This window comes from Mesorhizobium sp. M0802 (assembly GCF_040320115.1).
Lineage (GTDB): Bacteria > Pseudomonadota > Alphaproteobacteria > Rhizobiales > Rhizobiaceae > Mesorhizobium.
This window is the reverse complement of sequence record NZ_JAMYOY010000019.1, coordinates 1-57,671: the sequence shown is the minus strand read 5'-3', so window position 1 is coordinate 57,671 and position 57,671 is coordinate 1. Positions and strand designations below refer to the sequence as shown.

Here is a 57,671-nt window from a genome sequence, read left to right as displayed (position 1 = left end):
CCCCGGAGGTGAAGGAGGCAATCTGGTCGGCGCTCACCAGCCTCGCCACCGCGCCGGCGCAGGAACGCACGCTGACTGGCCTGTCGGTCCTGCTTCAGTCCAATGCGCTCAAATCGGCATTGATGCCCTACACGCTCGACGGACCATTCGGCCGACTGCTCGATGCCGATGACGACCGGCTGGCCATCTCGGATGTGCAGTGTTTCGAAACCCAGGAGCTGATGCACAGCCAAGGCGCTGTGCTGCCTGTGCTCACCTATCTGTTCCATCGTCTTGAGGACCGGTTTGACGGGCGGCCGACGCTGCTCATGCTCGACGAGGCCTGGGTCTATCTCGACAACCCGCTCTTTGCCGCCCGCATCCGCGAATGGCTTAAGGTGCTGCGTAAGAAAAACGTCTCCGTCATCTTCGCGACGCAGTCGCTTGCCGACATCGCCGGCTCTTCTATCGCACCCGCAATCATCGAGAGCTGCCCGCAGCGCATTTTTCTCCCCAATGATCGTGCGGTGGAGCCGCAGGCACGGGCAGCCTATGAGCGCTTCGGTCTTAATGAGCGACAGATCGAATTGGTCGCCCGCGCCACGCCGAAGCGCCACTACTATCTGCAGTCGCGCCGCGGCAATCGCCTCTTCGAGCTCGGGCTAGGCCCGATCGCTCTTGCGCTTTGCGGCGCCTCCGACCCGGCCGCGCAGACCCTGATCGACAATATTCTTTCCGAAGAAGGGCAGGGCAGCTTTGCCGCCCGTTTCTTCAGTGCGCGCGGCCTGGATTGGGCTGCCGAGCTTCTCCAGCAATTTCCTCAACCTAACAAGGAGCAATCGTCATGATCGGACGCCGCCTTTTTACTAGCCTGGTCACCGTTTGCCTGATTGCCAAACCGATGGCTGACTACGTCCAGCCGGCCTATGCGCTCATCGTGTTTGACCCGTCCAACTATACGCAGAATGTGCTGTCGGCAGCACGCGCATTGGAGCAGATCAACAACCAAATCCAGTCGCTTCAGAACCAGGCGACCATGCTGCAGAACATGGCGCGCAACCTTCAGCGCCTGGATTTCTCTTCCGTGGGCCAGCTTACCGGCTCGCTCCAACGGATTGACGGTCTGATGACCCAGGCGAGCGGCCTGAGCTTCGATCTCGGCAAGCTGCAGGACCAGTGGCGCCAGCAATATCCGGAAAGCTACGACGCCACCATCAAGGTCAGCGATGTGGCGAGCGCCGCGCGCGAGCGCTGGCAGAGCGCCATGCAGGCGTTCCGCCAGACCATGAGCGCGCAGTCGCAGATCGTCGAGAACGTGCAGGCCGATGGCGACCTGCTTACCGATCTCGTCAATCGCAGTCAGGGCGCGGCAGGTGCCCTCGAGGCAAGCCAGGCTACCAATCAGCTGATCGCGCTTTCGACCAAGCAGCAGATGCAGATCCAGACGCTGCTTGCGACCCAGTTCCGGGCCGAGGCCGAGGATGCGGCGCGCAAGGCGCAGTCTGAGGAAGCCGCTCGCGAGACGACGAAGCGTTTCCTGGGCACCGGCACGGCTTATCCCGGCAACTGAGCGGCAGTTCTTCAAGACAACGAGGAAGGCGGCGACATGAACGACCTCGGAGTCATCGATCGCTTCATGGAGACCTTTACCCGCTACATTGACAGTGGGTTCGGTCTGCTTTCGGGCGACGTCGCCTTTCTCACCACCATTCTGATCGGCATTGACATCACGCTCGCGGGCTTGGTCTGGGCGTTCGGCGGCGAGCCCAACATTCTCGGCCGGCTTGTTCGCAAAGTGCTCTATGTCGGCGCCTTCGCCTTCGTCCTGAACAATTTCAAGAACCTCGCCGACATAATTTACCGCTCCTTTGCCGGTCTCGGCATCAACGCATCGGCCGGCAACCTGTCCGCCGACAGTCTCCTGCGGCCAGGCCGCATTGCCGCGGCCGGCTTCGAGGGCGCCTGGCCGCTCCTCAATCAAGCGAGCCAGCTAGTAGGCTTCCCCGAGATCTTCGGTAACGCGCTCACCATCTTCGTGCTGCTTCTGGCCTGGTTCCTGGTCCTCATCGCCTTCTTCATTCTTTCCATCCAGCTCTTCATCACCATCCTCGAGTTCAAGCTCACCACGCTGGCCGGCTTCGTCCTGGTGCCCTTCGCGCTCTGGAACCGTTCGGCGTTTCTGGCCGAGCGCGTGCTCGGCAATGTGATTTCGTCGGGCATCAAGGTGATGGTGCTTGCCGTCATCGTCGGCATCGGCTCCACGCTCTTTGGCGAGTTCGCTTCCGCCCTGCAGGGCCAGGAGCCGGACCTGGCGGCGGCCATGTCTCAGGTGCTGGGTGCGCTGGCGCTGCTTGGGCTCGGCATTTTCGGCCCCGGGATTGCCTCGGGTCTCGTTTCCGGCGCGCCGCAGCTTGGCGCCGGCGCGGCACTTGGAACAACGGCGGCCGCAGCTGGATCAACGCTCGTTGCCGGAGGCGCTGCGTTTGCCGGCGCGCGCATGGCAACAGGCGGCGGCCTCGCCGCAGTCCGTGCCGGCGCCGCCATGGGGTCCGCTGCCACCGTCGCCTGGCAAACGGGGCGCGCGACATCGCCCGAGTCCGGGCTGTCCGGGGTAGCTGCTGGGCTGCAGGGGGTTGCGAGTGCCGCTGGCGGCGCCGCGATGCAGGGAATGCGATCTGCTTCAGAGCCTTTCCGACGCAGCGCCGACGCCGGCCGCGATGCCGGCTGGACAGCGACCGGTGGCACGCCGTTCAGCTCGATGAGCGGAAGTTCGCCCGCTGCGGATCCAACCCCGGCGCCTCCATGGGCAAGGCGTCTGCGCTCCGAACAGGCCGCGCGCGCCCATCGCCATGCTGCCACGCAGGTGGTGCGCGATGGCGATCGGGGCGGAAGCGGCGCCAACCCCTCTCTCAACGACAAGGAAGATTAGATGCTCTTCAAGCGACCCGTTCAGCGTTACGGAAAGACGTCCGAGCCTGAAACACCTTATCAAAAGGCCGGTCAGCTCTGGGACGAACGCATCGGCACAGCGCGCGTGCAGGCGAGGAACTGGCGCCTTATGGCCTTTGGCTGCCTGGCCTTGGCCGCGGGGCTTTCCGGCGGGCTTCTATGGCAGTCGGCGCAGGGCCGCTTTGTGCCTTACGTCGTTGAGGTCGACCGTTTTGGTGAGGCGCGCGCCGTCGCGCCGGCAATTCAGGACTACCAGCCTGACGATGCCCAGATCGCCTGGCATCTCGGCCGCTTCATCCAGAATGTCCGCTCCATCTCCACCGATCCGGTGCTGGTGCGGCAGAACTGGCTGTCGGCCTATGATTTCGCCACCGACCGCGCGGCGCTTTTCCTCAACGAGCATGCCAAGGCGAACGACCCGTTCAGTCAGATCGGCACGCGCAGCGTGTCGGTGCAGGTGACCAGCGTCGTCAGGGCTTCCGACAGTTCATTCCAGGTCAAATGGACCGAGCAGATTTTTGAGCGTGGTAGCCTTTCGAGCACGACGCGCTGGACAGGTATCCTCACCATAGTGATCCGCTCGCCGACGAACACTGACCAGCTGCGCAAGAACCCTCTCGGCGTCTTCATCAACGCCATCGACTGGTCGCGCGAGCTCGACAGCGCCGCGCCAACCCCCTTTTCCCCTAAGGAGCCCGCCAATGACAAATAGAGCCCCATTGCTTCGTGCTGCCTTGATCCTGTCGGCGTCTGCTGCGGTTCTTTCGGCCTGTGCCTCGAAGCCAGTGCCGCCGCCTCAGATTTCCTATGACCACGAGGACTTCGAACCAGCCGCGATCGAGAAGGCGCCGGAGAAGCCGATCAAGGTCGTGGAAGTGCCGAAACCGTTACCGTTGCCTGGTCAGTTGATGCCCGCACCCGGCAAGCCCGGCCCAGATAAGCGCTCGCCGGAAGAACAGGTCGCCGATGCCAACAAGGCGGCGACGCAACAACCCACCAAGTTTGGCTATGTCAATGCGGTGCAGGTTTACCCCTTTGCCGACGGCGCGCTCTACCAGCTCTACGCCGCGCCGGAGCGCGTCACCGATATCTCATTGCAGCGGGGCGAGAAGCTGACCTCGGTCTCAGCCGGCGATACGGTCCGTTGGGTGATCGGCGACACCGTTAGTGGCTCAGGCGATGACCAGCGCACTCATGTGCTGGTGAAGCCATTCGCGCCCGGGCTTGCCACCAATCTGGTCATCACGACGGACAGGCGATCCTATCACCTGCAGCTTCAAAGCACTGAGAAAACTGCCATGGCGGCGCTCTCCTGGATTTACAGCGAAGACCAACTCGTGGCGCTTCGGCGGCGCAACGCCCAGGCCGAGGCTGAAATGCCCGCGGCCTCGAACGTAGCACTCGAAAACATCCGCTTCCGCTATTCGATCGCCGGCGACACGCCACCATGGAGACCGACGCGCGCCTTTGATGATGGCAGCAGGGTCTATATCGAATTCCCGCGCCGTATAGACCAAGGTGAGGCGCCGCCGCTCTTCATCGTCGGAGCCGACGGGGACAACCAGCTCGTCAACTATCGCATGCGCGGCAACTACTACATCGTCGATCGCCTCTTTGCTGCGGCCGAGCTAAGGCTGGGCACCAAACAGCAGCAGGTGGTGCGCATTACGAGAACCGACGGTCGGAAACCGCCGCGGCGGGTTTCGCTGTTTTCGCGTTTTGGCAGGTGAGGGGAGGCTCATGACCGATACTTCCCATCCGAATGCTCCGCCGAAGCTCAATCCCGAACAGCTGCAGCTGCGAGCCTCGCCCCGCCGAGCGGTGCGGTTCAGGCGCGGCATAATCGTCGCGATCGCTGCTGTTGGTTCCGGCGCTGTTTTTGGCGTCACGATGATGGCGCTGCGGGGACCCGCATTGCGCCTGAAACAGCAGGCCGAAGAGCTCTACAGCACGGACCGCAAGCCGACCGCCGAGGGACTTGAATCGCTGCCCAAGGACTATTCCGGGAGCAAGCCGAAGGCTCCGGTGCTTGGACCGCCGCTGCCCGGGGATCTCGGCCGTCCTATTCTCGAGCACCAGCGCCAGCTTGGCATCGCACCTGGGCAAGACGTTTCCGCCGAGGCGCAGCGGCTTGCACAACAAGCGATTGAGGCGCGCGAGTCGCAAGTCCTCTTCCGCATCGAAAACCGGCCCCAGCAGGCGGAAGCTTTTGGCAATGGGCAGGGCGGACGTTCGCCTTTCGAGACGGCGTCTCCGCAGCCAGATGCCGAAGGCCAGCGAGCTTCCGTCGCGCCGGCCGAGGGCGACCAGAACAATCAACAGCGCAAGCTCGATTTCATCGACCAACGGAACACCGGCGGGATCTACAACCCGCATGCACTGCAGACGCCGGCTTCGCCCTATCAGATCATGGCCGGTAGCGTGATCGCTGCAAGCCTGATCACCGGCATCAATTCCGATCTGCCCGGCCTTGTCGTCGCCCAGATCACCGAGAATGTGCACGACAGCGTCACCGGCAGCATCCTGCTCATCCCGCAGGGCTCACGGCTGATCGGCACCTACGATAGCGTTGTTGCCTTTGGGCAAAGGCGCGCTCTGTTGGTGTGGCAACGCATCGTTATGCCGGACGGCTCCTCTACCGAAATCGACAATCTGCCCGTGACCGACGCGGCCGGCTATGCCGGGCTTGAGGACAAGGTGGATTTCCATACTTGGCAGCTGATCAAGGGAGTCGCGGTGGCCACATTGCTGGGGGTTGGTACCGAGTTGAGCTTTGGGGAAAATGAAAGCGACTTGGTCAAGGCAATTCGTGAATCCGCCCAGCAGAACGTCAGTCAAGCCGGCCAACGGATCACGGAAAAGAACCTGAACGTCCAACCCACGATCACCGTCCGCCCTGGTTGGCCGTTGCGCGTCGTCGTGCACAAGGACCTCGTGTTGCGGCCATATACGGGGTGAACAGGAGGACTTGATGGCTAATTTGAAACTCGGAAAACTTCCGGACCGGACACCTTCGAAGATCACCATCACCGTTGGCGCCGACTTGAGCCAAGCACTTAATGACTATGCCGCACTTTACCGTCAGACCTATGGCGAGTCCGAAACCGTGGCTGAACTGATCCCCTTTATGCTGGTCGGATTTCTGGAAGGTGACCGGGCATTTGCCAAGGCCAGAAAGGAAGGTTTACTGGGCGCTGGCGCCTCGGAGAAACCACGAAGGCAATCATCTTCCACGCTGGACAACGGGTAGCGCTTGGTGTCGTTTGGTCGCACGCTAGGTTCTTGATCCTGACCGCGTTGCGGCCGGTCCCGGCGAGCGCTTCGCAAAATTGAGATCAGGCTTTCGCTTTACGCGTTGAGGTAGGTTTTCTTGGCCGGAGCAGCCTTCCTTCCCAAACCTAACGATTTTGCCAGCGCTTATCAGGCGGCCGAATAGTTCAGGGCGACCACGGGATAGTCCTTCGCCAGTCCCCACCTCGCCTGGTATGTATCGGGGCCGTGCATGCGTGCGATCTACCGGTGGGGAGTTTTTCTCGAGCCTTTCGGCCGCGTCCGCCAGTTCCTTCGATCATTTCTTGAGCAGCGAATTCGCTTCCTCCCGGAAATATTGCCCAAGATGGTCAAGCAAAGCATGGATCGAACGCGGATCCTTGGGGTCTGCGAGGTGAGCGGGGTCGCCACGCCGAATTAGGGCATGTAGCCAAGCCCACTGCCGCGGTTGCGGCTGGTCCGGCAAAGCGGCGATGAGCTCTGCGGTCTCGGCGTCGGCCTGTTGCTGTCGCAACGCGACCAGAGCCGCCTTTTCAACCGCTTCTGACTCGCCGTCGACCAAGCCTTCGAGAAACTCCACAGACTCCTCGATCGGCATCCATCCCGCAAGTTCGGCGACCATCAGACGGTCCGAACTATCTGTGCACTCGCTCATGCGAGTGATCGTCTCGACCAAGCGTCGCCGTGGTGCGGCACGGCACAGCAAGCGCCTAATTTGATGGCGAACGGGAACCGGCGCTGCGGCGTGGTCGCCCAGCAGGACGTCCGCTGCCCTTTCGGCATGAGCTCCAACAACAGGTAGGCGGCCGACTCTGCGCGGGACGCAGCACGCCGGCGGTGATGAGCCGATCGCGAGTCGCGTCTGCAACGGCCAGTCTGGCAGCAACGCTGGCCGTCCACGGATAGATCGCACTCCCATCAAGTAGCGTGCCAGCGAGACGGAGCAAAGCATATCCGTCGCTGGCATGGAACGCCTGGGTGCGTTTCTCTATCGTCGCCCTTCGCCAATACCGATCGACCAGCTCATATTCGCCGACAGCCGGCCCAGCGCTCGCTTCCGGGAATTCGGCAATAGATCGCCGCCAATGTGGGACGTGTAAGCGACAGCAGCACGTCGTCAGGGAGGAACTTAGGATCGCGGCCGGGACCGGCGGAGATGTTCACGCACTTGCGCCAAGGTGAAGTCAGGCACGGCCACTTCGCTCAGCCCCTCGGTCGTCTGATGCAGCAGCCTCGTCATACGATTCTCCGCTGAGATCACCGTCCTGATACCCAGGCGCGCCCAGGGCACCGCTGTCGGCGGCTAGATCCGGATCGGGCCAGGTGGTCGAGGAACAAGGTCAGCCAGACGCCATCCTTGTTGCCAAGTTGCGGAAATCCTCGCAATTGGCAAGCTGCGGTCAAAATCGGTGCGCCAAATGGTCTGACGAACTTATACATCCGGGACAGGTAAGACCGGCTATTCTAGCCTTCGTCAGATCACAGGTCCACCATCGCCGAACCTTCGAGCGAGAGCAACAGCCGAATCTGCCAGCGGCTATTCCCGAACGAATTGATCCGCACCTGCGTTGACTGAAGCCCACATATCGTCGGGTTCCTCGGCATCGGCAACGTTTTGCGTCATCTGCCAAAGAGTGTCGAGAACGTCTGAACCATCTGCAGCGGTAGTCAGTTGCCCTACCCAAGCAGTTATCGCTGCTACCGGCCAGGCGACGACAAACGAGATTAGATCGCCATTTACAAATCCGGCCACGTCTCCGGTCAAGGACTTCCCGCTCCCGCTTTTCGCGGTCGTATATGAACCGGACACTTTGTTCCCCACAACGGCAAGAAACATCTTCGAACCAAGCTCGTTTTTCCAATGTCCGGCAAAGTCGGGACCGTTGCCTGAAGTCATCGAAAGCAGCTTGAGCGCCGTCTCAACTTTTCGCACGTTACATTCCTCCCAAGGTCGACCTTGTGTGGCTTATATCCAAAGGGAGCTTGACGAAGCAAGGCACGTTCCGTCAGTTGTGGGAGAAAAAGGGGTGATAGCAATCAAGACAGAAAACCAGCCAGCCTAGATTCACCACTCGTCATGGCCGATGAATCCAATGCGCTGACGACGGCGACAAGAGACCGCCGGCCCCTCCGGAGCCAATCCATCATTCCAACCAATCTTTCTGTCCCGCATTGCGCTTTGTTGCCGGCAATAGAAGAACGACTCTGTCCAGGATCTGATTTCAGACAGAATTGTTGCCCGCACCGGACGGCAGTTTCTAGACGCAGATATTGAATGCACCCCTCAGATCGGCGCACTCCCCCTGCGCCACGGAACATTCGCTGACTAGCATTGGGCTTGTTCTCGGATTGCCGCTTCGTGTTCGCGTACGAGTTCTTGGAAGCTAGCGAACGCGACGTAGAACAGCATCTGTTCTCGCTCCAGCAAGGTCACAATCTTGGCAAGGTCGAGCGGCTCACGTCCGCCGAACCCGTAACGGACCTGGCCCGTCTTCTCGTTGACGATCCGCGTTACGAGTTGCGTCATTCCAACCACAAACCGCGGCGAGAAACGATGATTGTAGGCATTGCGGAAATCGTCGGTGCCACCGCGGAAGGCACTTGCGCCAATGGCGTCAAGCGCGCGCTTAAGTCCTTTGTAGCATCCCCAAGACTTGCCATACTTGTCAGCCACGTGGGGATAGATGTCGTAGTCGAGCGGCAGGTCGTCGCTCCAGGTGGCGGGCCGCTTGAGCATATTCGCCTGATGGCACAGATGGGCGGCGGCGAAGCCGAAGCGCCCCTTGACTACATAGGGAGAGTTCAAGGCGTTGGTGGCGAGTGTGTCGATGAATTCATGGGTCGCGTCAAATTGTTTCTTCTGCGTTAGCGACTGGATCACCCTTGACCAAGCTGTCAGGCTATGGACGTCGTTGGTAAATCTATTGATGGTATTGGCGAGCTCACGCCCAAATTCGTCGAGCATCCACGAATACGCCATCCATTGGACGCCAATCGGATTGGGCAAGTTCGACCAATTGTAGGGCATATAGCGCCCGGTCAGCGGCGTCCCCTTTAAGGTTTTCCGGAACTGTCGATAGAGCGAGATCCCCATAGCGAGAGTTGTACTCGACGGCGTTCAAAAAGCCATACGCGTCAGTCGCCATTTCAATCGGATCGCGCCGGTATAATTCGGCTTAGGGATTGGGTTCGAGGGCGTCGCGATATGACGTTTGCATGGCGAACCAGCGCGATGGCGGAGCATTGACGGGCGGGCAATGGAACTTTTCCGGTGTCCTCTACCAGTTGCTTGCAACGTTGAAGGCCGGCCTCACCGCAATGATCGAATAAGTGGTAGCCAACCGCGACGGTGCCAGCGTCCGCATCGTCGTCGAGCGCGCAAGAGGCGGCGATGCCCAGACGCTCCAACCTGTGGTCCGCAGGGTCGACTAAATCAAGATCCGCCGGGGAATGGCGCCTTGGACTTCGCGCACGATCGTTGAAGAGGTGCTGCCAGATCTGTTTCAGGCCGCGGGCAATGGTGCACAGCCAACCGAATTCCGGTTCATCACAATCTCGATGGGACGGATGCGTTCGCAAAGTTCGTCGAGTCAATCGGCAACGCGCATCGAAATGGCAAAGGTCCAGCGGATCTCGATACCTTAGAGCTGCGCTTTCGCTGGCGGACGGAAAGAATATCACCGGAAGGTCTGTTCAGCCACATCGTCGAGACCTTGGACGCTCCTGAAGTGTGGCGTTTTCTGGCGACCCTCATAGTGGCGGGCTGGTCGGAGGCAGCAATCACCGATGAGATCGATACTATGCTGGCCGAACTCGTCGATGAGCGCGAGGAGATCTCCGCCAAGCGCAAGGCGTTTGTGGCGCAGCTCCTCGGCTTAGGCACGGGGTAGGCGTGTCGCTTTCCGCAAACGCCCTGCTTCAAGCGGTCGATCTCATCCTGCGCGGCTGACCTTAGCGCGGCGCATACCGTGGATTCTTCGCCCTCAAATCGAGACGCCCTGCAGGTGGCGAGATATGATCGGACCATTGGATGTGCGGGGCGTGCCGGCGTCGATCGAAGCCCCACTTTCGGTTCCGGACAAGGCAAGACCTGTCGGCTGTGCCGCGCCGCACAGGAGATGATTGATGCCGGCCAATGCGCGATGTTGTTGGCGGCGAGGGGGGAACCGACATCGAGGCCAAGGAAGGTCTGCTTGTGAAGGTCGGCAACAGGGCGGTATCGCGCTGCGGCGGCGATGAATGCCGCACGGTGCACAGTTGGCTTAAAATTAGTTGGGCTGTGTTGTGGATCACTGGAGGCTGCTCTGCTGAGAGCCTCACTTGACCAAGGCAGCTTTGCGCCCAATCTTGGTCGTTCAGCGCCCGGCGACCCACTCCCAAAAGCGGACATGCGCAAGTAGCTAGAATAGCGCGCTTACAAAAGCCGACATTGGCCTGGCACCTTTGGCCAATAGTCAGGCGCTTGCATGGTCCTAAGGTCTACCCTCAGCAAACATTCTGCGTCTCGTGGAGATCAAACATGGGACATCTTTTGCCTCTCGCCAAGCATCAGGCGATCAAGCAGTGGCGATTCTCGAACCGGCCGGAATTTCATTCAGCCTTGGCTTCGCAAGCGCGTTAATTACCGGCCGCTCCCCCGCAGCGGCGGCCGCTTGCCCGGGGTCATACCCGGAAGTCGTCATCAGGCCGATGATGATCGGGCCACACTTCGACAGGCCGATGCTAGAATGCGCCCTGAACTACATTGATGCGATGTCGAGGTGCGTTCCAGTCCCGGGCGTTGCGCTTGCAGGACAGGACGCGCATGTGTTGGACGACCTGTCGGGAAACCAGCGGTTCTTCTTGGGTTTTGCCCAGAACTGGAGCGGGAACTATTGCGCCCCGGTCCTTCAGCATGCCCTGCTGACGGATCCGCTTGCGCCCGCGGTGCAGCGGACGTGGATCGTGCGTAACTTCGATGCATGGTACGAAACATTCGACGTCCAGCCACCGATGATCTATTCCTCCGGAGGAGGACCGCGTGAAAGGCTGGTAGCGGAGCGCGGGACATCCTTAACGCAGGGCGGCCCACGTCCGCCCTGCCATCTTGCCCCGCGAGCAGTATCAACCCACACGTTGTTCCTGTCCCTGGATGTGTGTGCTCCGGGCTTGTAGTTGGGGTAGACCGAAAACTGCATTGACCATCAAGAACAGCCCCTTGTTTCCTGTGAGTATCCGGTCAAAGTTCGAAAGACTTGTGGATCAGGCGAATAATGACGCGGTAGCCTGACAGAAGGAGGAGAAGTGTTGCTGCTTGCAGAGTGCCTATTCGGATCGACCTTGGGGTCGTCGCGTTGATCGAGGACTCCGAACCTGTAGTCACGGCGGTCTTGTTGGCGCGTGGGCTCTGCGAGATCTACGACCGCATCGCCCAGGAAGGCGAGATCGTTCACCAAGGGGCTTCGATGCCACCGATCGCTCGAAGGGCGCTGGCCCGTCTGTCGCGGCATTGCCTAACCGAAGGAGTCGATGACTTGGGGTCGAGCATCCACCTGGTGATGGGGGCCGCGTCGCGGGCGATGGGGTTTTGGGGCATCCCCAGCTTCGCCGGAGACTTCAAGTACAGCGACGTGGAGTTGGTGGACGACGCCTCGGGCGTTCCGACCGCCGACTGCAGGGAACTGGCGCGGCTGGGCGGAAGCGAGATCGATGCCATCGAGGACATCCATCATGAGCAGTTGAGGGTCGCGGTCCAGAGCTACCCGGCTGCTCAGCGGAATCGGGCTTACACCTCCATCAGGGAATTCGTGGTGCGGCAGCCGGTTTGCAGTCTGGACGCCCTGCACAGGTTTATCACGAACGGTCACCTGCATGGCGCGCGCGCGATCGCTTCCCTTTACCGGCCAATTCCTCAGACTGCGATGGCAAATGGCTCCGCCCGGCTGTGCGGACGTTGCGGGTCTCTGCTCTGGCCGACCAGCGATCCCGCGTTCCCCAATGGACGATGCAGAGTGCGTCGGTGCGCCATCCGTGGGGAAACGATCGTGGGCTACGGCATCGCTGATCCTTCGTTGTTTCGGCTCGCCACGGGTGCCGTTCTGGCCTTCTGGGTGGGACCCGGGCTCGACGAGGTGGCGTTGCATGACCACCTTGCTGGCCAAGGCCGATCCGTTTCCCTCTACCCCATGTCCGATGCTGCGGATGTCGGGCTCGACGGGCTGGAGGTTGGTCTAGACGTGAAAAACTATGCGAGCCCGCTCGTCCTCGGCGCTCGATTGTCAAGAGGCGTTGGGCGTCTCACTATCTTTGGTCGGAAGATCATCGTCGTCCCAGACTACAAGGTGCGGCTGAACCCCCGCTACATCGACGATCTCCGAGCATCATACGTAGGTGCAGAAGACTTGGAGTTCATGACGGTTGCCTCCGTCATCGCGGAATTCTCGGCATGAGGGCGCAGCCGAAGGACTTTGTGGGAGCCCTGGGGGCGCAATGGTTGTGCGCGGCCATGGACACCATCCTTGGGGCGAAGCATCTTCGCGATGCCCCAGCATTGATGTCGGGCTTCGGCTCGGTGCTGGACAGCGCAACGCTTAAGGGCTTCGCGGAAGCGGCCACGGCCCTTCGTCTGCTCGGCGTCGTGGCTGCATCGGAGATCCAGCTGCGTCAGCTGGTCTACTCGGCGCTTAGCTGGGAGGAGGACCACCGCCACCTGCCGGATTACAGGGAGCCGCCGTACAGGATCGATGCATCAGATCCTCGGTTCCCATTTCGCAGGCGAGTCCCGGACGACGACCCAGAACTGGTCGCGATGATGGCGGCGCTCAAGAACCCTTTGGCGTTTAGATCATGGTCGCTCGCTTCGGCCGATCCGACTCGATCTATGATAGTCGAGGTGGGTCCCTCAGGATCGAGCGAGAGGATCTCCGTTGATCTCGAAAGCTTCCTTCCAGATGCTCCGCCGCGTTTCGATTTCACCAGGGAGCCGCGTGGTGCCATCGAAGTACCGGTATCTGAACTGATCCTCGTCGCCGAGGAACTCGACGAGATGGATCGGCGGCGGCCGGGGCGACCGCCCGGCAACTGGGCGGCCCGGATGCGCGAGGCGAATGGCGCTCTGAAGGTGGAGATGCTCTCACCCGATAGGGCCACTGGTCGCCTGGTCGCGAAGGACACCATTCGGCTAGACGGGCTGCGGCACCTGATCGGTCTCCCTGGCACTGGCAAAACCACGTTGATCGTGCTGTTGCTCATGTGGCTGAGCGCACGGGACTACCGCGTCGTCGTCCTGCTGCCATCTATTGAGACATCGTTGAACCTGCTTGGCGACCTGCGCAACTACGGCGCTGATGTCGGTTTGCTGATGGGCCAATCGCCGCAGACCCGCATAGACCACGCTCGAAAACTTGCCGATCGCATTGGCGCAACCGAGACCAAAGGGTTCGGCGCAACGGCGGAGGGCGCGGAATTGTTGGCACTGAACTGCGCCTTGGGCGGCTTCGAACAGGATGCTCAACCAGAACGCGAGTTTCCTCACCTGTCGCCCCCGTGCACGTCCGTGCTTCAGCGCTCGACCAAGGCGGATGGCTCGCTGCGACCAACTGAAACGGCCCATCTCTGTCCACTGTCGGCGCACTGCGGCCGCCTAAGAGCGCCGAGGGAACTTACCGATCACAACATCTGGTTGGGCCATGTACTGTCGATGGACACCCGGATCAGCCCGCACTTCAGCGATGATCGGATTCGACATTTCGAAGCGGTGGCCATGAATTCCGATCTGGTCATGGTTGATGAGGCGGACGGAGCGCAAGCCGTCCTCGACCGCAAGGCCGTGGCGTCGCTCGATCTGACCGGCAGCGAGTCCAGTTACGAGCACGCGCTCAATCGAGATCTCTTCGTTCCGCTGTCGACCGGGCGAACCGATGTAGCGGCAGGCAGCATCCAGCAGTACGGTCGAGCAGCGTCCGACTTCCGCAGCTTGAATCACAGCCTGGTCGGGCACCTTCAGAACCTGAGGCTCCGAAGCGGAGTGGAGACGCCGCTATCGCGGTTCGAGGATACCTTCGTCACCGGCAACAACATCCTCACGGCCATCTTCAGCCCAGAGGACATCTCCATCCTGTCGGGCCTCCAACGCGAGAGCGAAGAAAGGCGCTTCAACGCCATCCGGGCGTTCTGGGACGGCTGCATCCGCGCGGCCCTAATGCGCCGCACGGACGAGGACCAGGACGTCGACGGATACGGCTTCGATCCCGAGCGCATCGCCATCGACCTCGGCAGGAGCAAGGGCGAGGTGTCGGCGACCGCAACGGCCATAGCGGGGCTGACGCGCGACTGGATCTCGGAGCCGCTGGCTGCGCAGCGCGATCAGTACTTGGAGCAGGTGCGCAGCGAATTCTTCAAGCTCGTCGAACCTGGCGCTCATCTGGGGCGTGACGAGGTCGTCGAGCTCTTCCGTTTTCTCGTCGGCGTGACCACCGTCGTCATGCAGTTTCTTGCGCTAATCCCTGCTCAGCAGGCCATGGTGGCCGAGGGCGTTCACAAGGAGCCGCTGTTCCAGCAAGGTATTTCGGAGGACCTCGGGCGGCTGGTTCCGGAGGCGCTGATCGGTCGGCTCTCCGGAGTCCGGTTCCGCTATGAGGACGAAGGCCTCCGGTCCAAGGTTCGCTTACAATACGTGTCGTTCCGCGGCGCTCCCAGGGTGCTGCTGTATCGTCTTGGCAGGTTGTTGAGGCATCAAGGCCGTGTAAGGGGCCCCAATGTCCTGCTTGCGAGTGCAACATCGTACTTGGCGGAGAGTCCAACTTTCCATATCCCCGTCGGGCCTGACATCGTCCTGCGTCGCACCGGGCGGGACGTGGGGTCGCGGCAGTCTAAGTACGTGTTCGCGCCGATACCAGACACATCGAACCCAAGCCGGATGCTGCGGTTCAGCGGCTCGTCGACCACCGAGCAAGACAGAGTGCTCAAGAAGATGGTCGAGCACTACTTCCTCGGCGAACACCCATTGGCGATGCAAATGGTGACCGACTTCGATCCTGGCCGCAAGGTCGGCATGGTGGTGAACAGCTATGAGCAGGTGATGAAGGTCAAGGCCCATATCAAGAGGATAAGGCCAGACCTGGCGGGGCGCGTGATCGGCGTGGCGAACAGGCCGCCCGATCAGAACGATGGGGATTGGATCAGTGCCGCACAGGTCGAGCGCCTGAGCGCTCGGGACAATTGGGACGTCCTCCTCTTCCCGATGAAGGCGCTGGCAAGAGGGGTGAACATCGTCTTCGAATCGGGGCCTAGGGTCCGCGATGCATTGCTCGGGACCCTAGTGTTCCTAATTCGTCCGCATCCGGCATCGGAGAGCCTGGACCTCGTCGCGGGCATTGCCGGTCAGCAGTCATTGGCATTCGACATGCGGCATTTCCGCGACGAGGAAGGATACGAGGACTTGGCGACCGCTTGGCGCCACGCGCGTCGCGAGCTTTCATCAGTCACACGACGCCTGTTGCGGTTCCCACTGCAGGCCAGCCGACTAGGCGAGCTCGCGATACCCTTCACGGCGGACATAATGGTCGACGTGCTCCAGACCATCGGCAGAGCGATGCGCAATGGAGCAGCCGCACGGGCGATCTTCGTGGACGCTGCATGGGCACCTCGCTCCGCGGCAGGTGCTCAGGACAACTTCCGGAGCAGCATGTTGGTGGCGATGCGGGACATCCTGCGCAATCGTATTCACGACGATGACGCCGTCGATGCCGAAATCTATGGGGCTCTCTACTCGCCCTTCTACGATCCGCTGTGTCGCTGCGCGGGCGTAGCATTCTCGGATGGACCACTAGATGAGTGACCGACTGCCAGACATCCTGTACCGCGGCGTGAAAGGCAGTCGGTCTGGAGGAAGGGAAACCGTCGTCTCTGCGCTGCAGTTCGACGGCGAGGCCGGCGATCCCGTGGAGGCTGAACGCGTCACGTGGACAACGCGCGCTGCGGCATTGATGAGGGAGCTCGGTCAGGCGGGTGATGCTTCCGAGAAGGAAGGGGGGCACGCGTTGCCATACGCTTCCCTGCGGGCGTCGATCGCGTCGCAGGTGCCAGAAGCATTGGTCCTGGAGCGCGACCTCGGTGCGCCTTGGTCAGACCAGCCGAGAGCATTGATGGATGTGCCGAGCAGCGGCGATCTCAAGGAAAGACTGGGAAGGGCGCTCACACTCTGGGTAGGGTCGGCATTGCGCCCATGGGCTACAAGAGTCGGTGCGCCCGAGCAGCTCGTGGACGCGATCGATGTCTTGGCCTCGAACGCCTTTTCCGGGCAACGCCGCTCGGTCGTTCTTGGAGGAGCTTTGACGTCCGACAGTTTCGTGGAGGCGCGGGATGCCATCATCCACACCTTCGCGCGTGGACTCGAAGGCAAAGTACTCTTCGAGGGCATGGGGCCGGTTCGGCGGATTGTTCGGGGTCGCAGTTCGTCCAATCAGATCGACTTCGTCACCTGGCCGAGGCGGCACGACGAAGCACTCTATTCGATGGTGGCCACGATCACGGTCGAGACCGTTCCGTTCTCCGAAAAGCCGATCGCCACAGTGCGCGCGTCCCGTCGGCGCTGGATGCAGGAGATTCCAACCGGTCGAGTCCTCATCGGTCAGAGCAACGTGAGCCTTACGCTCATGGCCCAGAACGGTGCGAAAGTGTGCTTGGAAGTACCAGCGCCGGTGCGATCGCAGCAGGTTCAAGACCCGATCTCGCCTGAATTCCTCGGGCACCTGCTCGGCATGGGCGCCGACATCGGCAGCAGCATGGCCGAGCAGGTGGAGAGGGGTGCCAGTTCTTCCCACTTCTTCGGCATCCCTTACTCGCCGCGTTTCGGTTCCCATCCCATCGGCGCGGGCGTTTCCACGAGAGATCAGACCGATCTCTTCGATGTCGTGCGGCAGATTATGGACGGCCTCGGATTCGTCGCGATACCGTTCGAGGAAACAACCACGACCAAGCAGGTGCCGAAGCGGGCCGAAGAACTCCACAAGGCATTGGAGACCGAGGCGCTGCTGTCCGACATCGCCGTTGCAGTAGGGCGAAACGATCTTGCGGACGATGCATCCATCCGAGCCGCGTGGGACTCCCTGGATCTTGGCGAGAATGGTCCGATCATAAGCGCCACGGCCGCGTCCAAGGCCCGCGAGAAGCTGCTGGAGGTCAGAACCGCCAACGCCCAACGGGTGTCCAGAGCTTTCGGTGAGAGGAAGCCATCGGTGGTGGCGATTGCTCGTAGCGAGAACGAGCGCCGCCTGCTCGAATCTGTCCTGCGAACCCTATTCGGGACAAGTATCGAGGTGAGCACTCGTCCGCTGCCCAGCGATGTGCACGGATCACGCGCGACCCTTCCGCTGTCCGAAGCGAAGAATGGTCAACGCTTCGAGGCTCGTGTCGCCGCATGGCGACCTCTTGCCGAGCTGCTTAACCAGATCGATGGCGGCTGTCACGCGCTGGTGCAGGCGACCGACTGGTATGATGGACGACCAGACGATCCAGTCAACAAGCCGGCCGGTCGGTACGCACTCGCCGCGGAGGCCAACGCGAACGTGCAATATCTGCGACCTAGGGCGTCGGGTCATAGAGGATTCGCGAACTACCTCCACCGGATACAAGCGGCGACGTACGATCTGATATTCGGTCATGCAGGACTGGTCTCCGATGTCGCGAACGTGGTCGCCGATGCGTTCCGGGACAGCACGGACGAGCCAACATCGTTGATCGGGATATCCGTCCTCACTCAGGCGCGCACCCGACTGGCAGGCAAGGGCGGCAAGCTCTGCATCGCGACCCGGGTCGATTGCCAGAACGGTCGGACCACGGCACGGGTGGGCTGGTACGACGGCGAGATGAAGTGGTCCGCGAGATGGGAGCCGCTGTTCAAAGCCTTGAAGCGGATCGCAAGCCCTTCGATCAAGGCGTCATTGGGGAGCGGCCTTGCGACCGAACGCGCCAGTTTCCAGGCGTTCGTGCGCGAGATCTTGGACGATTGCGTTGAAGTTGGCGACCGTCCCCTCGTCATGATCGACAGCACTGGGGCAGCCTCCCTGTGGCCCTGGCTTAGGGACGGTCAAATCTCCGGCGAGATCACTCTTGGTTCGGAACGCCTGGACGCCTCTCGTCGATGGCCCGGCGCCAGATTGGTTCGCGTGCGCTTGGGCAATGCGGCTCGGATCGCGGAGCGCAAGACCGCTGACTATGTCGCAGTTACCACCGACACGGGAGCCGAGACCGGTGAGATGCTCCGCCGGTACTGCCCCACCATAGTCGCGAGGACGGTCAAGCTCTCGTCGTCGCGCACTGGCGCTCATTACTGGGCGACAGCGGGATATTTCCAGATGTCGCTGCCAAGAGGACTGAGCGTCTATCGGCGTCTGGTCTCACTGGTTCACGTGGCCAAGGCGTTCAAGGACGCTCCTCAACCCATGGAGAAGCTCTTTGCGCCGGTCGAGATACCGATCTTTGACGTGAGCTACCGGCTCCCGAACCCGATCGAGATCACCGTCGCCAGCACACGGGAGGGGGACGATCCGGATCGCATTGCCCACCTCGTCGCCAGCCTCAGGTACGGCTATGGGCATACCGCGTCCGCCACGTCCTTGCCCGCCCCACTATCGTTCGAGTCCAAGGCGCGAGATTACATGACGCGCTTCGCCCTTGATCTGACTCCGGAGGAGGACGACGAGGCCGCCGAAGTCGGGCAAGGACCAGCGGTCGACGACGGCACGTATGCCGACGACGGCGCGCCGGATGATGCCGGTGCTGGCGGTGGGGCATCCGACAAGCAGGCCTGGGACGGCATACTTGCTAGTAAACCGGGGGTGACGGTCCTCAATGCTCCGCTATGGCCTAGGGACGCCGGCGCGCCCATCTTCAAGCACAGCGATGGGTCTGAGACCGCTGTGCACATGTTTCATCAAGCGCCGAAGGTGGATAGGGAGCGGCGAAACGACGACGGCGATGAAGAAGCGCCTACTTGGTCGGAACTTGCGGGAGTCATCCGTCTCCCGGACTTCGTGACCGAGGAATGGCTCTCCGAGTTTGTGCAGATTCCGAATGCACAGCTCAGGGCCATTCATCAGTCTCGATTGGAACTGGCGACATTGACCGGCTTCGATGGCTGGCCGGACCTCCGGCCCGACCAGAACGACTTCGTGCCGATCCTGTTAAATGGACTGAGGTATCCACGATTCGCCGCCGCGATCTGTCAGATCGCCAAACGAAGCATGGCTTCGAACAAGGCTAAGCAGTGGAGCCCCTTCAACCCTCTCTGGCGCCAAGCGATCACGGCGGCGAAATCCACGGTCCGGTCCGATGCGTCCCTCTCCAGACCCGACACCTTCTGGAATTTCCTCGATATCCTGTTGAAGGGCAACGCGGTCCGACTCGCCAAGGCTCAAGTCGTGCTTGGCGCCTATGAGCACCCGTTCGACGCAGCGATCATCGGCACGATCAAGAACGATGGGCGGCTCGGGGACGTTCGCGAGTTCGCGACCGACGCCGCCGAGCACCTTTTTCGTTCCGACTACGAATGGTCTGGCGACATTCGGCGCTTCCCACCCAAGCCGACTGGCGTGGGTGAGGTGCAACCCACTCAAGCCGAGTTCGCCGAACCCGAAGGGCCATCCATCAACACGGCCCGTCAAACCCAAACGGAGCGTGTCCCCATGATTGGCACCAATGCAGTTGGCCATTCAGCACCTGCCCTGGACATGGGAACGGAAATTGACATGGCGTCCGACGCACCCGATGAGACGACGTCGATCGACGGTGAAGCCGCTTGGCGCAGCGCCATGGGCAGCATCCTACGATTTGCGGACCTCGACGCGGGGCCTGACGAAGGCGTCCTAGCCAAGATCGAGGAGCAGCTCGAAGCCGCGCGGCAGGCGCTTGTTCGATACGATGCGTCCAAAAAGAAGGCTGTGTCCGCTCAAGCCTTGTTGGAACGGTCCCAAGCGATACTCGAACACGCCAAGGCAGTTCTAGTCGATGCCGGGGTCGAGAACGAGGATTTCGGTAGCGTTCCGACCGGATCCTTCAGCGCGACGATCGATCTCGAAGCAGCGGCCTCGATCGAAGAGACGCTTGCGTCGGCGGAGGAAATTGGGAGCCTTGCGCGGGAGAAGATCGACAAGGCGCAACGCATCCTCCGGCAGATGTTGATGACTCGACTGGACGAAGCCTCCGCTCTGAGGATACAAGCGATCGAAGCAGGTCGCAGCGTGATCGCCTCCGCGATCGAGGTGCTGCAGCGATTGGCGCCGGTCCCGCCGCCCCCCGGGGACAGGCAGTTCGAGGCTTCGGGTGATGCAGCCGAACCGCCCGCGTTGGACGAGCCGCCTTCTCTCTCAGCGGACGCGACGGAAGCCGACGAGACCTTCTCGACACCGCTGGACGATGTCGGCGAAATCTCTTCGAAGCGCGATTGGGATTCCTCCTATGAGCTGGATGAATTCCCGCCCGTCCAGGATGCCGATCTCGTCCTCGATCGGTTCGCAACCGAGCCGGACGAGATCGAAGATGCATTGGCGTCCGGTCCGGATCCGATGGTGGCGAAGCTCGAAGAGCGATTCGAGGAATTCGTCGTCACACAGAGGTTCGGGCTTGCATTCCACTTGTCCGAGGCGGCGCGTCGAGCTGGCCTGCACCAGGATTTCGCCGTTTCCCTGCCGGAATTGAAGCTTGCTGCCTTCGCGGGCCGCTTCAACCACGCTGCCCACCAGGGCAGCTCCGTGGTCCACGACCTGATGACCGAGGCCGCGCTGGTGTTCGAGAGCCTCGATGACGAGCAATCAACGACCACGGCAAGGCGGATCATGGGACTGGCTTCGCTCGCACCATTCGCGATCTTCCATGGCGAGTCCGACGCCAAGGCCGCCCTTGAATCCCTGCGTCAGGTGGGGCCGGGCCTTGGGAAAGCAGTCCATGGGCTGAGGGAGGCCTTGGCAGCTCCGCTCAGATCCGGGATCTCGCTCACTCCTTCCCTGCTTCGGCTGGCGCGCGAGGATGCACAGGACGACGAGTACACGCGCATCCTTGCTGACAAGATCAAGCATGCCTTGGAGGAATTCGGGGCCAAGCGCTACAAGTTCCAGTTGGGGAACAAGCTTCGTGGTGCCCTTACCAACCGTGATGGCGCCTTAGGCAACCTTGGGGAGCGGGTCGAACGAGGCGGGCAGTCGGCGTTGGACGCCGCCCGAAAGTTCGCTGCCCAGTACAACGACCGTAGCTCTGTCATCCACCTCCTCGAGGAGACGGAGAAGCGGGTCGCAACATACAAGCTCACAGGCATCGATGGCATCGCAAGAGAGAAGCTCGTCGGTCTCATCCAGTCGCTGGCGCAACTCTGCGCGGAATACGTCGATTCCGCCGACGCTGCGCCAGTGATGAAAGGCATGAGGGCCAATATTCAGAAGGCGAGGTCCGGCATCACCGACGCGGTCGATACCCTGGATGGCGCGCTCGCGCAGTTTCCAGCGGCCACCGCGCTGGAGGCATCCGCCGTCAAGTTCGCACGAGAAGCCTTCGACAGCTTCAAAAAAACGCTGAACGGCGGGGAATCTACCCCTAGCCCAGTCGATCATCTGGTTGCTCTGCATGGGCAGCTCCTATGGGTATCGGCGCTCAACTTCGGCCGCGGTTGGTATCCGGCGCCGTACGCGCCAGAAACGGTCACGAGCGCGCTCGTCGGAGCGGGCTCGGACCAAATCCATGGCGCCGCCGATGGGGCTGCCTTCGATACCGCGATCCGGAAGCGACTGGCTGTCGGATCGCACATCGCAGCGTCGATGATGATCGAAATGGCGGTATCGTTCGGGGTTGCCGACTTCGATCCCGAAGGCCTGTCCGAACTTCGCCTTGCAGATGAGGAGACGAAGAGGGATTCGCTCGAGGCGGATCTTCGTGACGCAAGGTTGATGGTCGACCGCGTCCAACGAATGGGAGGTGTCGGTTCCATCGACGAAGCGCAGTCGCTTCTCTCCCTGCTGGATCGAATCGAACCCAGGGCATTGCCCGAGATCGTGCCCTTGGAGGCACGAACGGAAGCAACGGAGGAGGACGAGCAGATACTCGACTTCAGGGCGGCGTACGGGTTAGTCGCGGACGTCAGGAGCAAGGTCGACGTCCTTCTCACCCGTCCCCGCGAACAGCTGCTGGCTAGACTGGGGGTGTTGGAGTCCAGGAGGACGGCCGCTGCTGGTGATCTGGATACGGTGCGTGGATTGGTGCAACGCGACGATCTCTTGACGGCGACCGAATACGTAGAGTTCCTCGAGAACGGTCGCGGGCTGCCTGAGACCACCTCGCCCAACCCTCGATACAGAGCGTACTTCCCGAAGGTGCCCGATGCGTTGGCGGAGATGTCTCGCACCGAGCAGGATCGCATACTTTCAGTGATCGAAGGGGGCGGCGAGTTCGCCGGTCTGAACTTCGGACGGATCGCTGCGGATCGTCGCGCTGATGTGGTGAACGTGCTGGAGGAGTGGAACGAGCTCAAGCGAGCGGTCGCCTCGTTGCGACAAGAAGCAGACGTCGCAGGCCGCCTCGTGCGGTTGCTCGAAGGCTTTGGACTGAATGTCGTGCTGCGGTCACCGAATCCGCGCGGCAATCGCAAGTTCTACACCATGGACATGCACGTGGACCTGTTGCCGGACAGCGCCTCGGTACTTCTTCCAGACTTCGGCAGTCTTACGGGGGGAGAGTATCGCTTCTGCATCGGCCCCAAGATGCCCACCGATAGCGAGGTTGCCGGCATCGAGGCCGATGCAGGAGCCCTCCGGCTAGTCTTCGTCGTGATCGATGTAGTTCCGTCCGAGCGCCGGCGGCAGCAGCACCTGTCCAGTCTCGAGAAATCAAGGCGGTTGCTCGCGATCGACGAGTCCATCGTCTATTTCACGCTCTCCGAGCCCGAATCGCGCGGACTGACCTTGTTCGAATTGGCTCAGCCCTTCTCCTTCGCGGATCCTTACCGCGACTATGGCAATCAGGCCGTGCCGAGAGAGATGTTCTTCGGGCGCGCCGAGGAGCGCAGAAAGCTTCTTGAGCCCCATGGCAGTTGCATCGTCTACGGCGGGCGACGCCTGGGCAAGACCGCGCTCCTACGTCATCTGCAATCCCAGGAGGATGACCCCGGAGCCGGCACACCGGTGGCGTACGTGAACATCAACGACATCGGGACCAATGCTGGCGAAGAGCAGATATGGGAATCGATGTCCCGCGAGCTGAAGCCGATCTTCTCGAAACCGGTCGAGCAGAGCGATCGGTTCAGCGAGACGATACGGCGCTGGCTGGCGGGGGACAGCAAGCGGCGGGTGCTGGTGCTCCTGGACGAGTCCGATAGGTTTATCCAGGCCGATGCAACCAAGGATTTTGTCCAGTTCATTCGTCTGCAAAGGCTAATGGACGATACGAACCGACGGTTCAAGTTCGTGCTCGCGGGTCTGCACAACGTGACGCGGCTCGTGCACACCGAGAACCCGCCCCTCAAGCATATCGCATCCGATCCCCAGCGTATCGGGCCGCTCATGGACGACGAGCTCGGGGATGCCGAGGCATTGGTCAAGCGCCCACTCGCGGGCATGGGTTATGAGTTCGAGAACCGTGAGGACGTCTGGCGCATCCTCAGCTACTGCAACTACTACCCGGTCCTGGTGCAGAAATTCTGCGAGGGCCTGGTTCGGGAACTGGTCAAGGAAACGTTGAAGAAGCGACGGCCCATAACCGGGATCACGTCGGACCACGTTCGCCTGGCGCTGGAAAACGAGACGATAGCGAAGGAGATCGGCGAGACCTTCGATTTCACGATCAGCAAGATCGAGGACCGGTACTCCCTCATCGCGAACATCGTCGCCGAGCGAGCCCTGCGCGATGCCGCGGACGGCCGAGTGGGTGAAGGCATGACCGCAGTGGAGGTCCGCGACGCCGCCGCGTCCTGGTGGCCAGCGGCCTTCGGGGAGGCCAATCGCCTCTCGGTGGCAGAGGATCTGCTTGACGAGATGGAGGGATTGGGAGTGCTGCGTCGCGTGCAGCCCGATCGCTGGGCGCTTCGTTCGCCGACGATCCTCCGGCACCTTGGCAACGACGACAAGATCGCGGCCAAGCTCGGCGAATTCATGGATCGCAATGCCCCACCGGTCTTCGACCCGCGGTCGATGCGCCGAAAGCTTAAAGCAAATGCGGCCATGCGCATACAGGAGGGCGGGATCAGTCCGCTCACCTTGGGTCAGGAGCACGACATGCTGCGGGACAGGGCTCCTGCCACACTGATCTTCGGCAATGCGCTCTCCGACATCGGGATGGTCACAGGCGCCCTCTCCTCCGCCTCGAGCTCCCGGGAGGACAAGCGCGGTACCGGGCACGTCACGGCCCGGTCGTTCCAGTCGATGGATGCCATGCTCAAGGACCTCAAGGGGCCGTTGCCCGGAGAGCCCGCTGCGCTTCTCGTCGTTCATGACGCCAGTCCATGGAACGCCGCGTGGGTCGAGGGGGCACTCCGCGCCAGATCGGTCCGCGAGGGGAAGGTTCGATTGATCTTCGTGGGGCAACCGGAACACGCCCTGGATTGGGTCCGCGACCCGAGCAGCAAAGCACTGTCCAAGGAGGTGAAGATCGTGCCCTTGCAGACCTGGTCCACAACTCTAGCGGACCATTTCCTGCATCAGGAGCATCTCGATCCGATGCACTTCAGGGCTTCGTTGCAGGCCGCAACCGGCGGATTCAACCGGCTGATGCAGCAATTGTTCACCACGGGAGGAACTGTGAACGCCAAATCCCTAGCGACGAGGCTCGAGAATACGGCAGTTCGACGTCGCCGCGATCCAGCGTTGCCGGGCGAACTGGGCCTGGCAGGGGCGATGTACGACATATTCAAGGCCGTAGCGGTATACACGGAGGGCGATATCACCGCCTATGAGATAGGTGAGGGACCGGTTGCGGAGCTTGGTGCCAACCTCGCGGGGCAGCAGGTCGTCGATTTCGGAGTGATGATGGGTCTGCTCGAGGCACAGGGAGCAGGGTCGGCTCGCGACGAGGACAGCCGGCCGTACCGTTTGAACGCGCTCGCCAGATCGTTGCTCGGGGCCGGAGGTTCGTAGTGACTATCGACTGGGGCAGCGTGGACTGGTGGGATCTACCAGGACCATCAGCGTTTCTAGGACGTGCCGTCGACCGGCTGGCTTCCGACGACGGCGGCTTGATCGGGCTCTCCTTCCCAACACGACGGCCAACCGGCCTGATCCTAGCCCTCGTATCCGCTTTGGAGCAGGGGCGAGGGCTTCGTGCAATCCTGGTAGACGCCCGGAACGCGAGCGGCGCCCGATCGCCTGCTCACGCCTTGGCCGCAGCTGCTGGGGCGCCACCCGGAAGCATCCGATCCACCAATGACTTCATCGAGTCGGCCGCCCTTGCTAACGCCGTGTTCCTCATCGACGAGCTGGGTGTCGAGCAGTGGAACCAGTGGAGCCTCTTCTTCCGCACCTTCCGCAATGAGCGAACCCGGTCCGGAAGGATCTCGGCCCCCAGCCTGGGGGTGCTTACACCGCTGGCTCTCCCTCTCGATGAGGTCGAAGCGGTTTTTGGTTCATCCGAGGTGAAATGGCGAGACGTTGTCTCCCGAGCGGATATGCACCTCTTCGTCGAGTCGCGGCTCGGACGGTCCGGTCGTCTCGCGGAGCGGGCAGCCGTAGCGACTGTCGCGGAAGTCGCATGCTGGGACCCTGGGATTGCGCTTCAACTCACTGAACACCCTATAGGGGACCAGATCGACCCGCGTCAGCTCCTCAGCGCACTGGAACTCAAGCTTGGAACGCCCTCTTGGTCGAACGGGCTCGTCGACCTGATGGACGGAGCCCCGCACATGCACACTCTGGCGCTCCTGGGCTCCAGGGAGCTCTTGGCACGACGGGTATGGCGGGCACACGTCGCGACCATCTTCCCCGCGATTGAACAGATCCGCCAGGCGTTCGTGGAAAGGTACTTCGGCAAGCTCACCTCGATCCTGCCCGTCACCAAGACCTTCCAGAACAACACGGAGCGAACGTACCACCATCCCCTCGAGCTTGAGATCAATGACGTCTTCTATCATCTGAAGGATGAGATCCCGCCGCTCGAAGCGAACCTTCTCCGAGACCTCAAGACGCTGAGGACATCGATGGCACATATGGAGCCCGGCGACGCTTCGCTCATCGTCAGGGCATCCAGGAGCTGGCAGATGATGCTTGGGGATACCGAGGGCTTCGCCGGCGGCGTCGGTTGGGATTGGCCGCGCTGCGGTCAACGCCTCGTCCTGCTGGTCGGTCCGTCCGGGGCGGGCAAGAGCTCCTATGCCGCGGCCAACTACTCGACCGAGCTGGTGATATCCGCCGATGCGATCCGCGAAGAGCTCTATGGCAGCCACAATATGACCGGAGGCCAGGAGGCCGTGTTCAACACGGTGCGGCAACGTGCAAGACTTGCACTCGCCGCAGGGAACAGCGTGGTGATCGACGCCACCAACCTCAGACGCAACGACCGTCTACTCAACGCCACCTTGGTCCCGGCCGACATCGCCGTCGACTACGTGCTCATCGATCGCCCGATTGCGGAGAAGCTGCGCGATGGCGGTTGGCGTCTGGAAAAGAAAGGCCTCATCGAGGGCCACACCAACCTCCTGCTCGGAGAACTTGGTGACATCCTGGCGGGTGATGGCCTGCCGAATGTGACCGTTCTCGATCGACGAACCTAATTCTGTCCAGACGCGCTAAATCCGTCCAGACGCGGATGCCAGCAGTGGCGAAGAGCTCGACTGCCAATGGGTTGGATCGATAGCCAGGCTGGGTTGCTTGCCAGCCAAGAACGCCTTGCTGAGTGGCTCGAGGGCCAGCGACGCCCAGAGCTGGTATTTGCCGAGGTCGTCCGCCGCCTTCCTGGTCAAGACTTGCAGCTCGATTGACGCACTTTCGACGGCCATGTCGCTCGAGAGTAGGGTCGATCAACGGCATACCCAGTGGAGCATTCCAGGTTATGATCGAACGGGCAGGCGTACCCTGGAACCTTTGCGCTATTCGCAGGTCAGATGGGGACTATCGCGAAACGTGAGGTGCTTCCGCGTACAGGAACACCGGCACAGGACGTGTGGGATCTAAAATTGCTTTTTTGGTAGCTCGGTCCTTCGGGCCTCGTGGCGGAGGGCCGAGTTGGGAGCCTCTGAGAAACAAGTGATCCGAGCGTGATCCGGGCCGAGGTCGAGGGCCGCCCTGACTATGAGAGAGGAGCGCTGGTGATACCGACATCGTAAAACTCCGCACGCTTTTGGGCCGCCATCACATAATCCTTGTTGAGCAAAACAATATGCTGGGCGCGTGGCTTCTCATTCTCCGGATCACGAAGCAAGCCAAGTCTTTTTAAGACGTAAAACAACATCGCTAAGCGAACCGACAGGCCGGCTTTGCCACCTTGCATGCCGTAGTCTTTCGCGACCACAGCCTTCTGGCTTTCGGTCAGCTGCGGATGCGGCGTGATCTCCACTGTAACGTGCTCTTGCCACAGAACGTCGTCTTGCCCACTCGCTCCGCTTGGTCCGGGGGACCGCACGTCAAGAATGCGCGGCAGCAGGAAGTCTTTGAATTTTTCATCGATATGGCAGTAGGCACGCGCGTGCCAACGAAACCCGTCATAACCGAAGGCATGGGGAGACATCCGCCGCCATACCGGATCGGTCCGGATGTCGCTCATGGATTGGTAAAGTACCTCTATCGATTTTCCCCCGCGCATGGCATCGAGCACAGCGCGCAACCCAATGGGCTCGACCTCCCGGTGCGGAGTGAGGGCTATGTCCGTATCTGGGCGGTAGCCGATCCATGATTCCGCTGGCTTCGCCAATCCCTCCGCAAGCGAGCGCAGGCGCGACAGATAAGCATCCGAATCGGGTTGCAAAAACTTCGGCTTGAAATTGAGCGACGCGACATAGCGCTTGGCGCTCTTGTCGTAGTCCACATTTCCCGGCGCCCGTTCTTGATAGAGCGTCAAGTCCTTGGACGCCTGCGGCACCGACACGCCGAACATATCGATGATGTCCTTCCGGCGGACGCCGCCCTCCCAGAACAGGCGGAATTCTATGAATTCCAGCCTTTGTTCGACGCCCCACCGGATGCCGGTCACTTCATTATTCATTGCAAGCCTCGCCGATGGGGATAGAAACTATATTGACAGCCAAACACGATCCGTATAGTAACTTAACCCAAGCATAAAGAATCGTCAATTAAGAGGAGTGCGTAGCATGAGCCGCGACCACGTAAGTCACGCGGACCTGGTTCGTTTTGCCGACGAACGGGTGAACCTTAAGCGCGATGATGCGGCGGATTTGCGCGCTCAGGCGAACCGGTTGCGGGACCGCCTGGAGACTTATCTGGCAGACCACCCTGACTTTGCACTGCGCAAGATGATGCTGTCCGGAAGCCTCGCCAAGGGCACGGCGCTGAAGTCGATCAGCGATATCGACGTGGGCTGCTACGTTTCTTCCGACTCGGCCCCGGACAAAATCTCAGACCTGATCGACTGGCTGGCAAAGAAGCTTGAAACGGCGTTCCCGAACTTCAGACCCGAGCAGATCAAGCGCAAGACCTATTCCGTCGGGGTCCATTTCATCACCACCGGCAACGAAGTTGACATCGTCCCCATTCTCTATGCGGGCGATCCGCAGTGGCGCGGCGACCTTGTTTCGCAGGACACGGGCGAAAAGCTGATGACGAGCGTGCCGATGCACCTCGAATTCATCCGCAAACGCAAATCCGCCAACGACAAGCATTTCGCGCAGGTCGTGCGGTTCGTGAAGTTTTGGAGCCAGCTTATCAAGCAGCAGGACGAAAATTTCCGGTTCAAGTCCTTCATGATCGAGCTGATCGTCGCCTATCTCGCCGACCGCGGCCTTGCGTTGAACGACTATCCGTCGGCGCTGGGGAAGGTCTTCGCCTTCATAGCCAACGGCGACTTCGAAACGGCCATCGCCTTCTCCGATTACTACAACCCGGCAATTTGCGCGGCGACGGGCGCGCCCGTCCGAATCTGGGACCCTGTCAACAACAAGAACAACGTCAGCGCCCTCTACACCCAGCAGAACAAGGAGAAGATCGTCGAAGCCGCTCTTGATGCGGGTGACGCGATCGACTCGGCGCTGCGCGCGATCACCAAGGGCGAGACCGTGCGCTACTGGCAGAAGATTTTTGGCCCGACGTTCAATGTGTGAGGCAGTATGAGCTCCTATTCCATCACCGATACCGAAGCCTTCACGATCGCCCATGCCCGGCGGATCGCATCGAAGGTTGCCACCGACCTGCTGCGGTTCCAGTCGCTGTATAACGGCGTGCCGTCGACGGCCTTGATCGACAACTACGAGAAGGAGATCGTCGAGTATCTCCGGCACGACGTCGTCGAGTCCGTGACATACGGCTTCAAGCGTGACGGCAAGTGGACCGAGGCCGCCGTGCGCTATCGCGCACTGGCTGGCGGCATCCTTGTCTCCGACGATGATCCGGGCAAGATCAGACCGCGTCTTGACGTCGCCGGCGGCACCTTCACGTCCTTCCTCGTCCACAACAGCAACTGGTCGAACAAGACCGCCGCCGAACGTCAGGCGATCGAGAACGCCTGCCCCTTTCAGCGGTCGTCGGGCACTGAGCCGCCGCTCGAATCGGGTTATTGGACCGACGATCTCAACTACATTGCCGGCGGTCGTGGCCTCGGCCGCAGCACAGTGAGGAAGATATGAGCGACGCCATTTCAATTGACGACCTTTTCGACCGCCGTCTCGATTTCCCCGACATGGGGGCCGCGCGGCGGCTTGCCCGGCTTGTCGGCATAGATGAAGCGAAGACGCGCCTCGCCAAGGTTCTCGGCGTTCTCGTCAATCCTGCCGGGCCGCGCGAGTGGGCCGAAAAGCACCATAAGGGCGCGTCCGTCGCGCTCGACTATCTGGAGCGGCGCCCGCCACTTGTCATTCTGGCCGGCGACGTGGGAACGGGAAAAACAGCGCTCTCTGAAACCGTCGGCGACGCGGTCGCACGACAGGAGAAGATCGGCGTCACGCTCTACCCCTTGTCCCTTGCAACGAGGGGCAGCGGCAAAGTGGGCGAAATGACGAAGCTGCTGTCGGCGGCTTTCGATGCCACGCTCCTTGCGGCGGAAAAACTCAAGCGTTCGTCCGGGAAGGCATCGGGCGGGATCATCTTTCTGGTCGATGAGGCCGATGCCGTTACGCAGAGCCGTGAAAGCGCCCAGATGCACCACGAGGACCGGGCGGGCGTTAACGCGTTTATCCGCGGCGTGGACCGGCTTGCCGAGAAGCAGTTGCCGGTGGCCGTCGTTCTTTGCACCAACCGTTTGTCGGCCATTGACCCGGCCGTGCAGCGGCGCGCTGCGGAGATTTTCGATTTCGACAGGCCCGGCGACAAGCAGCGCCGCGCCGTCATCGAAGACCCGTTGACAGAGCTGGGTTTCAACAAGGCGCAGATCGATCAGATCGTGAAGCTGACCGGCGGCGAAAAAGACACCGTTGGTTACACATTCTCCGACCTGACGCAGCGCCTGCTGCCCACACTCATACTCGATGCCTATCCCGACCGGCCTGTCCGGTTCGAGCGAGCCCTTGAGATCATGCAGGCCATGAAGGCCACGCCGCGCTTCCGCGACGGCAAGACGACGTGACCGCAGCTTTTACGGAGGACCAGTCTTGACCCAAGCTGTTATCGTCGCCCGCGATGGAGCGGCCTATCAAGCCCGCCTTTTCTGGCAGAAGGCGGCGCTGCTTCTCGATCCCCACGGCCCCGTCGTAAAGGTCGGCTTCGAAAGCGGCGCGAACGGGTTTGATGACATGTGGGTCGAGTACGACCCGGCTCTTCTCGATCAGGAAGGGCACCCGCTACGCCGGGAACATGTCCAATGCAAATGGCACGTCAGCCCCGACAGCTACGGCCATGCCAGCTTGGTTGATCCGGCATTTCTCGGTGCGACGGCGCGGTCTCATTTGCAGCGCGCCATCAAGGCGCAGCGCGACCACGCGCCTGATGGCATGGGCACGCGCTTCCGGCTCGCTAGCAACTGGCGTATTGATCGCGCCGACCCGCTGCGCGCGCTCGTCAACGAGCGGTCGCACACCCTTCGTGTCGGCATGCTTTTCGGAACCGCCACCGACAACAGCGGCATGGGTCGGGTGCGCAAGCTTTGGCGAGAACACCTCGGTGTCACGGACGACGAACTGCGCATCCTCGCGCGGACTCTCGCTTTTTCGGAAACGTCGGAATCGCTGGACGGGCTGCGCGAGCTTCTCGACTTGCATTTCCGGGCAGTGGGGCTGAAACGTAGCCCCCTGAACGAGAGCGCCTTCATCTATGATGAAGTGGTCTATCAGTGGGCTGCGCAGGGCCGCCTGGAATTCACGCGCGCGAATTTCCGTGGCCACTGCGAGAAAGAAAGCCTGATCGGCGAGCCCGGCGAGGGGCGTCCGCGGGTTTACGGCGTCAAGTCATTCGAGCATGCAACCGACCGTCTGGAAGACCGCTGCTCCAAAGTGCTCAACCTTGTGCCGGGTTTTGCCGATCGCCAGATACGGCCGGACTCGGACTGGCAGGGGACGCTGTATCCGGCGCTGAAGACCTTTCTTCTTGAAGCTGCGCGCGAGAGCGAACGGATCAGGCTTGTCCTCGACGCCCATCTGACGCTTTCATTCGCGGCAGGTTCGGTCCTCAACATCAAATCGGGGCGCCTCATCGAGCTGGAGCAACGCACGACGGGCCGCGCGATCTGGGCTCCTGATGACCAGCCTCTCGATAACGCCTGGCCGGGATGGGCCTTCAGTGAGCACGACGGCAAGCCGGAGGGAGGCGGGATAATCGTCACCGTGAGTCTCACTCATGACGTAGCCGCCGCGGTGTCCAGATACGCGGCCGTGTCGCTGCCCGCAGCGCGCGCGACGCTTGACGCGCGGATCGCGACGACGCCTGGGGCCCGCGCCGTCAGCTGCGGCCGTCACGCATTCGAGCTGGCCGAGTCTCTGGTCGCCAAGATTAAGGCTCTCCGTGACACTGCGCCGGGGCAAAGGATTCATTTGTTCATGGCTGTACCGGGGGCCTTTTCATTCTTCCTGGGCCAGCGCGCGACCGCTATCGGACCACTCACGCTTTATGAGTTTGATTTCGATGGCAACAGCGGGGGTAGCTACGAAGTGTCGCTGTCCTTGCCGGTCACGGTGACGTAGGAGACGAAGCGCCGCTCCCGCTCAAGATCGTCATCGCGCCTGCGGCAGCGCTCGCACTCCACCGGGGAGAAGCGCGGCGGTTATGGCGGATTTGATCCATTATTCTTTGTGCTGCGCGACATTGTGGTCGCGTCTCTCGAGAGCCGACGACGTCATGCCAGGACGAGACACCCTCAACCGATTCTCTGGCATGATCCCAGTCGTGAATATCAAACCGACCCTAAATAGACCGCAACGCCTAGCGGCCTTCCCGCCTGTCGCCGGCGACTTGGCGGCAAATCTGCTCCTGTGAAGCAACGCGGGAGGCGAACGATGGAGCTCTTTTGTGGACTGGACGTGGCGATGGATGAGAGAGCGCTATGCGTCGTCGACGATCATGGCGTGGTGCAACTGTGACGACGGCGGTCACGGATCTCGATGCGCTGTTTGCGGTGCTGAAGCCGTTTCTGCCGAGCCTGCGCCGCGTTGGCCACGAGGCAGGATCACTGTCGCCGGTCTGCATCCGGAACTGAAGAAACTCGGCCTGCCGGCGATCTGCCTGGAGACGCAGCACGTGCGCGGTGCGATGTCGGCGCAGCGCAACAAGACTGACAGGGCTGATGGACTCGGCATCGCCCACATCATGTGCACCGGCTAGTTCCGCCAAGCCTACATCAAGTCAGAGAGCTGCTACCGGACGAAGCTTCTGCTGATGAGCCGGCGCAATCTGAAGGCCAAGTTTTTCGACCTGGAGAACGCCATCGGGCACTCGCTGAAGGCATTCGGCATCCCCTTGGCAAGGTCGGACGCGCGCTTTCGAGCAGACGGTTCGCCAAGCTGTGGCCGACGATCCGCTGTCGGCCAAACTGATGGACGCCATGCTGTCGGCACGCGCGGCGATGCCGGCTGCACGATCTCGTTGTGAAATGGTGGCGCGCAGCGAGCTGTGTCGACGCTTCATGGCGATCCTCGGCGGCGGCCCGGTGACGGCACTTTCCTTCATGACGGCTATCGACGATCCGTCGCGCTTTCGCCGCTCGCGCGACGTCGCGGCCTACTTCGGGCTGACGTCGCGGCGCTGGCAGTCCAGCTCAACGATCGACATTCAGGGATGGATCTCCAAGGCCTGTGACGCGGACGTGCGGCACGCGCTCTACGAGGCGGCGTCAGGTTTGATGACGCGCTTCAAGGGTAGGGACAAGGTCAAGACTTGGGGCCAGGAGGTCGCCAAACGCTCCTGCCACCGCAAGGCTTGTGTCGCGGTGGCGCGCAAGCTGGTGGTGATCATGCATGCGATCTGAGCGACGGCACGTTCTATGTCGGCGATCCGGCTGCGGGCGAGGCCGACGCCGCGCAACGCGCCCACATCAAGGATCGGCGCCTGCTCGGAGCGCATCGATGAGCGGCGCGACGGCGGTTGAAACGCATGGCGCCCTCACGCTAACAGACGCCATCTGACACAACGAGATCCGCCCCGGCGGATGAGAACCGATGCAGACCAGGAGCGACGAAACGCACGTTATCTTGCCTGCGGCCGCGCTGACGAACAGTCGGCCGAACCGCGCCGGATTGCCTGTGACGCTGCTCCGTCACTCCGATGGAAAAATGCGCCACGACGGTTCGAGCGCTGCAACCATGCAGCCGAACCACACCGTCGCAGAGCGCGGAAGATTGCACGGCGTATCGGAACTCAACGGTCAAAAGCGGAATCGTAGCGCAGAGAATAGATTCGCATATTATCGTAGATGTAAGGATGGACGACGATGGTTACAAAGTATCGCAAAACACAACCGATTGAGATGGCAAGATAAAAGGGCGCACATTGCGCCTCGGTTTTGTGGTTGTTATTGCTGGATTTTCTGGTGCGTTGGCACATTGCAAGACAGCAGCGCAATGTGTGCGGAACGCCCAAGCCGTTGTATCTGCGTTCTCTTTCCCACATTGCAAGATCGCGCCATGGACGATGAGCGCGAGTTTCGCATTCGGCCCGGTCGCATTCGCTCGACCCGTGCCCAGCAGGTCCGGCCGTTTATCGCACAGGCATTGGCGGCGGCGAAAAAAGCAGGGGGCGGCATTCGCGCTCGGGCCGGATTTTTCACGGCAATCGCTCTCGGTTTGGTCACGGTCAGCGCGCCAGCATCCAGGCCAATCGCTTCATTACCTCGCGTTCGCGCGGCGCCGTTATCAAGGCCCGCGTCGTTCGTCATTCCGTGCGCGCTACCCCGCTTGGTGCACATCTCATGTATCTGCGGCGCAACGGCGTGACCCGGGACGGGGATAGGGCGCGGCTGTTCGGGTCGGGGACCGAGAATACCGATGGAGAGGCCTTCGCCTCACGACCCAGTACGACCGGCATCACTTCCGCTTTATCGTCTCGCCAGACGACGCCCTTGAAATGCCGGACCTGAAATCCTTCACCCGAGATCTGGCCGGGCAGATGGAGAAGGATCTCGCAACACGGCTCGACTGGGTCGCCGTCGATCACTGGAACACCGAGCATCCGCCTGTCCATCTGATCGTACGCGGTGTGCGCGACGACGGCCAGTACCTGGTCATCATCTCGCGCGACTACATCAAGGAAGGAATGCGCGACCGGGCTCGCGACCGGATCACCCAGGAACTGGGGCCGCGCAGCGATCTCGACATCCGCCGCTCGCTCGAAAGACAGATCCAGTCCGAACGTTGGACGCAACTCGATCGCCAACTGCTTCGCGACAGCCGCGAGACCGGTGTCATCGATCTAGCCCCCCGTCCTCATAGCCGACCGGACGACTATCACGCGCTGAAGATCGGCCGTCTGCGCAAGCTCGAAACCTTTGGTCTGGCCGATCAGATCGGGCCTGGCCAATGGGTGATTGAGGACAAAGCCGAGGTCACACTGCGCGAACTCGGCGAGCGTGGCGACATCATCAAGCGCATGAACCGTGCGCTGGGTGCTCAAGCGTCGAGCGCGGATCAACGAGTTGCGTTCTGGCGGCGGAAAGTCTTAACGCGCCCATCATCGGCCGTCTGATCGAACGCGGGCTTGACGACGAGTTGAGTGGCGCAGCCTATGTGTTTGATCCCGAGCTTTGATGGTGCATTGTTTTCTTTCGAATGGAAGGAGGCACTATGGGCCAGGTTCTACACGACAGCACCACGACGACAGAGGCAGTCCGTCGAGCAATACAAAATAGTCAAGAGAGCCTGAGAGCGCTGGCGAAGCGCTACGGCATCAATCAGAAGACGGTTAGGAAGTGGAGGAACCGGACGTCGGCCGCCGATCTTCCGACTGGCCCCAGAGATCCGAAGTCGACAGTGCTATCGACTGAGGAAGAGGCGGTCATCGTCGCCTTTCGGCGTTATACGCTGCTGCCACTGGACGATTGCCTCTATGCTCTCCAACCGACGATCCCGCATCTGTCGCGGTCATCCTTGCATCGGTGCCTGCGGCGTCACGGGATAGGCAGGTTGCCGGATGTCGAGGGCGACAAGCCGGCAAGGAAGAAGTTCAAGGCCTATCCAATCGGCTACTTCCATATCGACGTCGCCGAGGTGCAGACGGCTGAAGGCAAGCTGTAGCTCTTCGTGGCCATCGATCAGACGAGCAAGTTCGCCTATGTCGAACTGCAAAAGTGGGCCACCAAGATGATCGCAGCCGAGCTCTTGCGCCACCTCATCCCGGCGGTTCCCTACAAAATCCACACGTCCCTCACCGACATCCAGTTCACAAACCGCGAGCAGGACCGCACGGCCATGGAGCACATCTTCGGGCGCACCTGCCGGGAAGACGGCATCGAGCATCGCACGACCAAGGTGAAGCATCCTGGACCAACGGACAGGTCGAAAGGATGAACCGTACCATCAAGGAAGCCACCGTCCGACGCTTCCACTACGACAGCCACCAGCAGCTCGAAGCCCATCTCGCCGACTTCATCAGCGCCTACAATTTCGGACGCAGGCTAAAGATCCTGAAGGGCCTCACGCCATAAGAGTTCATCTGCAAAATCTGGACAAAAGAGCCAAAACGATTCACGCTCGATCCTATCCAGCAGATGCCGGGACTAAACACCTATGCCGTGGTCGATGGCAGCGACGGGCGCACCCATCACATCAAGCTTCCCGATCTGGAAGCCACTGGCGACAGCGCACCGGGATCGATTGTCGAGTTGCGCAAATTCGATGATGCTCGCGGTCAACGCCGGGCAGTGCTGGCAGTGCGCTCCGATCTTGGTGTGAATGAACAAGTTGGCGCATTGGGTGCGACCTGGCTCGACCGCCAGGCGATCGCTCGCGAGCCTGTCGCCGTGGCCGAAGGTGGCTTCGGCGCCGAGGTCCGCGAAGCCTTGAACAGGCGCGCCGAGCAATGGATTGAAGATCAGCTAGGAGCCCCGACGGTCGACAGTCGGCCAACTCTGGCATCCACGCATTGTGGGCGAAGGGCAATGTTGTCAGTTCAGGAGCCTCGCCGGAAATGTCGGTTTCTGGTGCAAAGCACGCATTGATGTGAGTGGAGGCGGAACCATACGAGATAATACGGGAAGGCCTTGGCCTTTGTGGCCTCGTCCTCCACGGCGCGGCGAGAGCCTTGGCCTTGCATCGCACAGAGGTGCGCCAAGAACTGCGGAGTCGGTTGCAGTTTCAGCAAGCGTCCTAACCCGCTCAACCGAGGAATTTATGGCCGCCGTCCACCTCTAGATTCTTGAGGCCGGCAGGGAACTCCCCATATCGAAGCAAGGCCCGCACTCAGCCCGCTGTCGAGCCAGCGCTGGCTTGTCAGAATACATTCCAAGCCTCTAATTTTCCGATATACTTGTTTCAGCGAGTGTGGGCGGTGTCGCTGACATGATTGATTCAGACGTGTTTGATTTTGTCGAACGCTGCAGGAAGCACACGGCAACCGGGCCGTTGCTAAATGATCTTCTTGAAACGGTCAGAAATCTCGGCTTCGAACATCTCATCCTGAGTGGTGTGCCACTTGGAGGGCAAAAGCTGGCGCCGATGGTTGAACTGAATGGCTGGCCCGCAGGCTGGTTCCAACGTTATGTCGAGGCCGAGCATGCCGCCGTTGATGGCGTCTGCATATACTCGGCGAAAACCCTGAAGCCGTTCCTTTGGGCCGACGTCCCCGCCAAATGGTCCGATACGGAAGGTTCGCGACGCGTTGCAAGCGAAGCGACAGAGTTCGGCATCCTGAGCGGTTTTGCCGTGCCAATGCTCAGCGTCCATCATTGGCAGTCTGTCTTGTCATTCGCCTCCTCTGCCAAGTCCTGCACGCTCTCTCCGCGACAGCAGGTGCAACTGGTGACGATGGCGGTATACGCCGGCATGTCGATCCAGGCTCTGTCAAATGACGACGACGGCGATGAAGGTATGCTGTCGGATCGCGAAAAGGAGGTGCTTTTGTGGGCTGCGGCAGGCAAGACTTCGTCGGAAACATCCCAGATCCTTGGCGTGACGGAGCGCACTGTCAAATGGCACGCTACGCGGGCCCGTGAGGCTTTTGGCGTCGCTTCGACCACGCAAGCCGTCGTCGAAGCAGTTCGCAGGCGTCTAATCCATCCCTGAACGTGTCAACTGTCCGATCGGACAGGTGACGTACTTTAGCGAGACTGCAACTATTCCCCCGAAGAACGATCGGGGGATCGCGCAATGATAGCTGCGCATGTCGTCAACGCGCATAACAAACATCTTTACGAAAACGAATTCGAAGAGTTTTTGCGCCGGCGGCACGACTTTTTCGTGCACCAGAAACATTGGCGACCTGCGAGCCCGGATGGTCGCGAGTTGGACCAGTTCGATACGGAAGCGGCAACCTATCTGCTGGGTATCGAAGACGGTCGCGTGGTGACCTCGGCTCGATTGATTCCAACGAGCGAGCCGCACATGGTCTCGGAGGTCTTTTCTCACATGTGCGAAAAATCGGGCGTGCCCAGGCGTCCCGATTGGGCCGAATGGACACGCACTTTCGTCGTGCCCGACAAACGCTCGACCGGTCTGCGGGGCACGCTGACTCAGCTGTGCTGCGCGGTGATGGAATACGCACTCGATGAGGGTCTCAGCGCCGTTGGCGGCATCCAGGAAACCTACTTCATGCCCCACCACGGCGCGCTCAAATGGCGGGCCGAGCCGATGGGCATGGCGAGGGAAGAAAGCGGTGAGTGGTACATTGTCGCCTATATAGAAGTGAATGAGGCGGCACTGGCAAGTGTTCGGAAGATCCTGGGCATAGGCCATTCGCTGCTGGTTCGTCGCGGCATTCAACGGCCATTCCTCGAAAGCAGCAAGAACCTGCTGCGCGTGCCTGCATAGTAACAATCGGCATCAGGAGAAAGCATGAGAACGGAGGCCATCTTCATCGCTGCAACTATCGTCGTTGGGCTTGCATCCGGCACACAGGCCTGCAGGTCACAGCCTCCGGATGCGCAAGCCAGTGTTGAGGCGGGCTGCGTCATGATGAAAGCAGGCGACAAACTCTACAACATCACGCAAGCCAGCCCGGAGCCGGTGGCAGTAACTTGCCGCAACATAACCGGATGATGTAGATACGTGCCAGCAGGGAATCTTCTGAAGGCCGCCTAATTAAAAACCTGACCCCGAGAAAGGCTGTCCCAACAAGAAATAATCTAGACAAAGTTTATCAGAGTATGCGTATTTACCCATGATGAATTTAGGTTAGAAAAACACAGCAGCGTAAGCAGGTTTTCGCTGAAAAAGTGTTATTCGCTGTGCGCTCTCGGATCTATGTGATGATTGATAGATATGCGGATATAGTAGGCATCCTCGAGGGCGCTGTGTCATCAGATGACATTGGCGCACATAAGAATTTCTGGCGTACGCTGACGCGCGATGAATTTGTCGCATACAAGGTATTTGGCAGCGTGGCACTGATTGCGCCGTCCAAGGTGGGCAATGGGTTTGACCCGGTAGAGTCAAACCTTGTCAAGGCGCTCGAAGCGCGCCAGCCTTTCGGGCGCGACGTTGGAGTTGCCGGAGCAACGTTCAGGAGAATGCCAGCGGGGCGCCCCGTTGTTTCTCAGGATCAGATCGATCGTGTTCGTGCATGGCTTGAGGCTGGAGCGCCAGCCTGATCCAGGAGGAAAACGAAAATGAACTTGATTGCACGCATGAGCGGCTGTGCCGCTGCACTTTTAGTCCTCAGCACAATCTTTCCAGCGTCCTTACAAGGGCAGAGTGGAGCCCCTGTACTGCGGCCCAATCCTGCAGATGCAATCAATCAGCCTCACAAGCACGCCTGGGATCTTTTCTTGGCAGTCAATCATCCCGCCGACCTTTCCCAAGGGCGTGGAATTGCTGATCCTTCGAAGAAGATCGGCGATGCCGGGCAGGTGGTCTGGGAGACGTGGAAATTAGCCCGGACCGAAGTGTTCTTGGACCCAGCCACGAAACCTGAGACATGGGAGACGCCGCCCAGCAATACTGCGAAGATTGTTGATCCGCCAAAATCGTCGGTCTTGGTCGCGGAGCTGTTGAAAGGCAAGAACGGCATCGGCATTCAGCTCGATCCCGGCGAGCCGACCAACGAAACACGAATGAACAAGCCAACATTCGATTTTATCCGTGACAACGGACTCTATTCCGTCGAGGGACAAGAAGAATTCATGCAGGCCATGTTGGCCGCGGCGCAGAAGATGTCATTTCCACTTGAGTCGATTGAGGTGAAAGCCTCGTGGAGGAAATTTGCTGTGGCCGAGGAGAAGCCTGAGATCTCTGGTCGTTATTACACGCACCGCGACGAGAACGGTGTGCTCTGGGGTCTCGCCGCGTTGCATATTCTTACTAAAGAGGTTCCGAACTGGTTCTGGACCTCGTTCCGACAAGTTGACGGGCCAACGCCAGCATTTCCACAACCTGATCCTGTTGGTCGACCGGCTGCTCTCAATGGAACGGTTTGGCAGAACTATGAACTCAGCGGTGTCGAATCGGATTTCGTCGATTCAATGGGACGCCCAAATATCCTTTCTGATCCGATAATAGAGGGCGGTTTTGAGCATTCTTCCTGCATTAGCTGTCATGCCCACGCGGCCATTCGAACCAAAGTTGATGACGTACGAGATGAAATGCCGTTCTTCTTTGGTGTAGACGGAGCAGGCCAGGGGCTCACCCCATAGGGCCTCCTGGACATGACACGTCGCTGCCGGTCGCCGACCAGACAAATATGTTCGTCGATGCCAATGGAGATCTGCAGTTCTTTCAGCAGGATTTCGTTTTCGCCCTACGGCGCGCAAATTCCCGCAAGTAGCGCTGGAATCCGGGGCGGTGAAGCATCGCCGATTGAAACCAGCTATCCCACGCGACAACAGTTCGGAGGACGTGACCATCATGTCGTTTTCGGTTCGTGGATTGCCGGAGTATCACAAAGGTATGCTCGTCGTGGGTCTTCAACCGTCAATGGGTCGGTTCTGGCCGGGAGCGACCCCGGGTGTCGTTGCCGCGTCGCTTGATTCCCCGGCCATTTCGGCGATGGTGGGGCTTTCGCGGCGAGGCATGATCAAGCGGGTTATCCCGTTGTCGTCGGCGAGCCCAGGGGACGGGTTGGTTCCGGTTCTAGCTAGCTCGGCTGCAACCATAGCCGGTTCCCAAGCAAGATACGGCGGGGGCGGGGGCCGTGTTGCTGCAACGCTTGGCGCCACCGCGAGCCAGAAACGCAGCAAGGATGCAAACGCGGGTGTTTGCATTGTTGAGCTGGACTCGGAGGGCGACGAAAATCGCTTACGTGACGAGCTTGCTAACGACCCGGATGTCACATTTGCCGCGCGCGTCCCCGTCCGCTACGCCTCAGTTCGTCGCCCTCGCCGGAGCAAGGTTACAGGTGCGACGCCGGCGGCAATTCCTCCCGCCGGCGATATGTGGAACCTGGCGCGGATTGGTTGGAGCGAAGCGCGGGGATTGCCTGGTTTCCAGGATGCAATGAAAATAAAGGTGGCCGTTCTTGATACTGGAATTGACGAACAGCATCCGGATTTGGTTGGTCGGATAGCTGGTTATGTGCATAGCTATGCAGGCGTATCCGCGCCATCCGGTCCCGAAGATGTGATTGGACACGGTACTCATGTCGCTGGAACGATCTGTGCAAATTTCGATAACGTTTTCGGAGTACGCGGTATTGCCTCTTGTGCACTGCTGGCTTGGAAGATCTTTGATGACGAGCCGGATCTCCTTCGGGTGCTGCTAGGACCAGACGAGTACGTCTATTATGTGGATCCTGTGATGTATCGTCGTGCGCTAAGCGAGTGCCTGGACGCGAAAGTTGATGTCGTCAATCTAAGCATCGGTGGGCCGGGTGAACCTGACCCGCAGGAAAGGCAGTTGTTCGACCTGTTGGTGGCCGACGGTGTGACGGTTGTTGCAGCCATGGGAAATGAACGCAGTTTGGGTAGTCCAATTTCCTACCCTGCAGCAATACCAGGTGTGATCGGCGTTGGTGCGACGACAATTAATGACAGGGTCGCCGATTTTTCGAACAGAGGGGGGCACATCTCAATCGCCGCTCCTGGCGTTGGCATCTGGTCAACGCTACCGACCTATCCTGGTCAGACGGGCTTCGTAGCGGCGACAAGACCAGATGGAACATCGATCCGGGGGCGCCGAAGTCGCGGGACACGAACTACGCCTCCTGGCAGGGAACGTCCATGGCCAGCCCGCACGTTGCGGCAGCGGCGGCGCTAGTGCTCGCGAACAAGGGTAAGATGCCTGGGCATGACGTGAGAACTGCGTTGATGAACTCGGCTGATCTTGTGCCTGGTATGGGTGGTGCTGCATTCCATCCCGACTATGGCGCCGGCCGGCTGAACTTGGCAAAATTGCTTAGTTAGCAACGGCAGGAGACTGTGTGTTTGCCCCAGCCGGATGTACTGCTGTTCAACTTTAAGCCGGATGTCCCCAGACTCCGTCGGGATGAGTTGCTGGCGACGATCGAAGGGTGGGCCGAAGTAAAAGCTGCGCAATATCTGAATCCTACGGCGAAGCGCGCTGAAACAGCTCGAATGGGTTACGTCGAATTGACGGAAGGCGCCGACACTGAAGCCGTTGGGCGCAAGCTTTCGGAGCTCGTTGAAGTTGAGATGACACAGGAGCCGGCACGACGTGGGCTTTAGGTGGTAGCCTGTGATTAGCCATCGGGCGGTTGTCTCCGATCGCCCGGTCAAGGGGCGCGGTCGTAGTAACTTCCGTACTACCAACCATTCAGAACGCCGGCGTGTCGCTCTAAATCAATTCCTAGTTGAATTTATTTGATCGATAGTATTGTATCCAAAAGCTGGCGTCGGGATAAAAGTGAAAACGGAAGTATTAGCAATGTCTTAGAGGTTGGGTGCCGCAAACCGATGGCCAGAAAACGCAATTCCTCGGAAACGGCGCCCAAGCCGATCAAGGCGCAAGATGCTATGATGCTGGACCCTACGGCCACGGGGTCGCCGTTCATACCGGTTGGAACAGGCGAAGGATCGTCGGGTGTAGCCGCAAGTCAGCCGCCCACACCGGAAGAAGACCTCGTCGTCGAAGTTGAATTGGCACCGAGCGCAAGTGCAATTGGCTCTGCGCTCTCGAGCAACATTGCGGGCTATCTCGCAGAAGGCGCCGGCGCCGCGCCGCCGGACGTGGCATTGCGCGGCGTCTTGCGCCGCTATGGGTTGCTTGAGGCGCGATCGGTGTTCACAGAGGGGCAGGTTCAGGCGGAACAGGCGCGGCTCGATGCGCTTCGGGCCGCGACCGCAATCGGATCTGCATCGGTTGAACAGGCAAGTGCACTGGAGCGCCTTCCGCCGCTGTCCAGCTTCATGCGGCTGCGCTTTCCGGGGGGTACGCCTCCGTCCGAGGTGACGACAGCGCTCAAGCAACTGCCGGAGGTCACCAAAGCGGTTATCGTGCCCAAGGCGGCGCCGCCAATGCTCGCCTTGTCGGAGCCCGATCCTACCGATCCGCAGATCGGCGACGGACCGCTCACGTCAGACCCCGCAACTGGACTGGAATCGCAGTGGTATCTTCATCGCACCCGCGTGCCGCAGGCTTGGCAGTATTCGCGTGGCGCGAACGTTGTGGTCGCAGATATCGACTGGGGTTGCCGCACATCTCACCAGGAATTTCGGGCTTCCATCGATCGCTGCTACAATGCGGTCGATGGCGGTGCCGATGTGACGCAAGGATCGCACGCGGCGCATGGGACTGCGGTGCTCGGCATCGCCGGAGCGCGCGCAGACGGCGTTGGCATGGCCGGATATGCGCCGGAGGCTTCGCTTTGGGCGGTCCAAGGGGACAGTGGCCCGAACGCACCCGTCTTCGAAGAGCCGTGGGCCGAGGCGGTCGACTTCGTTCGTCGCACCAATTCAGCGAACCGACGCAAGGTCGTGATCGTAGAGGTTCAGACTACGCTCGGCGGCAATTTCGAGCAAATCCCATCCGTGCATCGTGCGATCCGTGCTGCGATTGCCGACGGCTGCGTCGTCTGTGTGGCTTCAGGCAACGGCAATCGACCGGCCGACAGGACCGATTCCGATGAGCCGTTCGATCCAACCGGCTCGATTCTCGTCGGAGCGACCGCATACGACGCCAACTTGAACAAACGCGCCTTTTTCAGCAACTACGGCGGCCGTGTCGTGGTTTCGGCACCAGGCGACCTGAACCACGACCTGACCTGCGGTCATGCGTCGGACTCCTCTTACCGCAACGGCTTCGGCGGCACGTCCGGTGCGACCCCTAAGGTCGCTGGCACCGTCGCGTTGATGCTGTCGGTGAACCCGGACCTGACACATGGCGACGTCCGGGACATCCTTTCCGGAACGGGCTCCACGCTGGTTGAAGATCCCGGCAAGCCGATCGGCACGTTCCTGAACGCCGAGGCCGCGGTGGCCGAGGCCCTGCGTCGCCGCAGCTTAAGCCAGCCTACAGAGGCACTGCGCACGCCGGCCGGGATGGAGGTGGCCGAGCCGCCGAAAACGAAGTCGGTCCATGGCATCAATCGTCGCCAGAGCCAATTGGTGCTGCCCAGGAATACCGGCGGGCCGATCAGCTGGGAGACGGTGGCCGAAACGCCGATTGTTGCCGACGCGGCCTCCGGCGAACAGCTTCCGGCTGGCGACAAGACGCTTCGGAGCTTTCGCGAAAGCGTCGAGGGTACTCTTACGCAACAGGATCGTATTCTAATCGTGGGCCAGGCAATCCAGATGCTCGACAATTTCTATGTCCATCGCCCGTTAAAGGAAGCGATCCATGCGGTGCGCCCGATCCAGCGACTTCGCGTGCTCCAGCGCCGGCTGATGCAGGAGAGCAATATTCCTGCCGGTGAACGGGACGAACTGGCGTTTCACAATACGCTAACTCAAGTTTTCAACTCGGTACGCGACCTTCATACGAATTATCAGCTTCCGCAGCCTTATCGCGATTACATCGCCTACCTGCCTTTCGAGGTGGCTCCGTTCTATGAGAACGGAGTTCGGAGGTACGTTGTAACGCGTGTGTTGACCGGCCATCAATTCCCCGCTCCCGAATTTGGGTCGGGCAGCGAACTGTTCTACTGGAACGGGATGGCGATCGAGCGCGCCGTGCGTGCGAATGCCGAGCAGACCGCCGGAAGTAACGACGCGGCGCGCCACGCGCGAGGCGTCAGTTCTCTGACAATCCGGCCCATGAATACAGCTCTGCCGCCGGATGCCGATTTCGTCGACCTGGAATTTCTGCCGCGACACGGCGATCCGAAGAATCTGTCTCAGCGGCGACAGATGCGGCAGCAATGGTTCGTCCGCTATGCGCCGACCACGTCGGGCGGCTCCGACAAGACGGCCGTGTCGGCGCCCCTTGCGCAAATTCAGCCGCAACCTCCGCAGGCGCCTCCGGCGGATATCTCCTTCGCGGCGAATGTGTCGGTGGATTTTAGCCGACACAGCATGGCGCGGTCGGCGAGTGTCATCTTCGATCAACCGGCCAAGATCGTGCCTCCGGCGGAGGCGGCGCAGCCGGCAGCTGCCGTTCCCGCGGCGTTGCTGTCACGAAATCTCGGGCAGGCCGCGGTGCTCGGCCTCGATAACGCGGCGGATGCGGTGCGGGAGGCGCGCCAGCTCATCTTCGATTCCGGCGCCTTGCGGAACCTGCAAAGCGCTAATTTCGGTGAGCAAGTCTCGGGCTTTTTCGCTAGCGCATCGCCTGACTCGCTGGAGGAAAATCCGACCGGCACGGAGATCAGCGTCATGGTGCCCTGGAACGCTGCGTTCCGGGCCAGGACCATCGACATTGGCGGCGTAACCTATGGCCACATCCAGATCCGAACATTTCATGTTGAAGACGCTGACGGCTTCGTTGCGGAATTCGTCCGGCTGCTCGGGAGCACTCCACCAAATGGTCTGATCCTAGACGTGCGTGGCAATGGAGGCGGCAGCATCCTGGCTGCCGAGCGACTGCTCCAGACACTTACCGCGACGAGAATCGAACCTGAACGTATGCAGTTCGTCGTCACGCCGGGTACACTCGATCTATCACGTAACAACCCGGTCGGTTCCCAGATTCCCCTTGATCAATGGCGCCCATCGCTTGAGGAGGCAGTCGAGACGGGCTCTCTGTATTCTCATGCCTTCCCGCTGACCGACCCGGTCAGTTGCAACTCGATCGGGCAGCGCTATTATGGCCCTGTTGTGCTGGTGGTTGACGGCAACTGCTACTCTGCAACCGACATGTTTGCCGCAGGTTTCCAGGACCACCGGATAGGCAAGATCCTTGGCGTCGCCAGTAACACTGGCGCCGGCGGAGCGAATGTCTGGGAGCACTGGCTCCTGAACCTTGTCCTTCCGACGGGATGGGGGCTGAAGCCGTTACCGAACAACGCCAGCATGCGCGTGGCCATACGCCAGTGCCTGAGAGTTGGACCGCGCGCCGGAGCATTGCTTGAAGACTTCGGCGTCGTCCCTGACGAGATACACAGACCCACCCGCGCCGATGTGATGGAAGGTGATCGAGAGTTGCTTGCTCGTGCCGCAGAACTCCTCTCGAAGGAACCTCGTCGAGAGATCAGCGTCACAATAGGCGCCTCCGATCCGGCCAAGCCGGGCTTTCGCCTTGTGAGCATCAATACGGTCGGACTGACGAGGCTGGATTTCTACGTCGAGGGCAAGCCGGAGGGAAACGTCAGTCTCAATCCGGACACCGCGGGCAAGGCCACGCTGACGCTGCCCATGAAAGCCGGGTCGAACATCAACCTGGCCGGATTCATCAAGCCGAACGATCTTGTGGCTGTCGCGGTCCATCGCGGGAACGTGGCGTAGAGGAGGCGGCGGTCATCCGACTCGGACAGCAGGGTCAATTCTCGATGCGGCGCTGACGCCGCCTGACGAATGGAGAGGAGTTGGGCTTGACAATCTCTCGGGAGCAACAGCGTTTCCCGACGCGCAACTATCCCTACCGGAAGGGTGGTGCGTGCCTGGCCGCGCCTGCCGACGCAGTGCCGCCCGAAGCGAATGTGCTCTATCGTCGAGTCGGCGGGATCGATACCGACCCACGGCCGATGGATGCCGAGGAACTCGCCAAGCTAGATGACCCTCTTGGCCGACTGCTGCGCTCCGGCAATCCGTTTCCGCTGACGGCGCGGAGCCTGATTGCAGCCTTCGACGTACTCGGCGGGACACCGGATGCGCTGCCGCGACAGCTGGTCTTTTTGGTCGCAGATGGCGGACATATTCCGTGGACACCGCAAACCGATCGGCTCCAGCGCGCATTCCGTTTCGTGATCGTTCGTGGAAAAGCCGACTTCACGTTGCTCGTTTCCTCAAGCACATTACCCGATTCCGCCGCGGACGATGCGTTTCTGCAGATCATCGGCTGGGACGATACGCACAAGGTGTTTCATTTCTACGAGCGGCTGGCTGGTGCCTACTTCTGGGCTGGGATGTCGTCCCACGCATTACAGGCCGCCACACGCGGCAAAGGCCCTTTCGACAGCCATGTGAACGGTGCGACGGTCATGAAGGAGCTGCGATCGCCCTGGATTCATTGGCACGCGCCGCAGGCAGGCATCAACGAAAACGCGCTGGCGCCTGACGATCCACTGCGGAACGATCCTCTATTCATTGGCCGCGTAACCGCTGAACGCATGGAGACCGAGGTTGCGCGACCTGGCATTCGGCGCTGGAATGCGGCGCGTATCGCCCGGGCGGTCGACGCCGACGGCAGCTGGAACGACGTTCGCCACTTCCTGCGCCAGGCTGTGACGGACACCACGGTGAACCTAGCCACGTCGGAAACGGCGAGCCGCCTGATTGGGGAGCAGACTCCACTTAAGCTACCGCTGTCGTTCTTTCTCAACCGCGATACGCTGTTCACAACCTTGGGCCTCGAGCCCGACGACCCGGCAGATGCCGACATCGTGATCCCGGGACTGGTCTATCGGCGGTGTCTGGCCGATTACGACGTTCATCTGTCCGACGGCTTGCTGCGCATCGAGGGCGACTCGCATTTTGCCTTTCTGACGCCCGAGCCGGCTTTCGAGGATACGCAGCTGATCGATGCCCTCGTGCTGGCCAGCCTGTTGACCAGGCGCTTCGTCGCGGCGCTAACGATGACTGATTTCCCAAATCCAGTCTTTTCGGCGCGCCGGGCGGCCCTGCTTCGCCATGTGCCGACGGTCGCCAAAGGCCCAAACGCCGGAGAAGCAATGGAACGGGAATTTCTGGAGGAGATCCGTGCCACTACAGGTCAGCAAGGCAATGGCGCCAACAGTCCGGAGCGGGAGTTCCTCTCGAACTTCGAGACGGTGGATTTCGAAGCCGCCTCCAGGGAGCGCATCGCGCGGTACTTCGCGTTGTTGAGGGCGGGCATGACCGATCCCGAGACCGTCGACGGCTGGTTCCGTCTAGCGGAGTATCGACGACGGCGGTTTCGCCGTAGGCCACTCGCCGAATTCGCGCTGACCACCCCGCGGACCAACATACCGCTGACGGCCGCTCCCTTGCGGATGACCGAGTTTGGCCGTGTCGAGCCTGTCCGGACTGCCGAAACAGACGAGCCCCAACCACCTCAGGGAGAGACTTAATGCCCCGCTTCGATCCGCCTGGATTTCTCGATGACCTCGATGCAGCCGGCAAGCAGGCCTGGAGCCAGCAGGTCTCTGCCTGGCTCGACAACGCCCGCGAAGGAGATCCTGCCCGCAATGACGGGCCGCGCGATCAGTTCTTCAATCCGCTGACCAATCCGCCAGCCGCGGACGCGCAGGTTGCCGTGATCTCGTGGAACGCGTTTCCTCGCCAGGTGCGCCTCAATTCCCTGAGTGATATGCAACGCTGGCGTCGGGCCGACGCGGCGCGCAGTGTCCAGGACGAATATTGCGAATGGAGCGCGGCGCGCGATCCGGCCAGCGGCAAGATCATGCGTGTCGATTTCACTTGCGAAGGCCCCGAATACTGGCAGTTCTTGGCTGGCCAGGACCCGGAAAAGGTCGTGTCGCTCTATCGGGAACTTGTTTCGCCCTCGGTCCAGCGCGAAGACCTCTTTGTCGGCGGTGTCTACGAGCCCAGGAACCGCTTCAACAACTCGACCAGCAACGGCATCGTGCATCTGATCCAGGACTCCAATACGCTTAGGGCGGAGATCTGGCTGGGCGCTGCCGCAACCATTCGCCGCAGGCGGGCCGGACAGGACATCACCGACGCCCAGGCGTTGATACAGTGCTCGCGTTATGGCGAGCCGAACCGCCACAGCGACCCGTTCATCGGCGATCAGGTCAACGCCCTCGCCAGGAGGCTGGCGGATATCACGCTGAACAACCCTGTGGGGCTTTATCTTCATCAGTTTAACCCAGTGGGTTGGGTGACGCCCGACGGCGAGAATGCAATGAACTTCTGGCGCTTCACGCGCGGCAGCAACGATCATTTCGTGCGCGCGACCTACGAAGTTCCACCTGGGCGCGGCTATGTCGTGGGCGACATCAAGATCGACGGCCGGCCTATCCAGTTCGGCGCACAGATCGCGGACTTCATCACCATCAAGCTGGAGGGCATGGCTACTCGCATCGGGCAGAGTACGGTTGCCTCTTTCGAGGGATGCTGGGGAGAGGCTGGTGCGCCGCCTGCGGTCGTCGCCTCTGAAGCGGCGGATGCGCTTGCTTTGCCGACCCGGCGTCCCGGCCGAAGCGCAGCATACGAAGCGCTTTCTGACCAGACGGTCGCCGAACGCACCGTCTTCGAAGCACTGCCGCAGGTGCTTCGCCAGAGCCTCGACCAAGCCGACGCGGCCGACGACGCTGCCTCGCCGCCAGCATTGCTGCCCTATCCCCGGCTGCCGGATTCGAACTTTGTTCCCCGTTCTGTTGCCGGCAGGATCATGGCCTATGCCTCGCCGGATTCAACCTACGCCGTCACGAAGAAGCTGATCGATAGCTCGACCCGCTCACTCGTGATCGGCATCTATGACTTTAGCGCGGAATACATGAAAGAACATCTGAAGCGCGCGATGCGGCGCGGCGTCTCTCTATCTCTGATGCTAGACACAAATTCCATCGAGGAGCGGAGCGTGCTGGATGAATTGGCGGCGCTCGGTGCGAACTGCGTCAAGGCGCCATCCAGCTCGGCCGGGAATCCCGTGGCCTACTTTGGCAACGCACACGAGAAGATAATCGTGGTCGACGGCGAGATCGCGATGATTCAAAGCGGCAATTGGTCGGAAAATAGCATCCCCTTCAACGAGGGCGACGGGGTGGTAATAGGGAGTTTCGAACCCGGCAATCGCGATATGGGGATGGCAGTTGAATCGCGCGAACTGGCAGCCTTCTTCTCCGATCTGGTCGCCCGCGACATGCGGCTGTCGCAAGGGCAGCCGCCGGACGCAGTTCCGCCCGGTGTGCTTGCGGCTGCTTCGCCAGCCAGCGATATCTTCTTCGAAGCAGCGCCGCCAGCGATTCCGACGAGACTGTTTTCCAGCATCACCGTCACGCCGGAGTCACCGATCAGCGTCACTCCGGTCATCACACCGGAAAATTTTCATCCGACGCTCAGCCTCTTGCTCAGGTCCGCCAGGCGCAGCGTTCGCATTGAGCAGCAATACCTCCGCGGCGGGCAGCCCGCGGTCGAGGCACTCCTGCAAGAGATCGCAGATGCACGCGCGGATCACCCTGATCTTGACGTGCGGATCATCGTCTCGAAAAAATATTTGAATACGGGCCAGAAACAGAAATTCGTGAAGGCGATGGACGATTTCGACTTAGCGTTCGATACAAACTATCGATATCTCTCGACCCGTCATTTCGTCCATTGTCACAACAAGCTCATCGTGGTTGACGATGAGAAGGTGTTGCTTGGCTCGCAAAACTGGTCGACAACCGGGTTGCTTTCCAACCGCGAAGCCAGCCTGCTCGTGGAGCATTCTGGCATCGCCAGCTATTTTGCGAAGCTCTTCGACGCCGACTGGGAACTCAGCGAACCTGGAGCTGCGCCACCCGACTTTATCGATCCCGCCGAGGCGGGTATCCGATCTGCTTCCGATTTCGCCCAAGGTGGTGTGGTGATATCCAGCGTGGCCGACTACAGGGACATTTGAGCGGCTCGGCTATCGTCAAACGTTGCCGGATCGTTTCAGGGGTCTAGTCGCATCGGCAGTCTACGCAGTAATAATGACTGCAGTTGATCATCAGCAGTTACAGCAGAAGTGTTTGAATCCAAAATTGGAGGCAACAAAATGCCGCAAGAGCTTTTCACCCTAGCCACGCTGGGAACCTTGGCTGGAGCAACCGGAGCAACTGTGATTGTCGGTAATACGATACAATCAGTCGCCAACTACGGCGCCAAGTGGCTCTCACTTGTGATCGCGGAGCTTATCATCGTCGCGGTCGCCTTTTTCGCGGGTGCGACGGATGTCAGTGCATACTTCGTCGCCCTATTGAACGGGTGCCTCGTCTACGCGTCGGCTATTGGACTCAACACGATGACATCGCCCGCGCAGCCATTGGGGTCGCCGAGCCCGCGATCGGCGAACCAAGTGGGCTTGCCGCCGCAGGACATTAGCGGTTCCCGAGGACGCGGCTTCTGGAACCGTTGGTGGTAGTGACTTGGATGCGGTCGTCTGGGGGTTCCGACCCTCGCTCCCATGAGGGTCACTGGCATGATCGCCTCGGGTCCGCAAGCCGCCCGGCGCGCCCAACACCTATGGGTACGACGCGCATCGTGTCGAGACCGAACGCCACTCTTTCGGTGTCTACCAGAGTTCGACGCGCTCGATCGTGTTGAATTGTTGAGCAAAGAGAAGCTGTGGCCGTTGATATCACGCCGGACATTAGCCGCGGTCCCGGGAATACAGAAGAGGCGACCGACGAATAGGGACTCCAGCTAATTCGACGAGTTTACGTCCCTAGGAAAATCACTTATTCTGTGGTGCTCGGCCCTAAGAACGATATAAGTTTACTCTTGATTTGTCTTCGACGTCAGCCGCTATTGAACTCTTTCAGAAATTCCCTTCTTATTTGCGGATTAGGGCATGAAGCGTCCGGTTCTCAGGTGGCATAGGCCCGCGGCGCGGACCTACGATGGTATTTCGCAGGAAGGCTTGCAAAACCTTCCTCCGTTGCAGCAGCAGCGCGCTCTCCTAGAAACAGTCGGAGTGCCGCTCGTTGCAGACGCTAAGACTGCCAAGGACCAAGCGATCGGCTTGCTGAAGGTCGCGGCCGAGGTCGAGCACGCGCTGCTGGTTCAGTATCTCTATGCCGCGGACTCGATCCTCGACGGCGAAGGGCCTCCTTCCTATGCGAAAATGCTGCGCAACATCGCCATCCAGGAGATGGGACATCTGGCGACGGTGCAAAATCTGCTGCTTCTGCTTGGCGGACCGGCGGCTTTGCACATGCAGCGAGATGTCCTGCGTAAGTTGAGCGAATACAATCCGATTCCTTTCGTCCTGGAGCCGGTGCGGCTGGAGTCGCTGGCAAAGTACACGGTTGCCGAGCAGCCGGCCAAGGTCTCCGATGGACTGGAGGCTTTGGTCAGTCGACTTCAGAAAATCGCCGCGACGGATGCCGGTATCGAGCCCAATCGTGTCGGGGCGATCTATGCGATGGTGCGGTGGTTCCTTCTGGACGAGGATGAGGCAACGGCTTGGATGGATCTAACCGCAATGGTCGATCTGCCGGGCAATACGCATGTGACCGACCAGGATCTGCAGCCGAGCGACGTGGTCCTGGCTCATCAGGCGACGTCCACCGAATGGGGCGACCACTTCGATTCATTCCTGTTGGAGACGGCAACGACACGCGAGACGGCGGTGAAGGCGATCGACGTCATCACCGAGCAGGGCGAGGGGTTCAATACCTCCGATGAAAGCGACACTCATTTTGAGCAGTTCATCAAACTGGTCACTGCACTCGAAGCGGGCAGCATCTCCGTCAAGGCGATTGCGACATCGCCGACGCTTGCGCCGGGTCAAGGCGGCGAGAAACCGCAGGCGATCTTGAACAGCTACACGCGGCTCTGGGCAGGAGTGCAGAGCCTGCAGTACACGCTCGTTGCGCTGAGCATTCTTCACGCAATGTCGCTAAGCCGCGATGTAGCGGGAGATGCGGAGTTGCGCGAGGCACTGGCCAGGCGGGCCGTGCGTGTGGGAATGCGCGAAACGCTTCAACCGCTCTCCGACATCCTGACCGCGCAACCCATCGACATTCCCGGCGGTGTTCTCGCAGGCTCGTGTTACGATCTGGATACGTCGCTTCTGGAGTCGGCGGACACTTTCACACTGGCCGAGCGCCATCTCGACATCCTAGCCCGGCTCGAGAATCTCTACGGTCAGGTGGAGGCGTCGCCGGAGTTCGTGAAGCCCGAGAATAAAGACCATGGGACCGTACTGAAAGACCTTCGCAAGACCGACCAGAAACACAAGAAACTGTTCGATTTCCTGCCGTCAGGCCCCGGCATCGGCTGATTGAGCAGGGCAGGGAGGATAGATTGGTTAGCTACAGAATATTTCCAGCCATCGGCATTGCACGGATCGGCGGCGACGAGGATTTCTTCCTAGGACCGGAACGGGTAGGGGAAGGTCCTATAGAACCGGCTTCGGGCGCCAAGGCGACGCGTTTCAAGAGCGCCGACGGCAAGTTGATCCGGAAGCAGGGTGCGCGGTTTCATTTGTTCGAATCAACGGACGGTGTGGCCTGGACACCGGCAAAACTGCCTATCGGCGCGACGGTCGAATGGTCGGTCGTTCTGGCCAATACTAAGGCTGCCGCCGAACGGCCGTCTGTGCCTCCCATCAAGGCGACCCGTCCGGTGATGGCCGCCGGAAGTGAGGGCATGGCGATCGTCTCCGCGAAGACCACGATCACCGGCGCCGGACAGTCCAGTGCAGCGCTTGGCGGTGTGTTTGTAACAATTGGCCCTACCGGTCAACCATTCATCGTCGAGGTGAAGCTTGGCCAACTGCGTACCGACGATCAAGGTCGCCTGATCGTGACTGGTGGCGACGGGATATCAGGCGCACCGGCAGGTATGGCGGTCGGACCGAGCTTCTACAACAACGAGAAATGGTTCGACGACGTAGCGGATGGACCCGTGACCGCAAAGGTCATGCTTGCGGGTGGCGCGACACAGGATGCTGAAGGCGGGGCTTGGGTCATCATCGGTCCGCCGGACTACGCGCCGAATATCGGCGGGATAGTAACCCTGTTCGACATTGTGCGCGAAAAGGGAAATGCCCCGATCCCAGAAGTTCCTTCCTTCGCGGCAGAGATATTGCCCATCATCCAGCGGACGCGACGCCATCGTTGGGTGAATGGAAAATCCAATTGGTCACATAGCGACATCGACGTTCCTAACCTCGGCAACAATGCGGCCGCACACAAGACAGCGCGCGCGAATGCACTTGAGATCATCAAGGAAGCCGAAAAGATCCTTGATGGGCACATCGACGAGAACGGCCCGCCGTTCCAACTGACCACGGGCCAGAAGGCGATGCTAGACGCCTGGGTTCAGGGCGATTTCAATATGTCACCTCTGGATATCCCCGCCCTAAGCGGCTCGGGACTTACCCGCGCTTCCCTCGAAGGAGCCGTCGGGCAAGGTTTCTGCCCCGGTATTGAGGCAGGCATATTGGTTGAAGACAGATCCATCTACCTCGAACCTTTCGATTATCGCATCGATCATGGAGAGATCGCGGCGGGCGATCTGACAGCCTTGATGGCGCAGCCGTGGCAGGCGGATTTCTACGATTGCGCAGGCAGTTGGTGGCCTGCGCAGCGTCCGGACGAAGCGCCACAGTCCGACGATTTCGACGACACGAAAGAGTGGGTCCGCGATGTGAACTCGCAAAGCGACATGGTGGAGAAGTTCCAACTTCTCGGTTTCATTCTGAAGCAGGGAGACGACGAGGTCTACATTGAAAGTGAGCGTGCGACCCCATTCGTCGCGTAGAGGATCGTGGACGAGACTTCCGCAACTTACTTCGCAGCGGTGATCGGTGGCGGTCCCGCCGGCAGCGCCTGCGCCCTTCGGCTGGCGCGGCTCGGGTATCCGGTCGCGCTGATTGCCGATGAGCCGGGCGCTCGAGTCGGCGAAACCGGCGGACCCCGGCTGACCCGCACAATGGACCGATCCGGGATTTCGCTGCGGCGCGACATTGGTTGGCCGGTCGAGCGATTTCACTCGGTCTGGGGCAGCGCGGACGAAGCGGTGCGCGACGAAGTGTTCTGGCATGCGACGGGGGGCAGGTCGTTGCCGCGACCGGTGTTCGACCGACATTTGCAGGACGCCGCAGCCGAGGTGGGGGCGACGGTGTTTCGGAATGTCAGCGCCGCTGGGGTCATCTGCGAAGCAGACCGGTTTTGTATCCATCTACGCCACGTCGGACGATCAGCCACATGCGTGGCCGAGTTCATCATCGAAGCTTCTGGCCGCCGTACCCGCTCGGTCGTGCACCCCGACGCCAGCCGCTACTTTGTCGATGGACTGGTGTGTGCCTCAGTTCTGGTCGATCTCCCGGCCCGAATGACTGCGTCCGCTATCGTCGAGGCGGTGCCGACCGGATGGTTCTATGTAGTGCCGTTCGAGGGGCGCCACGTGCTCTGCTTCTTCACCGATGCAGATCTGCTGACTGCCCGGCCAGACGCCAGCTTTCTCCGGCAGATGCTCGCAAGCTCATCGCTCCTGGCGGGGCTTACACGAGTTGACGGCACTTCCGGCGTCGGCGTCCGAGATGCCCGCACTTCAATCCGCACTTTACTTTGGCGTGGGAAATGGATCGTTGCTGGGGACGCGGCCTGGACGCTCGACCCACTGTCCGGAGACGGCATCGAACGAGCCGTTGACTCGGGCACCGCGGCGGCGGACGCTATCGTCAAGGCATTCCAATCCAAGTCCTCACGTCCATTGCGCCAATATGCGGTAGCAAGCGCGGAAAAATTCCGCCGTCTCCTGGCGGCGCGCCACGACGTCTACGGGCGGGAAATGCGGTGGAGGCAAGCGCCGTTCTGGCGCTCACGCGCATTGGCGGTGTCGCTTGGTTCCTCGTAGATACTGGATTGCGACGTTTCAGGCAGGGTGAAGTTGTCCTTGAAATAAAGGTGCATTCGCCAGTCGACGCCTTCGAGCAGGGGTCCGACGGATTCATTCCTGCAAGTGCTTTTGTTCGGTCTGCCGCATCGCCGAGTGGGGTTCGCCCGAGTCGATAAACAAGGCCCCCGGTCTTCGGATGTTGACCCCAGGAGCTATTTAACCTGCTTTTGTCGGACAATGCGCTTCGGGCGGCGGCCGTGCTGGATGACAACGCCGTGTTTGCGCCACTTGGCCATGATCGCGCCGACCCCGGTGGTCCGAGTAAGATGCTGGCGGCTGGACCGAATCCACCAGCCTTTTTTGATGTTCTTTGGAAGACGGTAGGCGTTGTCACTCAGAAGGATTCCGAGGTGCCGCAGCGTCGTCTCCATTGTGGTCGCCGAGGTCCAAGATGAATCAGCACCTCCTACTGATTGGGTCGCCAAGCAAATGTCATTATTGTTCCAACGGTTTGGTCGAAGGCCGCCCTACGCCGATCTGAAGTCCACTCTTGATGTAACGGAGTCCAAGTCGACCGTTTGCTCGCGCCCCAACTGCCGAACCTCCGGCTCCATACCAGATGTTGGGTCCAAGCAAAGAGATCGTTTGCATTCTGGCCAATAGTTCGTGCTGGATCTAGCGGACGTCAGGACGCTATTTCCCAATTGCATTCGACCGCGGTAGTCAACAAGTACTGGAGGACCCACCATTGGCGCATAAGGAGGCCGTGTATGTAGCGAAGGCCGATGCGATTGGCCTTCTTCTCGATGAGTTAGAGGCCAACCCAGATCCGAGGGCGCACACCGTATTAGATCTGGTAAATCACTGCAGGAAGCAGCCGGCGATGCGACCGAGATAACGATCCTCGGCGGATACTATAGTCGAAGCTGGCTCATTGAACTGTTCAAGAGGCTTCCTCGCAGCCGTCGGCGCTATTGTCGGGTTAGGATCGCCGTGGGATCGGACGCGACGGTTACACTGCCTTTAGTTTGGGAGGACATGCGTGCCGTTAGGGCGCATCTTCTCAAGCTTGGATACCAAAACCCGCAGGTATGCGTCGTCGGCCGACGCCCCGTTCATTTTCATACAAAGCTCTTCCGATTTCTTAAAACGACGCAACCTTCCTGGTTCATCGGTTCCGCAAACCCTGGCAGCGACCGACACGAACTAATGATGACGCTCGTCGGACGCCACAAAGGATTGTCTCAATATGTCGAGGCGGTATTCGACGGGGCACTGTCGGTCACCGAAAGACCGCCTCAGCGGGAGCCCCCAGGATTTCTTTCTCGACGGCGTGCTCTGTCACAAGCCGCCCGCACAGCGGCTTTTCGTATTCGACGCCTATAGGCTATCTCCGGAGGATCGTAGCAAGATCAACGCGCGAATCGGCGAGGGCAGTGGCGTCGACCACGCGAAACCCTCAACGAGCGGGTTCGGGTGCGGACTTCTAAGCGCAATGGCATGGAGGTTGGCAGTTTTCTCGATGAGGATGAGACGGCCATCCGTACACGGATGCGCGACTACGGCTTAGATACTGTGTTCGGCCTCTGGTTGCCGCGTACCTACGCCGCTGAGGTGGAAACGTCGATCCGGGATCAACGGAGAAGTTTAGGAAACCGACTTTCGGTTATCGGTGCGAAACTGTCCGACCCTAGATGTTTGATCCCAGACTTTGATGGCGCATACTTTTCGTCCGAATCAAAGAATGCGCTATGGGCCAGGTTCTTCATGGGAGCGCCACGACGACAGAGGCGATCCGTCGAGCGATACAGCATAGTCAAGAGAGCCTG

36 protein-coding genes and 5 pseudogenes (1 of these 41 running past the window's edge) are annotated in these 57,671 nt (G+C 60.7%); 35 read left to right on the top strand and 6 right to left on the bottom strand.

The features are described from left to right. The 7 genes in view from trbE to NKI10_RS23940 are tightly spaced (at most 36 nt apart) and all read left to right on the top strand, a layout consistent with a single transcriptional unit that may run on beyond the window. Positions 1-827, top strand: the final stretch of a protein-coding gene (gene trbE / locus NKI10_RS23970) for a conjugal transfer protein TrbE (RefSeq protein ID WP_023711817.1). The gene continues 1,624 nt to the left of window position 1, outside the view; the window shows 827 of its 2,451 coding nt (coding positions 1,625-2,451); its start codon lies off the left edge, out of view; it ends in the stop codon at positions 825-827. After that, positions 824-1,549: a P-type conjugative transfer protein TrbJ gene (gene trbJ, locus NKI10_RS23965; protein WP_352862138.1), complete on the top strand. Its 726-nt coding sequence runs from the start codon at positions 824-826 to the stop codon at positions 1,547-1,549. Before trbE ends, trbJ begins: the two co-directional genes overlap by 4 nt. Positions 1,550-1,585: 36 nt before the next feature. Further along, positions 1,586-2,908 (top strand): P-type conjugative transfer protein TrbL, encoded by a 1,323-nt coding sequence (gene trbL / locus NKI10_RS23960; protein ID WP_023806695.1) that lies wholly within the window; start codon positions 1,586-1,588, stop codon positions 2,906-2,908. Beyond that, positions 2,909-3,640, top strand: a complete 732-nt coding sequence (gene trbF, locus NKI10_RS23955) for a conjugal transfer protein TrbF (protein WP_023711815.1) — start codon at positions 2,909-2,911, stop codon at positions 3,638-3,640. It abuts the gene before it with no gap. Continuing rightward, the gene (trbG, locus tag NKI10_RS23950; RefSeq protein ID WP_031198762.1) at positions 3,630-4,658 is read left to right on the top strand and encodes a P-type conjugative transfer protein TrbG; all 1,029 of its coding nucleotides are present in this window, start codon (positions 3,630-3,632) and stop codon (positions 4,656-4,658) included. The genes trbF and trbG overlap by 11 nt, the downstream gene beginning before the upstream one ends. Before the next feature lie 10 nt (positions 4,659-4,668). Next, positions 4,669-5,886: a TraB/TrbI/VirB10 family type IV secretion system protein gene (locus tag NKI10_RS23945; protein WP_023806697.1), complete on the top strand. Its 1,218-nt coding sequence runs from the start codon at positions 4,669-4,671 to the stop codon at positions 5,884-5,886. 13 nt (positions 5,887-5,899) lie between these two features. Continuing rightward, entirely contained in the window at positions 5,900-6,178 is a 279-nt protein-coding gene (locus NKI10_RS23940; protein ID WP_023692449.1) for a DUF2274 domain-containing protein, read from the top strand. A 173-nt stretch (positions 6,179-6,351) separates the two neighbouring features. Here the strand turns inward: NKI10_RS23940 and NKI10_RS23935 are convergent. From NKI10_RS23935 to NKI10_RS23920, 4 genes and pseudogenes are all read right to left on the bottom strand, one after another. Then, positions 6,352-6,423 (bottom strand): annotated as a pseudogene (locus tag NKI10_RS23935) (MucR family transcriptional regulator); the annotation flags it as partial. Positions 6,424-6,496: 73 nt separating this feature from the next. Continuing rightward, entirely contained in the window at positions 6,497-6,820 is a 324-nt protein-coding gene (locus NKI10_RS23930; RefSeq protein ID WP_155921672.1) for a hypothetical protein, read from the bottom strand. Between the two features lie 915 nt (positions 6,821-7,735). Further along, positions 7,736-8,131: an avidin/streptavidin family protein gene (locus NKI10_RS23925; protein ID WP_023711810.1), complete on the bottom strand. Its 396-nt coding sequence runs from the start codon at positions 8,129-8,131 to the stop codon at positions 7,736-7,738. 393 nt (positions 8,132-8,524) lie between these two features. Continuing rightward, positions 8,525-9,292: a hypothetical protein gene (locus NKI10_RS23920; protein WP_023822559.1), complete on the bottom strand. Its 768-nt coding sequence runs from the start codon at positions 9,290-9,292 to the stop codon at positions 8,525-8,527. A gap of 1,595 nt (positions 9,293-10,887) precedes the next feature. On the opposite strand from NKI10_RS23920, the gene NKI10_RS23915 reads away from it, so the two are divergent. The 5 genes from NKI10_RS23915 (at position 10,888) to NKI10_RS23895 (ending at position 26,917) form a co-directional block, all read left to right on the top strand. Beyond that, positions 10,888-11,352, top strand: a complete 465-nt coding sequence (locus NKI10_RS23915) for a M13-type metalloendopeptidase (RefSeq protein ID WP_023806704.1) — start codon at positions 10,888-10,890, stop codon at positions 11,350-11,352. A 179-nt stretch (positions 11,353-11,531) separates the two neighbouring features. Further along, positions 11,532-12,626 carry a restriction endonuclease-related protein gene (locus NKI10_RS23910; protein WP_155921536.1) on the top strand — a complete coding sequence of 365 codons (1,095 nt, stop codon included), beginning with the start codon at positions 11,532-11,534 and terminating at the stop codon, positions 12,624-12,626. After that, positions 12,623-16,015, top strand: coding sequence for a hypothetical protein (locus NKI10_RS23905; RefSeq protein WP_023806706.1), 3,393 nt, complete (start codon positions 12,623-12,625; stop codon positions 16,013-16,015). The genes NKI10_RS23910 and NKI10_RS23905 overlap by 4 nt, the downstream gene beginning before the upstream one ends. After that, the gene (locus tag NKI10_RS23900) at positions 16,008-25,289 is read left to right on the top strand and encodes an RNaseH domain-containing protein (RefSeq protein ID WP_352862137.1); all 9,282 of its coding nucleotides are present in this window, start codon (positions 16,008-16,010) and stop codon (positions 25,287-25,289) included. The genes NKI10_RS23905 and NKI10_RS23900 overlap by 8 nt, the downstream gene beginning before the upstream one ends. Next, on the top strand, positions 25,289-26,917 hold the full coding sequence (locus NKI10_RS23895) for an AAA family ATPase (RefSeq protein WP_023806708.1): 1,629 nt from the start codon (positions 25,289-25,291) through the stop codon (positions 26,915-26,917). Before NKI10_RS23900 ends, NKI10_RS23895 begins: the two co-directional genes overlap by 1 nt. Positions 26,918-27,432: 515 nt before the next feature. On the opposite strand, the gene NKI10_RS23890 is transcribed toward NKI10_RS23895, so the two are convergent. Then, complete coding sequence (locus NKI10_RS23890; RefSeq protein WP_023806710.1) at positions 27,433-28,344, bottom strand: BrxR family helix-turn-helix transcriptional regulator; 912 nt, start codon at positions 28,342-28,344, stop codon at positions 27,433-27,435. A 106-nt stretch (positions 28,345-28,450) separates the two neighbouring features. Here NKI10_RS23890 and NKI10_RS23885 point away from each other — a divergent pair, with 106 nt between their 5' ends. From NKI10_RS23885 to NKI10_RS23775, 23 genes and pseudogenes are all read left to right on the top strand, one after another. Next, on the top strand, positions 28,451-29,416 hold the full coding sequence (locus NKI10_RS23885) for a CBASS oligonucleotide cyclase (protein WP_023806711.1): 966 nt from the start codon (positions 28,451-28,453) through the stop codon (positions 29,414-29,416). 6 nt (positions 29,417-29,422) lie between these two features. Next, a complete protein-coding gene (locus tag NKI10_RS23880) occupies positions 29,423-29,938 on the top strand; it encodes an HORMA-1 domain-containing protein (RefSeq protein ID WP_023806712.1) in 516 nt (171 codons plus the stop codon). After that, on the top strand, positions 29,935-30,873 hold the full coding sequence (locus NKI10_RS23875; RefSeq protein ID WP_023806713.1) for an AAA family ATPase: 939 nt from the start codon (positions 29,935-29,937) through the stop codon (positions 30,871-30,873). Before NKI10_RS23880 ends, NKI10_RS23875 begins: the two co-directional genes overlap by 4 nt. Before the next feature lie 25 nt (positions 30,874-30,898). Next, positions 30,899-32,422: an SAVED domain-containing protein gene (locus NKI10_RS23870; protein ID WP_023806714.1), complete on the top strand. Its 1,524-nt coding sequence runs from the start codon at positions 30,899-30,901 to the stop codon at positions 32,420-32,422. Between the two features lie 312 nt (positions 32,423-32,734). After that, a pseudogene (locus tag NKI10_RS23865) lies at positions 32,735-33,803 on the top strand (IS110 family RNA-guided transposase). A gap of 554 nt (positions 33,804-34,357) precedes the next feature. Further along, positions 34,358-35,455 (top strand): annotated as a pseudogene (locus tag NKI10_RS23860) (DUF3363 domain-containing protein); the annotation flags it as partial. 57 nt (positions 35,456-35,512) lie between these two features. Beyond that, positions 35,513-36,453 (top strand): annotated as a pseudogene (locus NKI10_RS23855) (IS481 family transposase); the annotation flags it as partial. Beyond that, positions 36,454-36,819, top strand: a pseudogene (locus NKI10_RS23850) (DUF3363 domain-containing protein); the annotation flags it as partial. A 406-nt stretch (positions 36,820-37,225) separates the two neighbouring features. Further along, positions 37,226-37,948 carry a LuxR family transcriptional regulator gene (locus tag NKI10_RS23845; RefSeq protein ID WP_023806593.1) on the top strand — a complete coding sequence of 241 codons (723 nt, stop codon included), beginning with the start codon at positions 37,226-37,228 and terminating at the stop codon, positions 37,946-37,948. 84 nt (positions 37,949-38,032) lie between these two features. Continuing rightward, positions 38,033-38,692: an acyl-homoserine-lactone synthase gene (locus NKI10_RS23840; RefSeq protein WP_023806594.1), complete on the top strand. Its 660-nt coding sequence runs from the start codon at positions 38,033-38,035 to the stop codon at positions 38,690-38,692. 24 nt (positions 38,693-38,716) lie between these two features. After that, on the top strand, positions 38,717-38,920 hold the full coding sequence (locus NKI10_RS23835) for a hypothetical protein (RefSeq protein ID WP_023806595.1): 204 nt from the start codon (positions 38,717-38,719) through the stop codon (positions 38,918-38,920). Positions 38,921-39,129: 209 nt separating this feature from the next. After that, positions 39,130-39,471: a hypothetical protein gene (locus NKI10_RS23830; protein WP_050588946.1), complete on the top strand. Its 342-nt coding sequence runs from the start codon at positions 39,130-39,132 to the stop codon at positions 39,469-39,471. 18 nt (positions 39,472-39,489) lie between these two features. Further along, a complete protein-coding gene (locus tag NKI10_RS23825; protein WP_352862136.1) occupies positions 39,490-40,512 on the top strand; it encodes a hypothetical protein in 1,023 nt (340 codons plus the stop codon). A 211-nt stretch (positions 40,513-40,723) separates the two neighbouring features. Continuing rightward, entirely contained in the window at positions 40,724-42,070 is a 1,347-nt protein-coding gene (locus tag NKI10_RS23820) for a S8 family peptidase (protein ID WP_352862135.1), read from the top strand. Next, entirely contained in the window at positions 42,034-42,216 is a 183-nt protein-coding gene (locus NKI10_RS23815; RefSeq protein WP_352862134.1) for a S8 family serine peptidase, read from the top strand. The genes NKI10_RS23820 and NKI10_RS23815 overlap by 37 nt, the downstream gene beginning before the upstream one ends. A gap of 21 nt (positions 42,217-42,237) precedes the next feature. Next, positions 42,238-42,498: a hypothetical protein gene (locus NKI10_RS23810; RefSeq protein ID WP_023806599.1), complete on the top strand. Its 261-nt coding sequence runs from the start codon at positions 42,238-42,240 to the stop codon at positions 42,496-42,498. Between the two features lie 228 nt (positions 42,499-42,726). Beyond that, positions 42,727-46,650 carry a S8 family serine peptidase gene (locus tag NKI10_RS23805; protein ID WP_023806600.1) on the top strand — a complete coding sequence of 1,308 codons (3,924 nt, stop codon included), beginning with the start codon at positions 42,727-42,729 and terminating at the stop codon, positions 46,648-46,650. 80 nt (positions 46,651-46,730) lie between these two features. Next, positions 46,731-48,413 (top strand): hypothetical protein, encoded by a 1,683-nt coding sequence (locus NKI10_RS23800; RefSeq protein ID WP_156941063.1) that lies wholly within the window; start codon positions 46,731-46,733, stop codon positions 48,411-48,413. Next, positions 48,413-50,911: a phospholipase D-like domain-containing protein gene (locus NKI10_RS23795; RefSeq protein WP_352862133.1), complete on the top strand. Its 2,499-nt coding sequence runs from the start codon at positions 48,413-48,415 to the stop codon at positions 50,909-50,911. Before NKI10_RS23800 ends, NKI10_RS23795 begins: the two co-directional genes overlap by 1 nt. Before the next feature lie 138 nt (positions 50,912-51,049). Beyond that, positions 51,050-51,415 carry a hypothetical protein gene (locus NKI10_RS23790; protein WP_023806603.1) on the top strand — a complete coding sequence of 122 codons (366 nt, stop codon included), beginning with the start codon at positions 51,050-51,052 and terminating at the stop codon, positions 51,413-51,415. Positions 51,416-51,844: 429 nt separating this feature from the next. Next, positions 51,845-53,278 (top strand): ferritin-like domain-containing protein, encoded by a 1,434-nt coding sequence (locus tag NKI10_RS23785; protein ID WP_352862132.1) that lies wholly within the window; start codon positions 51,845-51,847, stop codon positions 53,276-53,278. A gap of 23 nt (positions 53,279-53,301) precedes the next feature. After that, positions 53,302-54,762 carry a LodA/GoxA family CTQ-dependent oxidase gene (locus NKI10_RS23780; RefSeq protein ID WP_023806605.1) on the top strand — a complete coding sequence of 487 codons (1,461 nt, stop codon included), beginning with the start codon at positions 53,302-53,304 and terminating at the stop codon, positions 54,760-54,762. A gap of 6 nt (positions 54,763-54,768) precedes the next feature. Then, entirely contained in the window at positions 54,769-55,860 is a 1,092-nt protein-coding gene (locus NKI10_RS23775) for an NAD(P)/FAD-dependent oxidoreductase (protein WP_023806606.1), read from the top strand. A gap of 194 nt (positions 55,861-56,054) precedes the next feature. Here NKI10_RS23775 and NKI10_RS23770 read toward each other — a convergent pair whose 3' ends face one another. Further along, positions 56,055-56,273, bottom strand: coding sequence for a hypothetical protein (locus NKI10_RS23770; protein WP_023806607.1), 219 nt, complete (start codon positions 56,271-56,273; stop codon positions 56,055-56,057). Positions 56,274-57,671: the final 1,398 nt, after the last annotated feature.

Bases quoted from the DNA above. Each gene is read 5' to 3' on its own strand.
- trbJ (WP_352862138.1), top strand. From the start codon at position 824: ATGATCGGACGCCGCCTTTTTACTAGCCTGGTCACCGTTTGCCTGATT.
- trbL (WP_023806695.1), top strand. From the start codon at position 1,586: ATGAACGACCTCGGAGTCATCGATCGCTTCATGGAGACCTTTACCCGC.
- trbF (WP_023711815.1), top strand. From the start codon at position 2,909: ATGCTCTTCAAGCGACCCGTTCAGCGTTACGGAAAGACGTCCGAGCCT.
- trbG (WP_031198762.1), top strand. From the start codon at position 3,630: ATGACAAATAGAGCCCCATTGCTTCGTGCTGCCTTGATCCTGTCGGCG.
- NKI10_RS23945 (WP_023806697.1), top strand. From the start codon at position 4,669: ATGACCGATACTTCCCATCCGAATGCTCCGCCGAAGCTCAATCCCGAA.
- NKI10_RS23940 (WP_023692449.1), top strand. From the start codon at position 5,900: ATGGCTAATTTGAAACTCGGAAAACTTCCGGACCGGACACCTTCGAAG.
- NKI10_RS23930 (WP_155921672.1), bottom strand. From the start codon at position 6,820: ATGGTCGCCGAACTTGCGGGATGGATGCCGATCGAGGAGTCTGTGGAG.
- NKI10_RS23920 (WP_023822559.1), bottom strand. From the start codon at position 9,292: ATGGGGATCTCGCTCTATCGACAGTTCCGGAAAACCTTAAAGGGGACG.
- NKI10_RS23915 (WP_023806704.1), top strand. From the start codon at position 10,888: ATGATGATCGGGCCACACTTCGACAGGCCGATGCTAGAATGCGCCCTG.
- NKI10_RS23905 (WP_023806706.1), top strand. From the start codon at position 12,623: ATGAGGGCGCAGCCGAAGGACTTTGTGGGAGCCCTGGGGGCGCAATGG.
- NKI10_RS23900 (WP_352862137.1), top strand. From the start codon at position 16,008: ATGAGTGACCGACTGCCAGACATCCTGTACCGCGGCGTGAAAGGCAGT.
- NKI10_RS23890 (WP_023806710.1), bottom strand. From the start codon at position 28,344: ATGAATAATGAAGTGACCGGCATCCGGTGGGGCGTCGAACAAAGGCTG.
- NKI10_RS23885 (WP_023806711.1), top strand. From the start codon at position 28,451: ATGAGCCGCGACCACGTAAGTCACGCGGACCTGGTTCGTTTTGCCGAC.
- NKI10_RS23880 (WP_023806712.1), top strand. From the start codon at position 29,423: ATGAGCTCCTATTCCATCACCGATACCGAAGCCTTCACGATCGCCCAT.
- NKI10_RS23875 (WP_023806713.1), top strand. From the start codon at position 29,935: ATGAGCGACGCCATTTCAATTGACGACCTTTTCGACCGCCGTCTCGAT.
- NKI10_RS23845 (WP_023806593.1), top strand. From the start codon at position 37,226: ATGATTGATTCAGACGTGTTTGATTTTGTCGAACGCTGCAGGAAGCAC.
- NKI10_RS23840 (WP_023806594.1), top strand. From the start codon at position 38,033: ATGATAGCTGCGCATGTCGTCAACGCGCATAACAAACATCTTTACGAA.
- NKI10_RS23835 (WP_023806595.1), top strand. From the start codon at position 38,717: ATGAGAACGGAGGCCATCTTCATCGCTGCAACTATCGTCGTTGGGCTT.
- NKI10_RS23830 (WP_050588946.1), top strand. From the start codon at position 39,130: ATGATTGATAGATATGCGGATATAGTAGGCATCCTCGAGGGCGCTGTG.
- NKI10_RS23825 (WP_352862136.1), top strand. From the start codon at position 39,490: ATGAACTTGATTGCACGCATGAGCGGCTGTGCCGCTGCACTTTTAGTC.
- NKI10_RS23820 (WP_352862135.1), top strand. From the start codon at position 40,724: ATGTCGTTTTCGGTTCGTGGATTGCCGGAGTATCACAAAGGTATGCTC.
- NKI10_RS23815 (WP_352862134.1), top strand. From the start codon at position 42,034: ATGGCCAGCCCGCACGTTGCGGCAGCGGCGGCGCTAGTGCTCGCGAAC.
- NKI10_RS23805 (WP_023806600.1), top strand. From the start codon at position 42,727: ATGGCCAGAAAACGCAATTCCTCGGAAACGGCGCCCAAGCCGATCAAG.
- NKI10_RS23795 (WP_352862133.1), top strand. From the start codon at position 48,413: ATGCCCCGCTTCGATCCGCCTGGATTTCTCGATGACCTCGATGCAGCC.
- NKI10_RS23790 (WP_023806603.1), top strand. From the start codon at position 51,050: ATGCCGCAAGAGCTTTTCACCCTAGCCACGCTGGGAACCTTGGCTGGA.
- NKI10_RS23785 (WP_352862132.1), top strand. From the start codon at position 51,845: ATGAAGCGTCCGGTTCTCAGGTGGCATAGGCCCGCGGCGCGGACCTAC.
- NKI10_RS23770 (WP_023806607.1), bottom strand. From the start codon at position 56,273: ATGGAGACGACGCTGCGGCACCTCGGAATCCTTCTGAGTGACAACGCC.